The sequence below is a fragment of the Paramagnetospirillum kuznetsovii genome (assembly GCF_003284725.1).
Classification (GTDB): domain Bacteria; phylum Pseudomonadota; class Alphaproteobacteria; order Rhodospirillales; family Magnetospirillaceae; genus Phaeospirillum; species Phaeospirillum kuznetsovii.
This window is the reverse complement of the sequence record NZ_PGTO01000015.1, coordinates 1-56,664: the sequence shown is the minus strand read 5'-3', so window position 1 is coordinate 56,664 and position 56,664 is coordinate 1. Positions and strand designations below refer to the sequence as shown.

General features: G+C 63.2%; 53 protein-coding genes and 2 pseudogenes (1 of these 55 only partly in view). 15 read left to right on the top strand and 40 right to left on the bottom strand.

What is annotated here, in order from left to right; all coding sequences use genetic code 11:
* The 5 genes from CU669_RS15990 to metC all read right to left on the bottom strand — a co-directional run.
* Positions 1-669: the beginning of a methyl-accepting chemotaxis protein gene (locus CU669_RS15990; RefSeq protein ID WP_112146506.1), read on the bottom strand. 1,020 nt of this gene lie to the left of the window's left edge; the window shows 669 of its 1,689 coding nt (coding positions 1-669); the start codon lies at positions 667-669; its stop codon lies off the left edge, out of view.
* 219 nt (positions 670-888) lie between these two features.
* Positions 889-1,638, bottom strand: coding sequence for a DUF6901 family protein (locus tag CU669_RS15985; protein WP_112146504.1), 750 nt, complete (start codon positions 1,636-1,638; stop codon positions 889-891).
* Positions 1,639-1,761: 123 nt separating this feature from the next.
* Positions 1,762-2,709 carry a nickel/cobalt transporter gene (locus CU669_RS15980; protein ID WP_112146502.1) on the bottom strand — a complete coding sequence of 316 codons (948 nt, stop codon included), beginning with the start codon at positions 2,707-2,709 and terminating at the stop codon, positions 1,762-1,764.
* A complete protein-coding gene (locus CU669_RS15975) occupies positions 2,700-3,281 on the bottom strand; it encodes a DUF1007 family protein (protein WP_239988748.1) in 582 nt (193 codons plus the stop codon). The genes CU669_RS15980 and CU669_RS15975 overlap by 10 nt, the downstream gene beginning before the upstream one ends.
* A gap of 1 nt (position 3,282) precedes the next feature.
* Positions 3,283-4,452: a cystathionine beta-lyase gene (gene metC, locus CU669_RS15970; protein ID WP_112146499.1), complete on the bottom strand. Its 1,170-nt coding sequence runs from the start codon at positions 4,450-4,452 to the stop codon at positions 3,283-3,285.
* A gap of 316 nt (positions 4,453-4,768) precedes the next feature.
* Here metC and CU669_RS15965 point away from each other — a divergent pair, with 316 nt between their 5' ends.
* Positions 4,769-5,209 (top strand): hypothetical protein, encoded by a 441-nt coding sequence (locus CU669_RS15965; protein ID WP_112146497.1) that lies wholly within the window; start codon positions 4,769-4,771, stop codon positions 5,207-5,209.
* A gap of 194 nt (positions 5,210-5,403) precedes the next feature.
* On the opposite strand, the gene sseA is transcribed toward CU669_RS15965, so the two are convergent.
* The 6 genes from sseA to CU669_RS15935 form a co-directional block, all read right to left on the bottom strand.
* On the bottom strand, positions 5,404-6,261 hold the full coding sequence (sseA, locus tag CU669_RS15960) for a 3-mercaptopyruvate sulfurtransferase (RefSeq protein ID WP_112146495.1): 858 nt from the start codon (positions 6,259-6,261) through the stop codon (positions 5,404-5,406).
* Positions 6,262-6,303: 42 nt separating this feature from the next.
* Positions 6,304-7,305, bottom strand: a complete 1,002-nt coding sequence (locus CU669_RS15955) for a cysteine synthase A (protein WP_112146561.1) — start codon at positions 7,303-7,305, stop codon at positions 6,304-6,306.
* Positions 7,306-7,368: 63 nt separating this feature from the next.
* Complete coding sequence (locus tag CU669_RS15950) at positions 7,369-7,782, bottom strand: HI0074 family nucleotidyltransferase substrate-binding subunit (protein ID WP_161539682.1); 414 nt, start codon at positions 7,780-7,782, stop codon at positions 7,369-7,371.
* Positions 7,770-8,075 (bottom strand): nucleotidyltransferase family protein, encoded by a 306-nt coding sequence (locus CU669_RS15945; RefSeq protein ID WP_112146493.1) that lies wholly within the window; start codon positions 8,073-8,075, stop codon positions 7,770-7,772. Before CU669_RS15945 ends, CU669_RS15950 begins: the two co-directional genes overlap by 13 nt.
* Before the next feature lie 9 nt (positions 8,076-8,084).
* A complete protein-coding gene (locus CU669_RS15940) occupies positions 8,085-10,301 on the bottom strand; it encodes a xanthine dehydrogenase family protein molybdopterin-binding subunit (RefSeq protein WP_112146491.1) in 2,217 nt (738 codons plus the stop codon).
* Positions 10,298-10,798, bottom strand: a complete 501-nt coding sequence (locus tag CU669_RS15935; RefSeq protein WP_407671599.1) for a (2Fe-2S)-binding protein — start codon at positions 10,796-10,798, stop codon at positions 10,298-10,300. The genes CU669_RS15940 and CU669_RS15935 overlap by 4 nt, the downstream gene beginning before the upstream one ends.
* Positions 10,799-10,927: 129 nt before the next feature.
* On the opposite strand from CU669_RS15935, the gene CU669_RS15930 reads away from it, so the two are divergent.
* From CU669_RS15930 to CU669_RS15905, 6 genes are all read left to right on the top strand, one after another.
* Entirely contained in the window at positions 10,928-12,799 is a 1,872-nt protein-coding gene (locus tag CU669_RS15930; protein ID WP_112146487.1) for a sensor domain-containing diguanylate cyclase, read from the top strand.
* Between the two features lie 51 nt (positions 12,800-12,850).
* Positions 12,851-13,552 carry a class I SAM-dependent methyltransferase gene (locus CU669_RS15925; RefSeq protein ID WP_161539681.1) on the top strand — a complete coding sequence of 234 codons (702 nt, stop codon included), beginning with the start codon at positions 12,851-12,853 and terminating at the stop codon, positions 13,550-13,552.
* The gene (locus CU669_RS15920; protein WP_112146483.1) at positions 13,549-14,610 is read left to right on the top strand and encodes a hypothetical protein; all 1,062 of its coding nucleotides are present in this window, start codon (positions 13,549-13,551) and stop codon (positions 14,608-14,610) included. Before CU669_RS15925 ends, CU669_RS15920 begins: the two co-directional genes overlap by 4 nt.
* Before the next feature lie 79 nt (positions 14,611-14,689).
* Positions 14,690-15,334 (top strand): ParA family partition ATPase, encoded by a 645-nt coding sequence (gene parA, locus CU669_RS15915; protein ID WP_112146481.1) that lies wholly within the window; start codon positions 14,690-14,692, stop codon positions 15,332-15,334.
* Positions 15,335-15,339: 5 nt separating this feature from the next.
* A complete protein-coding gene (locus tag CU669_RS15910; RefSeq protein ID WP_112146478.1) occupies positions 15,340-15,813 on the top strand; it encodes a hypothetical protein in 474 nt (157 codons plus the stop codon).
* Positions 15,814-15,833: 20 nt separating this feature from the next.
* Positions 15,834-16,436, top strand: coding sequence for an NUDIX domain-containing protein (locus CU669_RS15905; RefSeq protein ID WP_112146476.1), 603 nt, complete (start codon positions 15,834-15,836; stop codon positions 16,434-16,436).
* On the opposite strand, the gene CU669_RS15900 is transcribed toward CU669_RS15905, so the two are convergent.
* Positions 16,433-17,656, bottom strand: coding sequence for a nucleoside recognition domain-containing protein (locus tag CU669_RS15900; RefSeq protein ID WP_192884627.1), 1,224 nt, complete (start codon positions 17,654-17,656; stop codon positions 16,433-16,435). The genes CU669_RS15905 and CU669_RS15900 overlap by 4 nt on opposite strands.
* 93 nt (positions 17,657-17,749) lie before the next feature.
* On the opposite strand from CU669_RS15900, the gene CU669_RS15895 reads away from it, so the two are divergent.
* Positions 17,750-18,346: a hypothetical protein gene (locus tag CU669_RS15895; RefSeq protein ID WP_239988747.1), complete on the top strand. Its 597-nt coding sequence runs from the start codon at positions 17,750-17,752 to the stop codon at positions 18,344-18,346.
* On the opposite strand, the gene CU669_RS15890 is transcribed toward CU669_RS15895, so the two are convergent.
* The 4 genes from CU669_RS15890 to CU669_RS15875 all read right to left on the bottom strand — a co-directional run bounded on the left by CU669_RS15890 (position 18,339) and on the right by CU669_RS15875 (position 20,741).
* Positions 18,339-19,058, bottom strand: a complete 720-nt coding sequence (locus CU669_RS15890) for an LrgB family protein (protein ID WP_112146474.1) — start codon at positions 19,056-19,058, stop codon at positions 18,339-18,341. The genes CU669_RS15895 and CU669_RS15890 overlap by 8 nt on opposite strands.
* Positions 19,055-19,408, bottom strand: coding sequence for a CidA/LrgA family protein (locus tag CU669_RS15885; RefSeq protein WP_112146472.1), 354 nt, complete (start codon positions 19,406-19,408; stop codon positions 19,055-19,057). Before CU669_RS15885 ends, CU669_RS15890 begins: the two co-directional genes overlap by 4 nt.
* Positions 19,409-19,445: 37 nt before the next feature.
* A complete protein-coding gene (locus tag CU669_RS15880) occupies positions 19,446-20,228 on the bottom strand; it encodes a DNA-binding response regulator (protein WP_112146470.1) in 783 nt (260 codons plus the stop codon).
* A gap of 78 nt (positions 20,229-20,306) precedes the next feature.
* Entirely contained in the window at positions 20,307-20,741 is a 435-nt protein-coding gene (locus tag CU669_RS15875) for an Rrf2 family transcriptional regulator (RefSeq protein ID WP_112146553.1), read from the bottom strand.
* A 191-nt stretch (positions 20,742-20,932) separates the two neighbouring features.
* Here CU669_RS15875 and CU669_RS15870 point away from each other — a divergent pair, with 191 nt between their 5' ends.
* The gene (locus tag CU669_RS15870) at positions 20,933-23,872 is read left to right on the top strand and encodes a hybrid sensor histidine kinase/response regulator (protein WP_112146468.1); all 2,940 of its coding nucleotides are present in this window, start codon (positions 20,933-20,935) and stop codon (positions 23,870-23,872) included.
* Positions 23,873-23,951: 79 nt separating this feature from the next.
* Positions 23,952-25,037 (top strand): hypothetical protein, encoded by a 1,086-nt coding sequence (locus CU669_RS15865; protein ID WP_239988746.1) that lies wholly within the window; start codon positions 23,952-23,954, stop codon positions 25,035-25,037.
* 121 nt (positions 25,038-25,158) lie between these two features.
* Here CU669_RS15865 and CU669_RS15860 read toward each other — a convergent pair whose 3' ends face one another.
* Positions 25,159-25,938 (bottom strand): enoyl-CoA hydratase/isomerase family protein, encoded by a 780-nt coding sequence (locus tag CU669_RS15860; RefSeq protein ID WP_112146466.1) that lies wholly within the window; start codon positions 25,936-25,938, stop codon positions 25,159-25,161.
* Positions 25,939-26,053: 115 nt separating this feature from the next.
* Between CU669_RS15860 and CU669_RS15855 the strand changes: the two genes are divergently transcribed.
* Positions 26,054-26,746 carry an orotate phosphoribosyltransferase gene (locus CU669_RS15855; RefSeq protein ID WP_112146464.1) on the top strand — a complete coding sequence of 231 codons (693 nt, stop codon included), beginning with the start codon at positions 26,054-26,056 and terminating at the stop codon, positions 26,744-26,746.
* Here CU669_RS15855 and CU669_RS15850 read toward each other — a convergent pair whose 3' ends face one another.
* Positions 26,747-27,019 (bottom strand): SemiSWEET transporter, encoded by a 273-nt coding sequence (locus CU669_RS15850; RefSeq protein ID WP_112146462.1) that lies wholly within the window; start codon positions 27,017-27,019, stop codon positions 26,747-26,749.
* A gap of 155 nt (positions 27,020-27,174) precedes the next feature.
* Here CU669_RS15850 and CU669_RS15845 point away from each other — a divergent pair, with 155 nt between their 5' ends.
* Genes CU669_RS15845 through der form a run of 3 tightly spaced genes read left to right on the top strand, consistent with a single transcriptional unit; the run spans position 27,175 to position 30,634 of the window.
* Entirely contained in the window at positions 27,175-27,858 is a 684-nt protein-coding gene (locus CU669_RS15845) for a tetratricopeptide repeat protein (protein ID WP_112146460.1), read from the top strand.
* Positions 27,859-27,879: 21 nt separating this feature from the next.
* Positions 27,880-29,196, top strand: coding sequence for an outer membrane protein assembly factor BamB family protein (locus CU669_RS15840; protein WP_239988745.1), 1,317 nt, complete (start codon positions 27,880-27,882; stop codon positions 29,194-29,196).
* A 37-nt stretch (positions 29,197-29,233) separates the two neighbouring features.
* Entirely contained in the window at positions 29,234-30,634 is a 1,401-nt protein-coding gene (gene der, locus CU669_RS15835) for a ribosome biogenesis GTPase Der (protein WP_112146456.1), read from the top strand.
* A gap of 6 nt (positions 30,635-30,640) precedes the next feature.
* On the opposite strand, the gene pobA is transcribed toward der, so the two are convergent.
* From pobA to CU669_RS15760, 15 genes are all read right to left on the bottom strand, one after another.
* Positions 30,641-31,816 carry a 4-hydroxybenzoate 3-monooxygenase gene (pobA, locus tag CU669_RS15830; protein ID WP_112146550.1) on the bottom strand — a complete coding sequence of 392 codons (1,176 nt, stop codon included), beginning with the start codon at positions 31,814-31,816 and terminating at the stop codon, positions 30,641-30,643.
* A 20-nt stretch (positions 31,817-31,836) separates the two neighbouring features.
* Positions 31,837-32,676, bottom strand: coding sequence for a class III extradiol dioxygenase family protein (locus tag CU669_RS15825; protein WP_112146455.1), 840 nt, complete (start codon positions 32,674-32,676; stop codon positions 31,837-31,839).
* The gene (locus tag CU669_RS15820; RefSeq protein ID WP_112146453.1) at positions 32,676-33,032 is read right to left on the bottom strand and encodes a protocatechuate 4,5-dioxygenase subunit alpha; all 357 of its coding nucleotides are present in this window, start codon (positions 33,030-33,032) and stop codon (positions 32,676-32,678) included. Before CU669_RS15820 ends, CU669_RS15825 begins: the two co-directional genes overlap by 1 nt.
* Positions 33,033-33,054: 22 nt before the next feature.
* The gene (locus tag CU669_RS15815; RefSeq protein WP_112146451.1) at positions 33,055-34,044 is read right to left on the bottom strand and encodes an aldo/keto reductase; all 990 of its coding nucleotides are present in this window, start codon (positions 34,042-34,044) and stop codon (positions 33,055-33,057) included.
* Between the two features lie 7 nt (positions 34,045-34,051).
* Positions 34,052-35,005 (bottom strand): Gfo/Idh/MocA family oxidoreductase, encoded by a 954-nt coding sequence (locus tag CU669_RS15810; protein WP_112146449.1) that lies wholly within the window; start codon positions 35,003-35,005, stop codon positions 34,052-34,054.
* Positions 35,002-35,844: a class III extradiol dioxygenase subunit beta gene (locus CU669_RS15805; protein WP_112146447.1), complete on the bottom strand. Its 843-nt coding sequence runs from the start codon at positions 35,842-35,844 to the stop codon at positions 35,002-35,004. Before CU669_RS15805 ends, CU669_RS15810 begins: the two co-directional genes overlap by 4 nt.
* A gap of 3 nt (positions 35,845-35,847) precedes the next feature.
* Entirely contained in the window at positions 35,848-36,279 is a 432-nt protein-coding gene (ligA, locus tag CU669_RS15800) for a protocatechuate 4,5-dioxygenase subunit alpha (protein WP_112146445.1), read from the bottom strand.
* Position 36,280: 1 nt separating this feature from the next.
* Entirely contained in the window at positions 36,281-37,195 is a 915-nt protein-coding gene (locus tag CU669_RS15795) for an amidohydrolase family protein (RefSeq protein WP_112146443.1), read from the bottom strand.
* Positions 37,192-38,112 (bottom strand): NAD(P)-dependent oxidoreductase, encoded by a 921-nt coding sequence (locus CU669_RS15790; RefSeq protein ID WP_112146441.1) that lies wholly within the window; start codon positions 38,110-38,112, stop codon positions 37,192-37,194. Before CU669_RS15790 ends, CU669_RS15795 begins: the two co-directional genes overlap by 4 nt.
* On the bottom strand, positions 38,102-38,797 hold the full coding sequence (ligK, locus tag CU669_RS15785; RefSeq protein WP_112146439.1) for a 4-carboxy-4-hydroxy-2-oxoadipate aldolase/oxaloacetate decarboxylase: 696 nt from the start codon (positions 38,795-38,797) through the stop codon (positions 38,102-38,104). Before ligK ends, CU669_RS15790 begins: the two co-directional genes overlap by 11 nt.
* 104 nt (positions 38,798-38,901) lie before the next feature.
* Positions 38,902-39,930, bottom strand: a complete 1,029-nt coding sequence (locus CU669_RS15780; protein WP_112146437.1) for an amidohydrolase family protein — start codon at positions 39,928-39,930, stop codon at positions 38,902-38,904.
* Complete coding sequence (locus CU669_RS15775) at positions 39,927-41,018, bottom strand: 4-oxalomesaconate tautomerase (protein ID WP_112146435.1); 1,092 nt, start codon at positions 41,016-41,018, stop codon at positions 39,927-39,929. Before CU669_RS15775 ends, CU669_RS15780 begins: the two co-directional genes overlap by 4 nt.
* 78 nt (positions 41,019-41,096) lie before the next feature.
* A complete protein-coding gene (locus tag CU669_RS15770; RefSeq protein ID WP_112146433.1) occupies positions 41,097-42,017 on the bottom strand; it encodes a LysR substrate-binding domain-containing protein in 921 nt (306 codons plus the stop codon).
* 346 nt (positions 42,018-42,363) lie between these two features.
* Positions 42,364-43,641, bottom strand: a complete 1,278-nt coding sequence (locus CU669_RS15765; protein ID WP_112146431.1) for a site-specific integrase — start codon at positions 43,639-43,641, stop codon at positions 42,364-42,366.
* Between the two features lie 89 nt (positions 43,642-43,730).
* On the bottom strand, positions 43,731-44,270 hold the full coding sequence (locus CU669_RS15760; protein ID WP_112146429.1) for a helix-turn-helix domain-containing protein: 540 nt from the start codon (positions 44,268-44,270) through the stop codon (positions 43,731-43,733).
* A gap of 328 nt (positions 44,271-44,598) precedes the next feature.
* Here CU669_RS15760 and CU669_RS15755 point away from each other — a divergent pair, with 328 nt between their 5' ends.
* Positions 44,599-46,284 carry a methyl-accepting chemotaxis protein gene (locus CU669_RS15755; protein WP_239988744.1) on the top strand — a complete coding sequence of 562 codons (1,686 nt, stop codon included), beginning with the start codon at positions 44,599-44,601 and terminating at the stop codon, positions 46,282-46,284.
* A 79-nt stretch (positions 46,285-46,363) separates the two neighbouring features.
* Here the strand turns inward: CU669_RS15755 and CU669_RS15750 are convergent.
* The 7 genes and pseudogenes from CU669_RS15750 to CU669_RS15725 form a co-directional block, all read right to left on the bottom strand.
* Positions 46,364-47,218, bottom strand: a pseudogene (locus tag CU669_RS15750) (IS256 family transposase); the annotation flags it as partial.
* Positions 47,206-47,301: pseudogene (locus tag CU669_RS22145) on the bottom strand (IS481 family transposase); the annotation flags it as partial. The pseudogenes CU669_RS22145 and CU669_RS15750, both read right to left, overlap by 13 nt.
* Before the next feature lie 388 nt (positions 47,302-47,689).
* Positions 47,690-48,580 (bottom strand): response regulator, encoded by an 891-nt coding sequence (locus CU669_RS15745; RefSeq protein WP_161539680.1) that lies wholly within the window; start codon positions 48,578-48,580, stop codon positions 47,690-47,692.
* A 66-nt stretch (positions 48,581-48,646) separates the two neighbouring features.
* Positions 48,647-53,263 carry a PAS domain-containing hybrid sensor histidine kinase/response regulator gene (locus tag CU669_RS15740; RefSeq protein WP_161539679.1) on the bottom strand — a complete coding sequence of 1,539 codons (4,617 nt, stop codon included), beginning with the start codon at positions 53,261-53,263 and terminating at the stop codon, positions 48,647-48,649.
* A 37-nt stretch (positions 53,264-53,300) separates the two neighbouring features.
* Complete coding sequence (locus CU669_RS15735) at positions 53,301-53,945, bottom strand: histidine phosphatase family protein (protein ID WP_112146423.1); 645 nt, start codon at positions 53,943-53,945, stop codon at positions 53,301-53,303.
* A gap of 23 nt (positions 53,946-53,968) precedes the next feature.
* Positions 53,969-55,120, bottom strand: coding sequence for a response regulator (locus CU669_RS15730; RefSeq protein ID WP_112146421.1), 1,152 nt, complete (start codon positions 55,118-55,120; stop codon positions 53,969-53,971).
* Between the two features lie 63 nt (positions 55,121-55,183).
* Entirely contained in the window at positions 55,184-56,284 is a 1,101-nt protein-coding gene (locus tag CU669_RS15725; protein ID WP_112146419.1) for a sensor histidine kinase, read from the bottom strand.
* Positions 56,285-56,664 lie beyond the last annotated feature (380 nt).

Genomic DNA, 56,664 nt, shown 5'->3' with positions numbered 1-56,664 from the left:
CGTCATGCTGGTGATCGGTGCGGCGATGGCGGAGCGCAGAGCCAGCCATAGCATACTGGTCAGCACGATCGCGCTGACGAGCAGGGCGATGGTCACCCATTTGGCGGACTCGTAGCTGCCATGCTGGACGGCGGCGGCGGCGGTTGCGCCATCCCGGTTCAGGGCGATGGCTTTCTCAAGAATGTCGTGCGCCTTGGAAAAGACGGGGCGGCTTTCCGATTTTATCATTTCGTAAGCGGCTTCATTCTGGTTCTGGCGTGAAAGCATGAGCATTCTGTCGCTCACTTCGATGTATTTGCCGAATACGCTTGAAAAATCATCATAGAGGGCGCGTTCATTGCTGCTCGAAATGAGCGGCTCATATTTCTTGCGCGTATCGACGATCTCTTTGCGGATCTTTGAGATCTCGACGTCCATCCCGGCGATCTCGGCCTCGGCGGTGGCCAGCACATGAGACAGTTCGTAGCGGCGATGTTCCAGAATCTGCTTTTCCAGCAGCGCCAGGGTCTCGACGCTGGGCATCCAGTTTTCGCTGATATCGTCGGCCGCCCGATTCATGTTCGACATCTGCATGTATGACAGGGCGCCGTTGGCGACGAACAGGAGCAGAAGGATGCCAAACGCGGACGATAGCTTGAGCGGAATAGGCAGGTTGCTGAGCATGCGCATGGCGGAGTCCTCGGGGGCTGAAGCGATCTGGCGCACCTTATTGCGATATAAATATGACTAAAGTTGCGTGTGTAGATCAACAGAAAATAAAAATGATTTGCGTTCGCAATTATACTGGCTGCAATTGACAATGAGTTTGATCGGGCGGGCAGGCTCTGGGCGGTGAATGCCGCGCCGGTCCGGGCACCGGACGGGCGTGTTCGGCGGCGTCACCCGGTCTCAATTAACCAGGGTGCCGCCTTCGATGGCGAAGGCCTCCATGATGTCCTCGAAGCCCCCGTCGATATTGTCAGGGGCGATCTGGGCGAAGAGATCGAGGATGATGACGGCGTTGAGCGCCGCATCGCGCTTGACGCCCGCCCGCAGCCGCTCTGCGAGGCTGGCGTTCATCACGGACAGATGCTGGTACTTGGTTTTCAAGCCGTCCAGGCTGACGGCTCCGCCCTGGCCGGACAGGGTCTGCTGGACATGGGACATCAGCAGCCAACTGGCGAAGGAGCGGTACAGCGTCTCCTGCTCCTCGGCGAAGGGCATGTGAAAGCGCGCCATGGGGCGCAGGAACTGGGTCAGCGGGCAACCCGACGTGGCGCAGACAAGGCCGATCAGCGATGCCATGCCGCTTTGGAAGGTGGTCTTGGCGACGATGGTGCGCTGGGCGGTTTCCACCTCGACCACCGTCTTTTCGTGGGACACCCGGCTTTCGAACAGCGGCAGGAACATGGCGATCCCCAAGGCCGCCGGGCAGTACTCGCAATCATCGGAAAGTGTGCAGTTGGAGCAGCGGTTGTAGGGGAGCTTCGCCCAGGACGGCCGAGGCGCCGCATCGGGCACCACCAGCTTGAAGGACGTCTTCTCGAACAGAAGATCCACCGGCATGGGCTTTTCGGCATTGGCGAAAAACCGGTAGGTGATTCGCTTGTGATCATTCGCCAGGAGAGCCTGACCAGAACAATCGAGGGGAGCCATCATCGTCTCCTGCCATACCTGCTGTATCACCCAATAATCGGATGATACCCCAGATATTGCAGTGCACGCAATAAGGCGACACCATTAGCACCTTTGCACCGGCATCGATACCTTTGGTATGGTATATCAGCCACCAAGCGAGGGGCCGTTGACGACGGCTCCCACCAGCAATACGACACCCAAAAGGGTAATGGCCAAGGCGCCGGTCAGGGCCAGACCGGTGCGGATGCGGCCACCGATCGCCTTGTCGCCGAAGCGTGTCTCGATCAGCCGATTGAGGCCCAGGGCGCCCATGCCGATGGCGGCGATGGTGATGGCGACGCCCAAGCCCATGGCGAAGGTGGCCAGAACGCCCACCAGCATCATCTCGTTGGCGAAGCAGAACAACAGCACCAGGATGGCGCCCGAGCATGGCCTAAATCCCACCGCCGCCGAAACGGCGAACAGCGTGTTGCGTTCGGCGCGGGGATCGGTGATCCGCACCGGGGCGTGGTGATGGTGGCCGCAGCAGGCTCCGTCGTGATCATGATGATGGCTATGATCATGGCCGCAGCCCTTGCCGGTGGCGGTTCGCCAGCACATGACGGCGCCGAGCCCGGCGATCATGGCGTAGGAAGCCACTTCCAGCCAGCCAGCGCTGGCCAGCACGTCCTTGGGGGTCAAGGCCAGAATTCCGGCCAGGGCCAGCACCACCGCGATGGCCGAGGCCGACTGGACCATGGCCGCGATCAGGCTGGCGATCAGGCCATGCATGATGCGGGCGCGGCGGGTGGCGAACCAGCCCGCGATGACCACCTTGCCGTGCCCCGGTCCGATGGCGTGGAAAATGCCGTAAAGGAAGGCGGCCAGCACGATGGCGGTGGCCGGTTCCCACGACCCGGTTTCCTTCATGGCGGCGAGATGCTGGCGCATTTCGCCGTTCAACTGGCGCTGCAAGGCAAAGGCCCAACTGGCCAGTGAGCGCAGCGGCTCGGGCAGGTCGCCGCCGGGCGCCGCGCCGCCGCCTGGGACCAGTGCGGCTTGGGCCAAGCGGGGCAGCAGTGTCAGGACGGCGGCGGGAAAGGCTATTCGCATGTGACGGTCGCCCGCTTGGGCGTGACCACGCCGCCGAAGATGGTGTTGCCGTGGTCGGGGGCGATGGTCACCTTGCAGCCCTGGGAGCCCTCGCCGTTCAGGGTGGCGGCTTTGTCGTTGGGGAAGTCCATGTCGATATAGAAGGTCTCTTCATAGGTGGTGACGCTGACCGCATGCTTACGCGGGTCCACCGGTTCGGGAAAACTCAGCCGGAAGGCATAAAGCAGGGAATCCTTCATGCCGATGACGTTGAAGTCGGTGGCATCCTTCCACTGGATCGGCTTGCCGTCCACCTGGCCATAGGTGAAATAGCTCTGATCCTTGGTGTCGCGAAAGGCGTTGGCCTCGATGTCCCTGATCTCGGCGGCGTCCAGCTTGCCGTTCTTGTTCTTGTCGAAATCCTTGAACAAGGTGCTGCTGTAGACCGGGTCGAACTTCCAGCCCATGAACAGGCTGACGATCTTGCCGTCCTTGAATTCCACAAGGGCGTGGACATCCACCAGGACATGGGGATGGGCGCGGGCGGGCAGGGTGGCGAGAAGGAACAGGAGAACAAGGGCGGCAAGACGCATCTCAGCCGCCCCCGGCCAATCGCCCGAAGCCCTTTTCAAGATCCTCCTGAAGGTCGTCGGCGTCTTCCAATCCGGCATGGAAGCGCAAGGATGGACCAGCGGGTGTCCAGGCGGTGGCGGTGCGGATGATGGAATGGCCCGAGGTGGGGATCACCAGACTCTCGAAGCCGCCCCAGGAAAAGCCCAGCTTGAAATGCTCGTAGCCGTCCAACATGGCATCCACCGCCGCCTTGGCGGCAGGCTTCAGGACCACCCCGAACAAGCCGCAGCCGCCGGAGAAGTCGCGCTTCCACAAGGCATGGCCGGGGTCCGACGGCAGCGGCGGATACAAAATCCGGTCCACCTCGGGCCGCTTCTCCAGCCAAGTGGTCAGGCGCAGGGCACTGGCCGCGTGCTGGCGCAGCCGCACCGCCAGGGTGCGCAGGCCGCGCAGGCCCAGATACATCTCCTCGGCGCCGGGGCTATGGCCGAAGGTGGCGACCGAGGATTTCACCTTCAGCCACAGGTCCGGGGTGGCGCAGGTGATGCTTCCCAGCATGGCGTCGGCGTGGCCGACGATATATTTGGTGGCGGCCTGGATGGAGATGTCGATGCCCTTGGCGAAGGGCTGGAAGGTCAGCACCCCCCAGGTATTGTCGATCATGACAATTGCCCCCCCGGCATGGGCCACTTCGGCGATGGCGGGAATATCCTGGACCTCGAAGGTCAGCGAGCCGGGGCTTTCGGTGAACACCACCTTGGTGTTGGGGCGCATCAACGCCTTGATCCCGGCACCGATCAGCGGATCGTAATAGGTGGTCTCGACGCCAAGCCCCTTCAGAACCTCGTCGCAGAACTTGCGGGTGGGGAAATAGGCGGTATCGACCATCAGCAGATGATCGCCGGTCTTGAGGAAGGCCATCAGCGCACCGGTAATGGCGGCCAGACCGGACGAGGTCGCGACGGCGCGGTGGCCGCCTTCCAACTCGGCGACGGCTTCTTCCAGGGCGAAGGTGGTCGGTGTGCCGAAGCGGCCGTAGCGCACGCCCTCGAACGGCGTCTTGCCGCTCTTCTCCATGGCCGCCACCGAGGGATGGAGGATGGTGGAGGCGTGGAAGACCGGCGGATTGACCGCGCCGTCGAATTTCTCGGGGTGGCGGCCGGCGTGCAGGATGCGGGTGTCTTTTTTCATGGCGCTCGAACGGAAAAATAATGGCGGCCGAGCATGGTGACTCGCCGCCGGGTCAAGGCCAAGTGTTGTTTTGGACTAGGAGAGCGCCGAAATCAGCGCCGCCAGCAGCACCATGGCGGTCGCCGCCACCGCGAGGATCAGGGCGCCGCCGTCCTGCGTCGCAACACGCGCTTTTGCCTTACGGTTCCGCATGGACTGACCTCCTCGCACTGTCTGACTCCAATATGGACGTGAATGGGGGAGACATCAATACGCGCGTGCGACTCTTTCGCGACGGTGATAGATGCTGGTGTTGATTTGATCGCGGGAGATCCTCATGCGCCGCCTTGTCCTCTTCATTGCCGCCCTAGCCTTGTCGTTGCCGTCGCTGGCTTGGGCGGACAGCCGCAAATTGGTCGAGATGCCGCCCATGATGCGCGACCACATGCTGGCCAATATGCGCGATCATCTGCGCAGCCTCGATCTGATCCTGGAGGCTCTGTCCAAGGGCGATTCCAAGGGAGCGGCGGAACTGGCCGAATCCAAGCTGGGGATGTCGTCGCTGGACGCCCATGGTGCCGAGCACATGGCGCCCATGATGCCGCTGACCATGCGCGAAATCGGAACCGCGCTGCATCATGCCGCCAGCCGCTTCGCCGTCACCGTCCGCGACGCCGAATTGGAACCGCCGGACAAGGCGGCGCGCCAGACCTTCGCTGCCCTGCGCGAGATGACGGCCGCCTGCGAGGCCTGCCACTCCCTGTATCGCCTGAGATAGCCGGGAACATGCCCAGGGGCGCTGCGCTCTCCAAGCTCTCCATGGGGCTGCAACTCATGCGGGCGAGACGCCCGCGCTCCAAGTAGAGCACCATTTCTGGGAGCGCGGGCGTCTCGCCCGCATTATCCCCGGAACGAGAACACCCCCGCCGTTTCCGGCGGGGGTGTCGTTCGTTTAGCCATGAAAAAGCCCGATCAGCCCTTTTCGATGGGGGTGTCGTCGCGATTGCCCCATTCGGACCACGAGCCGTCATAGATGGCGACGTCCGGATGTCCCAACAGGTTCAAGGCCAGGGCGACGGTACAGGCGGTGACGCCAGAGCCGCAGCTGACCGTGATGGGCCGCTTTGGGTCGATTCCGGCGGCGTCGAAGCGGGCCTGCAACTGCTCGGCCGGCAGCATGCAACGGGTCTTGTCGTCGATCAGATCGGCGAAGGGCACGTTGATGGAACCGGGAATATGGCCCAGATGCTTGGCGGGACGCGGCTCGGGGGCGTCGCCCTTGAAGCGGGCGGACGCGCGGGCGTCCAGCACCTGCTCGCGGCCCGATTCGATATTGGCCTTCACATGGTCCAGGTCGCGCACCAGCAGGTGATTGTAGTGGGCGATGAAGTGGCGGGTGCGCGGCACCGGCGGCAGGTCTTCCACCTGACGGCCCTCGCGCAGCCATTTCGGGAAGCCGCCGTCCAGCACCGAGACATCGCGGTGGCCGAAGGTGCGGAACATCCACCACACGCGGGCGGCGGCGCTGGCGAAGCCGGTGCCGTCATAGATGACGATCTTGTTGCCGTTGCCCAGGCCCAGCTTGCGCACCTTGCTCGAGAACTTCTCGGGCGAGGGCAGCATGTGGGGCAGGTCGGTGTCGGAATCGGCAATCTCGTCGATGTCGAAGAACGTCGCGCCGGGAATATGCTCGGCGTCGTATTCCTCGCGCGCGTTGCGGTTCTGCGCGCCCATGTACCAACTGGCGTCCACGACGCGGACATCGGGCGCGCTGAGATGACTGGCCAGCCACTCGGTGCTGACGAGAGCGTCCGGATTCGGGTAGGTCATACGGTGGTTTCCCCTCGCTCGCTTGGTCTTATCTGGTCTTGCTCACCCCAGCCAATCGGGCACCGGCAGATCGCGCTCGCGCAGGAAGGCAGGGTTGAACAGCTTGCTTTGATAGCGCGTACCATAATCGCAGAGCACTGTCACCACCGTGTGTCCGGGACCGAGCATGCGGGCGACCTTGATGGCGGCCATGACATTGATGCCGCTGGACCCGCCCAGCACCAGCCCTTCTTCCTTCACCAGATTGAAAATCAACGGTAAAGCCTCCTCGTCGGTGATCCGAAGCTGATCGTCGATGGGGGCGTCGAGCAGATTTTTGGTAATTCTGCCCTGACCGATTCCTTCGGTGATGGAGGTGCCCTCCGCCTTCAACTCGCCATGGGCATAGTGGTTATACAAAGCCGAGCCCATGGGATCGGCCAGCACGATCTTCACATCGCGGTTCTTCTCCTTCAGCGCCATTCCGGTCCCGGCCAGGGTGCCGCCGGTGCCCACCGCGCAAGTGAAGGCATCCACCTTGCCGTCGGTCTGGCGCCAGATCTCCTGGCCTGTGGTATGGAAATGGCCCATGCGGTTGGCGGTATTGTCGAACTGATTGGCCCACAGCACCCCGTTGGGTTCGGACTTGGCCAGTTCGGCGGCCAGGGTTTCGGAATAGCGGACGTAATTGCCGGGATTGGCGTAGGGAAGCGCCGGAACCAGGCGGAGGTCGGCGCCGATCAGGCGCAGCATGTCCTTCTTTTCCTGGCTCTGGGTCTCGGGCATGACGATGACGGTGCGATAGCCCAGGGCATTGCCGACCAGGCAGAGGCCGATGCCGGTGTTGCCCGCGGTGCCCTCGACGATGACGCCGCCCGGCTTCAACAGCCCCTTGGCCTCGGCATCGCGCACCATGGCCAGGGCGGCGCGGTCCTTGACCGATCCGCCGGGATTGAGAAATTCCGCCTTGCCGAGAATCGCGCAGCCCGTCTCCTCGGAGGCGCGCTTGAGGCGGATCAGGGGGGTGTTGCCGATGGCGTCCAGGAACCCGTCGCGAATATCCATCATGATTGGTGTAATTTCCGGCTAATTAGCATCTGTCTAATGTAGCTTCGCCGAGGGTTGGGATCAAGGCTTCTGCTCGCGGCCAACGCGATTGCGCAACGCGGTCAGCCAGAAACCGAGCAGCGCCGCATGGGCCGGAATACGAGTGGCAAGCTCGACGGCTAGCTTCTCGTCATAGGCATGTACCGTGAGATTGCGATCGGTGATCATCGCCATGATCTGCTCGGCTTGCTCATCATTGAGCAGACCTGCTTTCCAGCAAGACTGGATCACCGCCCTGGGGGTCGCGACATCAATGGATTCGTAGAGATTCAGGACGCGCTGGGCCGCTTTCCATGTGGTCTCGAAGCTGTAGACGAAACGAAGGATGGTTGCGTCCCGTGTCACGACCGCGTCGCCATATGGGCGAGAGACGAGTTCAATCAAAGTTGCGCAGGCTCTGCCCGCGACCTCGAGCTTTTGGTCTAGGCGGTCCACTCCACGGCCTCCGCCATCACACGAGCGCGGAAGGTATCCGAGACATCGGCCAGATCGACCACATCCACATCGCAAGGAATACAACTCGACTCGATGGCTTCATCGATGGCGGCGCGTGCCATTCCGGAAAGTCGGGCCTTGGCTTCGACGGCAATGTCGATATCGCTAAATCGAGAGGCATCGCCTCGGGCGCAAGAGCCGAACAGCCACACTCGCGCGCCGAAGGGCAGCGCCGCGTGGGTTACACGCAGGCGGGCTTCCTCGATCCAGCGTCGGCGAGCCTCGGTCATCATGATGCAAGCCTATCCTAATTTGTCCTTGGCGTCAGCCTCCGCCAAGGCCGCCTTCACCCGTTCCGGGGTGATGGGAACCGTCCTGACCCGTGCCCCGCAGGCATCGAAGATGGCGTTGGCCAGGGCCGCCGGGATGGGGGTCGCCGCCGCCTCGCCGCCGCCCATGGGCGGCTGGTTGGGCTGGTTGATGAGGTCGACCGTGATGTCGGGGATGTCGGCGAAGCCTAGGATGGGATAGCTGGCCCAGTCGGTGCTGGTCACCGCCTTGGTGTCGAAGGTGACCTCCTCCAGCAGGGTGCGCGACAGGGTCTGGATGATGGCGCCCTCGATCTGGAGCCTCAGCGCATCGGGATTGATCACCAGCCCGCAATCATGGGCGCAGGCGACCCGGCGCACGGCGACCTTGCCGCTGTCGCGATCCACCGAGACTTCCATGGCCACGGCCACATAGGTCTCGGAGTGCTTGTAGTGGACATAGGCGACGCCACGGCCCACGCCATCGGATTCGGGGTTGGGCGACGGGCGCGGCTTCCAGCCGATCAGCGATGCGGCCCGGCTCAGCACGATGATGCCGCGCAGATCCTTCAGCATCTGCAGCCGCGTGATAAGGCCGTCCACCTTGGCCTGGTTGCACAGCTCGTCGAAAAAGCCCTCGACCGCGAAGGAATTGGCGATCTTGCCCGGGGCGCGGATATTGCTGGGCCGCAGCGGGGCGTCGGCCAGCCAGTTGACCTTGACCTGGACGGCGGCGACGCCATAGGGCGGATCGCCGTTCTGGGTGATCAATCCGGTGACGAGCCCCATGGGCTGGTCGATCCCGGCGGCCTGGGCGGCCAGCAACGGCACATTGGGCAGACCGGCGGTGGCCTTGGGCAGCCACATCTCGGTACGCCAGCCTGCGACGACGCCGCCTTCCATGGGAGTCGCCTCCAGGGCCAGCAATTGCGGCGGTCCCTTGGGATCCCAGCCCAGTTCATCCTCGCGGCTCCACTGCACGCGGACCGGCTTGCCCACCGCCTTGGACAGCAGGGCGGCATCGGCGCAAGCGTCGTCATGGCCGTTCATGCCATAGCAGCCCGAGCCATCCAGATAGATCAGCCGCACCATGTCCACGGGCAGGCCCAGCATGGCGGCATAGGCGGGCCGGAAACGGTGGGTGGCCTGGGAGGCGGTCCACAGCGTGGCGGAATCGGATTTCACGTCGGCGACGGCGCAACTGGGCCCCATGGAGGCATGGGATTGCACGGGCCAGTAATACTCGGCCTTTAGAACCGCGACGTCTGGATCGGCAAGCGCCGTGGCGGCATCGCCCTTGGAAACGACGATGTCCTCGCCGACGAAGGGACCGGCCTTCATGGCGTCCCGCACCGCCTCGTGGCCGATCAGGTTCTCCGTTTGCGACCAGGTGGCCTTCAAGGCGTCGGCGGCGCGAAGGGCGTCCCACTCGCTGGCGGCGACCACGCCGAGGAAGTCCTTGATGCGGACGATGCGCACACCCTTGAACGCCTTCAGCGCGGACTCGTCCACGCCGAGCAGCGACGCCCCCACGGCGGGCGGGCGGATCACCTTGCCGTGCAGCATTCCGGGTAGCCTGAAATCGTGGACATAGGTGTGGCGGCCGGTGACCTTGGCGGGCACGTCGGGCCGGGGCAGGGGCTTGCCCACCACCTTGTAGGAAGCGGGGCTGCGCAGCGGCGCCTTGGGGTCGAGCTTGAGGCCGAAGCCGTGCTCGCCCACCAGGTCGCCGATGCCCAGCGAAGGGCCTTCGCCGGACAGCGAACGGACGTCGCCGTCGACGATATCCAGGCCGTCCTCGGGGACATCAAACCGCGCGGCCGCAAGCCGGATCAGCGCTTGGCGGGCGGTGGCCGCCGCCTGGCGGATCTGAACGCCGCCCTTGGCGATTCCGGTGCTGCCCGCGGTGGGGCCTTGGTCGGGGGTCAGCGCGGTATCGCCTTCGATAAGGGTGATGCGCTCGACTCCGAGTCCCAATTCCTCGGCGGCCATCTGCGGGATGGCGATGCGCAAGCCTTGGCCGAGATCGACCTTGCCGCAGTAGACGGTCACCGAGCCGTCGGGTGAAATGGCCAGGAAGCCGTCCAATTCGGTGGCGTCCACCGTCTTGGCCATGGCCGCTTGGGCCGGACTGGGGCGGGGCAGGGCGAAGCCGACCACCAGGGCGCCGCCAGCCCTCAGCAGATCGCGGCGAGACAGGACGGCGGTCATGGCTGCGCCCTCCCCGAGGCGCGCATCACCGCGCGCAGGATGCGCCGATGGGTGCCGCAGCGACACAGATTGCCGGCAAGGGCCTGCTTGGCCTCGTCCAGGCTGGGTTCGGGAGTGCGGGCCAACAGCGCCACGGTGGCCATCACCATGCCGTTGGCGCAATAGCCGCATTGGGCGGCCTGTTCGGCGATGAAGGCCGCCTGGACCGGATGGGGGGTCTTGATGTCGCCCAGGCCTTCCAGGGTGGTGATGGATTTGCCCGCCGCTTGCGCCAAGGTCACTTGGCAGGAGCGGACGGCCTCGTTGTTCATCAGGACGCTGCAAGCGCCGCACTGACCCTTGCCGCAGCCGAACTTGGCGCCGGTCAGACCGAGATCATTGCGCAAGACATAGAGAAGCGGGCGATTGGGGTCTCCCGCCACTGTTCGCTTCTGTCCATTGACGGCCAGGGCAATCCCGGCGGCGGCTTTCTTGTTCACGGCGGCTTTGGTTGGCACCCTATCCTCCCGGACGGTGAAGACCTGACTATGGCGTGGCTCCGACGCGGCGGCAATGCCTGTCGCGAAAATGGAAATGCAACCCTTTATGCATGAGGCGATCCATGCTTATTGTACGGATCGGAGCGCATGGTCGACGAGGTGAATGTGGCGAGAGGGTCGTTAACCGCCAAGGGTGGGTGGCTTTCCATCGCCGTCATTTGGACGGCCCTGCTATTGCTCACCATTCACGTCTATATCGATCTCAGTCGATCCTATGCCGATGCCAGGGAGCGCGGCATTCGCCTCGCCACCTCCTATGTGCGTTTGGTGGCCGAGCACGCGCTGGGCACTTTCGAGCGGGCCGACATGGTTCTCGAACAGGCGGTCAAGCTTCCCACCACCGCCGATATGGCCGCGTCCAAGTCGCTGGACCCGATGCGCCGCAGGGATTTGGAAAGCCGGTTGGTCGCCTTGCAGTCCAAGGCGACCGCCATCGTCTCCATGACCATGACCGATCAGGACGGCACCGTTTTTGTCAATTCGGTGGGCACGCCGCCGGGCGGCAGTCTGGGAGACCGCGGCTATTTCCTCGAATTGAAGGCGGGGCCGGGAGACGGGCCGGTGGTGTCCGAGGTGGTGAAGGGCAGGGTCTCCAATAAATGGGGGATTCAGGTTGCCCGCCGCATCGTCGGCCCCAAGGGCGAATTCGCAGGCATGGTGGTCGCCAATATCGGCATGACCAGCTACATGGAAGGCTTTTACGGCGGTTTGGCCTTGGGGCCGGGCAGTGTCGTCTCGCTGCGTGACGGCAAGCACCGACTTCTCGTTCGCCATCCCGTCTCGGAAAGCCTGTTCGGCAAGGTGATAAAATCCGATGGGGCGGCGCAGATCCTGGACAGCGGCGACGACGAGGGCTGGTTCGATAGCGTTTCGCCCATCGACGGCGCCAAGCGTGTCGCCGCCATCAGGAAGCTGCCGAAATACGACATCTACGCGGTGGTGGGCATCGCCGAGTCCGAAGTGATGGGCGCGTGGTCCAAGTCCCGTGATCAGGCCATCATCATCCTCGCCCTTGCCCTGCTGGTGGCGGTGGTCGCCACCGTGATGTCGTATTGGAAGGGGCAACTGGACAAGACCTTGGGGGCGCAGTTGTCCTTCCAGGACGCCTTGCTGGAAACGCTGCCCATTCCAATTTTCGCCCGCGACCGCGACGGCAGATTCGTTACCTGCAACATGGCCTATGAAAGCTTCTTCGGACGACCGCGCGCAAGCCTGTCAGGGCGGACCATTTTCGAGGTGTTCCCCGCCGATGTGGCGCAATCCTATGCCGCCTCCGACAACGAGATTATGTTGGGCGCGGGCAACAAGACCTACGAGACCGACTTGGCCCGCGCCGACGGATCGGTGCGCAAGGTGATCATCGACAAGGCGCGCTACGACGATGCCGAGGGTAAGCCCGCCGGAATCGTCGGCACGGTGATCGACATCACCGAGCGCCAGACCATGGAGACCGAGTTGCGGCGCCTTGCCACCACCGATCCCTTGACCGGTGTGGGCAATCGCCGCCACTTCCTCGATCTGGCCGCCACCGAACTCAGCCGCGTTCAGCGCCATGATCGCAAACTCAGCGTCATCATGTTCGACCTGGACCACTTCAAGCGCATCAACGACGGATACGGCCACGGGGTCGGCGACGATGCCATCAAGGCGGTGGCCGATAGCTGCGTCGCCACCTTGCGCGATATCGACGTTGTCGGTCGCATGGGAGGCGAGGAATTCGCCATCATGCTGCCCGAAACCGAGTTGGAACCGGCCCTTGAAGTCGCCAAGCGGCTGCACGATAAAATCGGCGAAATCACAATTCGGACCGACCGAGGGACGCTGACTCTCACGGCCAGTTTCGGCGTTGCACAAGTGAAGGAAGAGGACATGGATATCGATGCCGCCCTGCGCCGCGCCGATGCCGCCATGTATCAGGCCAAGGAAGCCGGACGCGACCGGGTCTTCGTTGGCGATTGACCGTCTTGGCGACCCTCCGCTAAACCGTAGCGACGGCCAGCGGGAGAAAATGTGTTGAACGAGCAAGCGCCGGGCTTCTACGGCACCTATGCCAGTCACAAGGGCTATGCCACCCCATCGGTCGGGTCCAAGCAGATAAGCCGTTTCGACCGGGAAATCTGGGGGCCCGCGGCTTGCGCCCCGGGCATGTCCTATCTGGAGATCGGCTGCGGCACCGGTGCGTTCCTGGCCTATCTGCGGGCCAAGGGGGTGACGCGGCTGTTGGGCATCGACCACGACCCCGCCCTGGCCGAGGTGGTGCCTGCCGAAGTCCGGGGCGACTTCGCCTGCCGCGACGCCCATGACGTGCTGGCCGATTCGGGCCTGGGGCCGTTCGACCGAGTGGTCTTGTTGGATGTCTTGGAGCATTTTTCGCCGGAAGAGGCGCAACGCCTGCTGCAATCCATTCGTGGCCGCCTTGCCCCCGGCGGCAAGGTGGTGGTCAAGGTGCCCAATGCCGGGGCGCCCTGGGGCCTGCAATACCAATTCGGCGATTTGACTCATCGCACCGCCTTTTCGCCCATTTCGCTGCGCCAATTGGCCGATGCGGCCGGTTATGGTCCGGCCGTGATCTACGCCCAGCGGCAAGGCTCGCGGCGGCGGATGATCACCGATGCGCTGGTTCATCGCTTCCTGTCCTGGGCGCTGCTGACGCCGCCGGAATTCTGGAGCGCCAACCTCTATGCCGTGCTGTCGCTGAAGTCGCCGCCATGAGCTGGGCGGCCGTCAAGGAGCGGCTGATGCTGACCGCATTGCCGATCCTTGTGGTCTTGCTGTTGTTCATGACGCGAACCGTGACGGTGCCCGAAGCGGATCTGGCGACCTTGGTGGATGGTCTGCGAGTGATCCAGGGGGAGGCGGGACGCCCCATTTCCGCCTTCGTCGCCCTTGTGATCCGGCTGATGCATGCGGGCGATCCCACCGGCTTGGTGGTGGAATCGGTCATGGGCGATCCCCGGTCCCATTGGCGCGTGGCGACCGGAAGTCTTTATCCGCTTGTCGGTCTGGCTCTCGCATGGAGCGGGGCTGCGGTGTTCGCCCTGACGGGCCGCTTGGCTCCGGCCCTGCTGGCGCAGTGTGCTCCGCTGCTGTTTCCGTGGGTGATCGGCGGGGCGAGCAGGCTCCAGCCTGATCCGATCTTGATGATTGCCGTTTGTCTGCTGGTGGTGGCGGCGGTCCGGGTCATGCGGGCCGAGGCGTTGGAGGACCGCCATGCCGGGTGGCTGGGGCTGATCATCGGAATGGGAGTGGCCGGCAAGGGGAGTTTCGCGGCATTGGCGCTGGTTCCGGTCTTTCTGCTCGATCGCCGCCGCGCCCTGGTGATCCTGCCGCTGGCCGCCATCCTCGCCACCGTGATCCTTTCGGCGGCCGACCCGTCGCTGCTGGCGCTGGGAGGCCGGATAAGGCCCGACGCCGTGGCGGCCCTTCTCGCCGACAATCCCCTGTTCGCCGTGATCCTGGCGGCATCGCTCATGGCCCTCATGGGCTATTTCCGACTGAGGCGGCGCGGGCTGATCGCGGCCCAGCCCCTGGCGCGTCTGCTGACCGGCATGGTGGCGGCGCAATTGGCCCTGGCGGTCTTGGTGGGCGGACGGCGCGACGAGGTGGATCTGTTGCCCGCCCAGATCCTATGCGGACCAAGCCTTGCCGCCTTGTGGAGCCTCAGTGCCCTGGTCTTTCCCCCCCCCGATCACCGCCGCTTCTGGCGGGCGGCCTTGGTGGCCGTGGGAATGCTCGGACTGCGGACCTTGTGGATTTTGCATGGTGAATGACCGGTTTGCGCCACTGGGCCTTGCAAAATGACGCCAAAGGGCTAGCCTTCCTTCCATCGGTTTCAATCAGGGGGACGCCATGTCGGCCAAGGCCGTGACCATCGCCCAGCAGAAGGGCGGCGCGGGAAAGACCACCATCGCGGCGCAATTGGCCGTGACCTATGCTCGTGCGGGCATGCGGGTCGGATTGCTGGATATCGATCCGCAGGGCTCGCTGGCGGCATGGTACGACATCCGCAAGGCGCTGGTGGACGATACCGGCGGCGGCATCACCTTCGTGCAGGCCTCGGGCTGGCGGCTGTCCACCGAGCTGGAACGCTTGAAGCGCGACGTGGATCTGGTGCTGATCGACAGCCCGCCCCATGCCGAGACCGAGGTGCGCATCGCGGTGCGCGCCGCCGACCTGATCTTGGTGCCCATGCAGCCTTCGCCCATGGATCTGTGGGCCACCGGCCCCACCCTGGAGATGGCGCGCAAGGAGAAGTCTCCGGCCCTGATGGTCTTCAACCGGACTCCGTCGCGCGGCAAGCTGGTGGATGCGGTTCGCCGCAAGATCGCCGATGCCGAGGTTCCGGTGGCGGCCTCCGTCCTGGGCAACCGCGTTGCCTTCGCCGCCTCCATGATGGAGGGCAAGGGCGTATTGGAAAGCAATCCGCGCCATACCGCCACCAAGGAAATCAAGGCCTTGGCCGACGAGATCGCGGCCAAGCTGGGTTTGGGGTAAGCGAGATGGACTACACTTACGGACTGGCCATGGGGATCCATACCTTGGCGGCGGTGGTCTGGGTCGGTGGAATGTTCTTCGCCCATGTGATCCTGCGTCCGGTCCTGGGAGAGTTGGAGCCTGCCCAGCGTCTGGGTGTATGGCGCCAAGTGCTGCCGCGCTTCTTCACCTTCGTCTGGATCAGCATCATCGGTCTGTTGGCGACCGGCTATGGCGTGCTGCTGTTCGGCTTTCGCGGCGGGTTCTCAGGCGGTCCCAGCCATGTGGACGTCATGCAGTTGTCCGGCCTGGTCATGATGGGACTGTATGTGCAACTGTTCTTCGGCCCCTGGCAGGGCTTCAAGCGGGCCTTCGCCGCCGGGGATTTCCCCAAGACCGCCGAATATCAGGCGCGGATCCGCCACATCGTCACCATCAACCTGATCCTGGGGATGCTGACCATTTTCATCGGGACCGTGGGCTCCCTGCTGGGAACCTGAGTTGATCGAAGAGGGCGAGCTTGGACGCAAAGACCGACGTTGAAATCCTCGGCCGGGATACCGTGTTCAAGGGCTATTTCCGCATCGACCGCTATCGCCTGCGGCATCGCACCTTCGCGGGCGGCTGGACCCAGGTCATGGAGCGCGAGATTTTCGAGCGCGGCCATTCCGTGGTGGTGCTGCTCTACGATCCCGACCGCGACCAGGTGGTGCTGATCGAACAGTTCCGTTGCGGCGCCCTGGCGGCGGGGTGGCATCCCTGGCTGATCGAATGCGTGGCGGGAATCATCGACGAGGGCGAGCATCCCGACGATGTGGCGCGGCGCGAAACCGCCGAGGAGGCGGGCGCCGAGCCTACCGACATGATGCGCATCGGCGATTATCTGGTGACCGCCGGAGGCTCGTCCGAGACGGTCAGGCTGTACTGCGCCCGCGTCGATGCCTCGGGGGTATCGGGCTTTCACGGCCTCGAGCACGAGGGCGAGGATATCCGCGCCTTCGTGGTCTCCACCGACGAAGCCTATGCCATGGTCAAGGACGGCCGCATCAACAACGCCATGGCCGCCGTCGCCATTCAATGGCTGATGCTGGAAAAATCCGACCTGCGCAAGCGCTGGGCCTAGAACATCACGCCGCACACCACCACCGCCGCCACCAGGGCGGCGAAGTCGGCGATCAGGCCCACCGCCAGGGCGTGGCGGATGCGGCGGACCTGCACCGCGCCGAAATAGACCGCCAGCACGTAGAAAGTGGTCTCGGTGGAGCCGTAGATGGTGCCGAGCAGGGTTCCCAGATAGCCGTCCGGACCGATGGACGCATCCTTGAGATGGGCCGCCAGCAAGCCATAGGAGCCCGATCCCGACAAGGTGCGCATGACCGCCATGGTCAGCGCCTCGGCGGGCAGGCCCAACGGCGCCGTCAGTTGCCCCAGCGGCCGCAGCACCAGATCCATGGCGCCGGAGGCGCGGAACATGCCGATGGCGACCAGGATGGCCACCAGATAGGGAATGATGCGCACGGCGACGGCGAAGCCTTCCTTGGCGCCTTCGACGAAGCATTCATAGATGCGCACCCGCCGCGCCGCGCCGTAGAGCAGCAGGCCGGCCACCAGCCCCGGCATGATCCAGGGACCGATGACGCGGCCATTGGCCAATAGCAGCGGAATGGCGCCCAGCAGGCCCGCCAGGGCCAGCAGGCTGGGCCACAGTGACGCGGACGACGCCTGCACGGGGGGCGGCGCGGCCGGGTCCGGCCACCACAGCCCTTGCAGGCTCTTGGCGGCGATGATGGCCACCGTGGCGGCGACCAGGGTGGCGACCAGGGTGGGCGCCACCACATTGGTGGGATCGGCGGCGCCCAGCGAGGCGCGTAGCGCGATCACCTTGGTGGGAAGCAAGGTGACTCCGGCGGTGTTGATGGCGAGAAACAGCACCTGGGCATTGCTGGCGGTGCCCTTGCGGGGGTTCAGCGCCTCGAGATGCTCCATGGCGCGGATGCCGAAGGGCGTGGCGGCATTGCCCAGGCCCAGCAGATTGGCGGCGACATTCATCACCATGGCCCCCATGGCGGGATGGCCGGTCGGGATTTCAGGGAACAGGCGGCGCAACGGCGGTTCCAGCAGGCGGGCGGTGGCGGCGAGCAGGCCGCCCTCCTCGGCCACCTTCATCAGGCCGAGGAACAGCGCCATGATCCCCACCAGCCCCAGCACCAGCGGAACGGCGGCGGCGGCGGCGTCGATGACGGCGGCGGACAGGGATTCCATGGCGCCGTGGGTTCCGGACAGCTCCGCCATGGCCGAGACCAGGAACGAGCCGACGACAAGGACGAGAAAGACGATGTTCACGCAATGGATCCGGTCGGTTTCACACTGTCACCTTGCCGCCTCGCCCGCGTCGTTGTAAAGCTCGACGCATCGGGTTTCGGTTTGGCGGGGATCATGCGTCAGGCGTTGTTCATGGGGTGCATTGCCGCCGCTCTGGCCTTGTCGGGGCTTTCGGCGACGGCGACGGAGTCGGTTGCCACCCGCATGGAGGCCGCCAAGGCCGCCCATGCCAGGGGCGACATCGCCCGCGCCGCTAGCGAACTGGAAGCGGTCATCGCCGATCTGCACGGCCGTCTCGGCAAGGCGCTGGCGGAGTTCCTGCCCGCGCCACTGGCCTCGTGGCAGGCAGAGGCCCCTGAGACCCAGGGGCTGGCCAGCGCGGGCGGCGGCTTTGCCGTCAGCCGCGCCTATGCCCGCGATGACGCAAGTCTCAACGCCACCTTGATTCTGGACAGCCCGGCGGTCTCGTCCGCCGCCTTGCAATTCGCCGCCAACGCACCGGCCCAGCCCAATATGCGCCGGGTCAAGATCGGGGGCGAGGACGCGCTGTTGCGCTGGGACGCGACCAATCGGGCGGGCGAGATCATGCTTATCCTGGGCAACCGGGTGCTGCTGCAGATCGAGGGCGACAGCCTGGGCAGCAGCGATCTTCTGGTGGATGCCGCCAAGGGCTGGAATATCTCCGGGATCAGGAAATATCTGGCTATCTGATCCAGCTATGGATCAGGGGAACCAGCACGGCGGTGACCAGACCGGTCAGGCCGATGGCCAAGCCGCCGAAAGCGCCCGCCGTCTCGCTCATCTGCAGCGCCCGCACCGTGCCGATGCCGTGGGAGGCGATGCCCATGGCGAGGCCGCGCGCCGCCTGATCGCGCACCCGCGCCATGTCCAGGATCCAGCCACCGGTGACGGCGCCGAACACCCCGGTCAGCATCACCATGACCGCCGTCAGCGACGGAATGCCGCCGATGCGTTCGGTGACGCCCATGGCGATGGGAATGGTCACCGACTTGGCGGCCAGGGAGAGCAGGATCTTCTCCGATCCGCCCATGGCCCAGGCGATCAGCACGGCGCTGCCACCCGCCATCAGCGCGCCCACCAGAACCACCGCCAGTACCGCCGCCCATGAACGGCGCAGCAAGGGCAACTGGTTGTAGAGCGGCACCGCCAGGGCCACCGTCGCCGGTCCCAGCAGGAAGTGAACGAACTGCGCCCCGTCGAAATAGGTGCGGTACTCGGTGCCGGTGGCCATCAGGAAGCCGGCGATCATGGAGACCGAAATCAGGATGGGATTGAGCAGCGGCGAACGGCCGCCGCGCTCGAATATCCACATGGCCGCCTGATAGGCCAGCAAGGTGGAGGTCAGCCCCAGCAGGGGCGAGGTGGAGAGATAGACCCAGATGCTGGTCAGATCGCCGCTCATGCCGCGTCTTCCCGCTTGTGACGGCTCAAGGCCTGCATCAGGCGCCCGGCGACGACGATGGTGGCGACGGTGCTGCCCAGGACGGCCGCCGTGATGGGAAGGATTTCAGCCCAGATGGCGGCCAGATGGACCATGACGCCGACGCTGGCCGGAATGAACAGCAGGGCGAAATTACCCAGAATGGCACGAACGGATTGCTCCATGGTGGTTGGGACACGCCCGCGGATCACCAGTCCCAGGAACAGGATCACCATCCCCACCACGGGGCCGGGAAGCGGCAGTCCCAGCAGGCGAACGACGACCTCGCCCGCCAACTGGCACAGCAACAGAATGGTCAGGGAACCCAGCATGGCTATCTCCGGTCGCGTGCCGCCGGGTGACAGAATGTCAGGTGATTTCGAACCGCGCCAGGGTCTCGGCGAGATCGTCGCCGAACTGCGGTCCCTTGCGGATCACCGCCGCGCGGGCGGGCAGACCCCTTAGCTTGGGATTGCCCCACTCGTAGCTGGTGAACAGAGCGAACGGAATCTGCTGGGTGGGCATCATGGCGGCCAGGGCATTGCCCAGGTCGATGCCCGACAGCAGCCCCAATTCCATGGACGCCAGCACCATGTCGGGACGGGTGCGAACCACCGTCTCGATGGCGGCGAATCCGTCGCGGATGGTGGATGTGCGATAGCCGCAGGCGGCCAATTCGCGCTCGACGATGCGCGACATGGCCTTTTCCGGCAGCACCAGCAGGATCTCGACGTTCTTCTTCTCGATCTTGCCGAAGTCGATGTCGGCGGAGCGCTTGGCGGGCAGGGCGCGCACCACGGCGGGCGCGTCGGTTTCCGAGACATGTTCGCCGTCGGCCAGCTTCTCGATCTTGTCGACGAACACCTGGATTTCATCCAGCTCGGCGCTGCCGACCGCCTTCAGATCTCCCATGTATTCGTCCAGCCGGTGGGTCACCAGCTTGATCATGGGCAGGTTGAGGCCCTGGGCGTGGCTGCGCAGATTGCTCGCCTCGCGCTTGAGTGTCGCCAAGCCTTCGTCGGCGGGTACACTGTGGGAGCGGAGGTTCCCGAGCAAAACCTGCAATTGGCTGGCGGTGTCGCGCAACTCGTCCAGAAACTCGTTGATGACCCTCAGTTCGTTTTCGTTGTCAGCGATATCGGAAGTGGACATGACTTTCCCCCAGTGAAGACCCCCGTCCCAGGGATACACTGAATTGCGACGCCAAGAAACCCGCCGTTTAGTTTGTGCTTATTCAGCGGCGGCGGCGGCGGCGCTGCGCTGGGTCGCCAGCATGTCGGCCAAGGTATAGCGGTTCAATTCCGCGAAGAAGGCCCGCAATCCGGCCGACAGCGCGTCATGGGCGATGCACTGACCGCTGAGGCGGCATTCGGCCGAGGATTCGCAACGCATGCAGCGCACCAGCGAAAAATCTTCCTCGGTGTCGCGGATGAAGTCGCCGAGGCGGATGTCGTCGGGCTGCCGCAGCAGCCGGACGCCGCCATATTTGCCGCGCACGGTCTCAAGATATCCGATGCGCCCCAACTGATGGACGACCTTGGTCAAATGATTCTTGGAAATGCCATAGCAATCGGCAATCTCGGTAATGGTGACGAGATCGCCGTTGCGCAGCCCGACATGGACCAAAACCCGCATGGCGTAGTCGGTATGCAACGTGAGGCGCATGGCCGCGCACATCCATTCTAAAATTGAAATCGGAGAACATGCTGGAGGAATGTTTGATTTTGGTCAAGTGAAACCCTTTCTGTTGGGATCGGCCCGGTGGTCCCGCAACATGGCTTCCCCCTTGGGCTGCGGGCGGCTACCATGGGTGTGACGCGTCGCCCGGCGCCTTGGGGAAGGGGAAGCCGTCTCTGATGTCCACGCAACGGCTCATTCGCTGGATCAGATCCCTGCCCATCGCATGGCGTATCCCGCTTGTGGTGGCCATGAACGTGTTCGTCGCCCTGGCGGTGGGGGGGCTGGGATGGCATGCCGCCTCGGTCATCAACGGCGATCTCGTCCAATTGCGCACGGTCCAGCGCCAGACCAGCGGGCTGGCCGATATCGACGTCCATGCCGGACGGCTGCAAGGGCTGATTCGGCAGTATCTCGCCAATCCCTCCGATGATCTTCTCAAGGAGGCCATGCGCCGGTCCGAGGAGTTGTTCGTCGCCATGGGCGACGCGACGGCCCATGAAAATCCTTTGTCCAACGACGCGGTGGCCATGCACGAGGCGGCGCGCAAATTCGTCGGCGGGTTTCAGACCTTGAAGGCGGTCAACGCCGACATTTCGCGACTTTATGAAAGCCAAGTCTTGCAGACCACCAGCGAGATGTCCGGGCTTTACGCCATTCTCAATTCCACCGCGCGGACGCGCAGCGGCGATCTGCTGGCACCGGCCCTGGTGAAGTCGCATGAAAACTTCGTCGAAACGCTGATCGCCATCAACGTGTTTTACTTCAACGGAAATCCCATTCGCGCCGTCGGCGCCCATGCCAGCCTGGAACGCATGACCGACACCATGCCGGTCTTGCAGGGCCTGGCCGGAAACGATCTTCAGCGCGACGCCTTGCAGGTGCTGGCGCAGCGGGCCCGTACCCTGGCCGGGGCCATCGATGCCATGTCGCGTGGCTTCGAGGAGCGCTCGCGCATTCTGACCGACGAGGTCGACGCCAGTCAGGCGGCCATGTCCGGCGCTATCGACCGGCTGATCGCCCAGGGCCGCGCCCGCGAGGAGACGCTTCAGCGACGCTCCCACGAGCAACTGGTGCGCTTGGGAGGCGTGGGCGCCGTGGCGGCCCTTCTGCTGCTGGCCGCCAGCGCCTGGATCAGCTGGATGATCGGCCAATCCATCCGTGGCCCGTTGCTCAGCCTGCGAGGCGCCATGGAAGCGGGAGCGGAAGGGGATTGGACCCAGGAAGTGGAGGATCGCGACCTCGATGATGAATTGGCGGCCATGGCCCGCACCGTCGAGGTGTTCAAGCAAAACTCGGTGGAACGCCGTCGGTTGGAGGAAGAGAAGGCGGAATCCGAGCGGTGGGAAGGCGAGGCCAAGCGCCGCACGCTTCAGGATCTGCTTGCCCAGATGGAGGCCCACGAATTCCCTCAATCCTTTTCGCGGCCGGTGGCCGCCGCGCCCGAGACCGAGGCCGCCGAGATCGCCGCCGTGTTCAATCGCGTGCTGGCCAAATTCCATGACGCCACGGGGGATCGCGATTCCGCCATCCATGCCCTGACCAGCGCAAAGGAGGCCGCCGAATCCGCCAATCTGGCCAAATCGTCGTTCCTGGCCGCCATGAGCCATGAAATCCGCACGCCCATGAATGGCGTGGTGGGATTGCTGGAACTTCTCGGCCTCACCCCCCTGGATCAGGATCAGCGCGCGCTGATCGCGACCACCCGCGAATCCGGTCTCGCCCTGTTGCGGATCATCGACGACGTTCTGGACTTCTCCAAGATCGAGGCGGGCCGCATGGAGCTTGAACGGGTGCCGGTGTCGCTGGCCCAGCTCATGGACGGCGTCGTCCATCTGGTGGGACCGGCGGCGGCGGCCAAGGGACTGACCATGACCGCCTTCGCCGATCCCGGGCTGCCCGCCCTGGTGATGGCCGATCCGACGCGGCTGCGCCAGATCCTCTTCAACCTGACCGGCAATGCCATCAAGTTCACCGCCCAGGGGCGCGTCAGCATCCATGCTGAACGGGCCGGTCGGACCGAGGATGGCCGGATATTGGTGCATCTGCGGATCATCGATACGGGTATCGGGATCGCCGCGGATATTCGCGATCGGCTGTTTCAGCCTTTCTCCCAGGCGGAATCCTCGACCACCCGGCGTTTCGGCGGCACCGGCCTGGGCCTGTCCATTACCCAGCGCTTGGTGGATCTGATGGAGGGGACCGCCGGTTTCGAAAGCCAACCGGGCCTGGGCTCCACCTTCTGGTGCAGCCTGCCTTTGGCCGCCTTGGAGGATGCGGATGGAGAATATCCGGCCAAGGCGGACTTCCTGGGTCTGCGGGTGCTGGTGGTCGATCCCGAGACCGAGGAGCGGGCCTTGATCGCCCAGCAGGCCGAAAGGGCTGGGGCGGCGGTGGTGCGGGTTCCCGGCGTCAGGGAGGCCTTGGCGGCTTCCAGCAAGGCGGCATCGACCCAGGCGCCGTTCGACGTGGCGCTGCTGTCGACCGCCGGGCTCGATGCCGCTCAATTGCCGTCATTGGGCGCGACGCCGCTGATCTTCGTCGATTCGGGCGATGCCAACCGGTTCGCGCTTGAACGTCTGCCCCATTGCGTCGGTTTCCTGGGGCGTCCCCTGACCCGGACGCAAATTCTGGAAGCCGCCGCCTGGACCACCCGAGCCTCGCCGGTCAGCCGCGCCGTCTGCGCGCCCTCGCTGCCGCCGGTCAGCGCCGCAGAGCCCGCCTGGGACGGCGCGCCCATCCTGGTGGCCGAGGATCATCCGGTGAACCAGGAGGTCATTTGCCGCCAATTGCGGACACTGGGCTACGCGGTGGAGCTTCACCCCGATGGCGCGACCGCCCTGGCCGCATGGCGGGAGCGGCCCTTCGCCGCCGTGGTCTCCGACTGCCACATGCCGGTGATGGACGGATTCCATCTGACCGCCGCCATCCGTGAGGCCGAGGCGCTGGCCGGTGACGGTGGTCACATTCCCATCATCGCCCTGACCGCCAATGCGCTGTCGGGCGAGGCCGAGCGCTGCATCGCGGCGGGCATGGATTTCTACCTCGCCAAGCCGGTGGATCTGGCCCGTCTGAAGGAGGCGCTGGATCAATTGGTGCGGACGCCCTCTGTAACTTAAGTGAACAACTTGTCAACAAAAGTCGATTGTTTGCATACGCGTTCTGGCTTAGTCTGTAGTAAATTTGGGATAAACAGGCATGCCTCGCGACGACGTCGCCTCGAAGAGAGTGACCGTTGGCCGAACCGATAAGGTGCTTGGCCATGGCGATGCCATCCGCTTCATCAACGAGACGCTGAAGGGACCGGTTGCCGAAATCTTCCGCGCGCTGGTCCCGGCCTTCGGCGATATCGCCGGGCCGGACTTCTACGACACCGTGATGGCCAGTTCGGAACTGCTGCACGGCTGCATCCTGATCTTCCGCCGCCACCGCGACCAGTTCCGCTCGCTGCTGGTGGACGCGCGCGGCCGTCCGGTCAACGACGACTTCGTGCAGCTTCGCTGCGGCCGTTCCGTTCACGACATCATCGCCATGATCGTGCGCACCCATGCCAAGCGTCACTTCAAGGAGACCTTGGGCGGCGATCCCAATGATCCGAAGTCGCGGGCCGGGCGCATGTATCAGGCCATGAACGAATACCTGATCCACGACTGGCAGGTGCCTTTGGTGCCCCATTACGCCCCCATGCCGGTGGAAAAGGTGTTGGAAATGGGGCCGCGCATCCTTGACGTGCGCGAGGCTGAGCTGTTGGACGCCATTACCGCCGCCGCCTCGGGCTGGTCGTCGCCCCCTCCGTCCCATGGGCTTCCCGCGACGCGGCCGCCGCTGCCGCCCCGCTTCGAGGTCGGTGCCCCCGCCCAATCGGCCACGGTGGTCGCCCGTCGCGGCGGCGCCTTCATGCCGGTGGCCTCGGTGCAGTCCTTCTCGGGGACGCCGCAGGAAGAGTTCTGGTGGGAAGCCATGACCGACAAGAAGGCGGTCGAGGTGCTGGGAAGCCGCAGCGGCCACGAGATGCGCGAGATGGTCGCCGCCCTGGCCGGAGTCAACGAGACGGTTCGTTCCGAACTGTTCGCCGGGCTGTCGCTGTCCACGGTCCAGGCGGCGGTGTGCCTGTCCACCGCCTATCGGGTGATGGGCCGCAACGTCTTCAATCAGGTGTTCGGCATGCCCGGCAAGGCCCAAATGGTGGAAGCCGTCGCCGGTCGCATGCGCAAGCGCAACGTCAATTCCCGCACCGAGTTGAAGGCCCTGGTCGGCCTCACCGAAGGCGCGGTGCGGGGGTGAGGTGCGGGCGAGACGCCCGCGCTCCGGCACGCTTGCCTCGTTCGGAGCGCGGGCATCCTGCCCGCTTGCCTCTTTTGGAGCGCGGGCATCCTGCCCGCAGGCCCCCCTATTTCGCCCCCCCCTATTCCGCGGTGAAGACCGGCTTGCGCTTGGCGCGAAAGGCGGCCAGTCCCTCGGCATAGTCCTTGGTGGACAAGAAGCGATAGCACTCGTCCAATTCCGCATCCGAGACCGGCTTGGGATCGTCCAGGCGCGCGATGAAGGCCTTGTGCCAGCGATTGGCCAGCGGCGCCCCGGCGGCGATGCGCTTGGCGGTGGCGGCAATCTCGGCCTCCATGGCGGCATCCTCGACCACCCGGTTGACCAGACCCTTGGCGAAGGCCTCGTCGGCGTCGAACACCCGGCCTTCCAACAGGATTTCCAGCGCCACGGCGGGGCCGACCACCCGATGGATGGACGCCAGTTCGGGATAGGCCATCACCACCGAGATCTTGTTGATGGGAACCCCGAACTTGCCCGACCTGGCCGAGATGCGCAGGTCGCAGCAGGTGGCCAGTTCCAGGGCGCCGCCGACGCAAGGCCCCCAGATGGCGGCGACCACCGGCTGCGGACAGGCGCGCACCGCGTTCAATGCGCCGCGCATGATGACGTCATAGGCCTTGGCCTGATCGGCATTGGCCCGCAGCGTGTCGAATTCCTCGATATCGGCGCCGGGCGCGAAGGCCTTGTCACCGGCGCCGCGCAGGATGACCACATGGATCGACGTGTCGGCGGCGATGGCGGTAAAAGCCTCGGTCAGTCCGCGCCACATGGGGAGATTCAGGGCATTCATGCGGTCGGGACGGTTCAGGGTCACGGTGGCGATGGCGCCGTCGCGGCTGGTCTGGATCACGTCGGACATTGCGATTCCTTGTGTTGTCATCTTGCAGGAAACCGCGATTGTGCCTATAGAGCCCAGATGAAAAAACTGTTTTGTGGCCGATGGCCACGAGCGGCTAGGCGAGAGGGCTCAGAACATGGCACAAACCGTTTCCCGTACCCCCGAGCAGAAGCAGGCGGCGCTGACCACGGCGCGCATTCTGCTGGAGATCAAGGCGGTCAATTTCCGCCCGGAAGAGCCCTATATCCTGACCTCGGGCTGGGCCAGCCCGGTCTATGTGGATTGCCGCAAGGTGATCTCGTTTCCCCGCGCCCGGGCCAAGATCAGCGAGCTGATGTCGGCGGCCATCCTGCGCGAGGTGGGCTACGAATCCTCCGACGCCATCGCGGGCGGCGAGACGGCGGGCATTCCCTATGCCGCCTGGGTGTCCGACCGGCTGGCGCTGCCCATGCTCTACATCCGCAAGAAGCCGAAGGGTTTCGGCCGCAACGCCCAGATCGAAGGCGACTTCAAGGACGGCGACCGGGTGGTGCTGGTGGAGGATCTCGCCTCGGACGGCGCCTCCAAGGTCAATTTCGTCAACGCCCTGCGCCAGGCGGGCGCCAAGGTGGATCATTCCTTCGTGGTGTTCTTCTACGGCGTCTTCCCCGGCGCCCTGAAGAGCCTGGAAGAGATCGGCGTCAGCATGGGCTATCTGTGCAATTGGTGGGACGTGCTGGAAGTGGTCGAGGAAGAAGGCCAGTTCGACCGCCGTGCCGTGGAAGAAGTCCGCTCCTTCCTGCATGATCCGGTGCAATGGTCCGGTCTGCACGGCGGCCGCAAGGAGTAGTCACTCCTTGCGCAGGTTGCGGATCTTCAGCACCAGGATGGTGCCGGCCAGGACAAGGGTAGGGATGTTGGCGGCCACGATGGGCCATGCGCCGAGCAGGAGTCCGTAGATCGTCCACAAAGCCACGCCGGTGCAGAACGCCAGCCACATGGCCAGCGAAATATCGCGGGTTTGGCCGGATCGCAGGGTCTTGAGCACCTGGGGTACGAAGGACGCGGTGGTCAGAATTCCGGCGGCCGCGCCAAGCAGGTCGATGGGGGTGGGCCAGGACATAGCGGGCTCCAAGGTGGCCGGATCGTCCGCCGGGGTAGCCGGTCGCTTGGACGGCGTCAATACGCTTCGTCGAATCCCCTGTTTGCCAAGGGGCGTCGCACGGACTATCTTACGGCGCGGGTGCCGCGTAGGCCGAGCCCGAGGGAGAGTGATTCTTGACCGACAAGACCGATGATGCCGCCACCGACCTCCTGATCAAGGAAGTCGACGAAGACCTCAGGCAGGAACAACTTGAGCAGACGTGGAAGAAGTACGGCAGCCTGATCACCGGCGGTGCCGTGGCCATCGTGCTGGCCGTGGCCGGTTGGCAGGGCTGGACCTCCTACGACCTCAAGCAGCGTCAGGCGTCGTCATTGCGCTATGCGGAAGCGGCCGGTCTGGCGGAACAGGGCCGCAAGGACGAGGCCACCGAGACGCTGGAAAAGCTCAAATCCGATGGAACCAAGGGCTATCGCGCCCTGGCGGATATGCGTCTGGCCGATCTGAAGCAGCAGGCGGGCGACTTCCTGGGCGCCGCCGCGCTCTATCAGCGCTTGGCGGCCGATTCCGGCGTGGACAAGGTCTATCGCGACATGGCCACCATCCGGGCCGCTTATCTGGTGGTCGATACCGCCGATCCGGCGGCGCTGGACAAGTCGCTGGAGCCGCTGGCCGCCGAATCAAGTTCCTGGCGCCATTCCGCCCGTGAAATTCAGGCGCTGACGGCATTGAAGCGCGGCGACGATGCCCGCGCCGCCGACCTATTCGCGAAAATCGCCGAGGATGCCGCCGCGCCGCAGGGACTTCGGACCCGCGCCGCCGAAATGTTGGCGGCCACCAGCCAACGCGCCAGGAGCTGAACACCCATGGGGATGTGCGTCATGCCGCGCCGGATCGTCGGAGTCTTGATCGCAGTGATGGCGCTGTCCGCCTGCGACAGTTGGCTGGGCGAGAACAAGCCGCCGCCGCTGCCCGGCAAGCGTATCAGCATCCTCGCCCGCGAGAAGATCGCCGAGCCCGAGATTTCCGGCCCGGTGGGCAAGATCGTGCTGCCGCCGCCCGAGGACAATGACGACTGGCCCCAGGCCGGTGGCTATTCCAACCACGCCATGCACCACACCGTGGTGGCTGACTCGCTGCGCCAGGCTTGGAGCAGCAGCATCGGCGACGGTTCGGGCAAGCGCCGCAAGTTGCTGGCACAGCCCATCATGGCCGAAGGCAAGCTGTTCGCCGTCGATTCCTCGTCCGAGGTCAGTGCCTTCGATGCCGGGACCGGCAAGCGGTTGTGGAAGGTGGACATCACCCCCAAGGATACCTCCGACTCCTATACCAGTGGCGGCCTCGCCTATGAGGACGGACAGGTTTTCGTCGCCACTGGCTTCGCCCAGGTGGTGGCGCTGGACGCGCGGACCGGCAAGATCGACTGGCGTCAGTCGGTGTCGGGCCCCATGCGCGGCGCTCCTACCGTTCGCGGCGGCCGCGTCTTCGCCGTGACGGTGGACAACCAGACCCATGCCCTGGCCGCCGAGGATGGCAGCCTGCTGTGGACCCATTCCGGCATCTCCGAAGTCACCGGACTGCTGGCGGGCAACTCTCCGGCGGTGGACGGCAATGTGGTGGTGGTGCCCTATACCTCGGGCGAGCTGTTCGCCCTGAAGGTGGAAAACGGCGGCGTCATTTGGCAGGACTCGCTGATCACCATTCGCCGCACCGAGAATGTGGGCGCCCTGATGGATATTCGCGGCCGTCCCGTGATCGATCGCGGCCGTGTCTATGCCATCGGCAACGGCGACCTGATGGTCTGCCTTGACCTGCGGACCGGGCGGCGGCTGTGGGAAAAGGAAATCGGCGGGGTTCAAAGCCCGTGGATCGGCGGTGATTACCTCTTTCTCATCACCAACAACAACGAAGTGGTGGCGCTGGAGGCCAAGACCGGCCGCATCAATTGGGTGACCCAGATGCAGAGCTGGCAAAAGCCCAAGGACAAGGAAGGCCGTATCCTGTGGTCCGGTCCGGTGCTGGCCTCGGATCGTCTGATCGTGGGCTCATCCGACGGCAAGCTGGTGTCGCTGTCGCCCTATTCCGGCGATATGCTGGGCTGGGAGGAAGCCCCCGACGGGGTCAGCATCTCTCCCATCGTGGCCAACGGCACCCTGTATTTCCTGACCGACGACGCCGACCTCGTCGCTTATCGTTAAAAGGAGCACCCCGGTTTCGGGGGCTAAGCAAAACCTCATGCCGTTCACCGTCGCCATCATCGGCCGCCCCAATGTGGGCAAGTCCACCCTGTTCAATCGACTGGTGGGCCGCAAGCTCGCCATCGTGCACGACCTTCCCGGTGTCACCCGCGACCGCCGCGAGGGGCGCGCCAGCCTTATGGGAATGGACTTCCACGTGGTCGATACCGCCGGTTTCGAGGACGAGGGCGGCGACAGCATCGAGGCCCGCATGCGCCGCCAGACCGATCTGGCGGTGGGCGAGGCCGACGTGGCCCTGCTGCTGATCGATTCCAGGGCGGGCGTCACGCCGCTGGACCGTCATTTCGCCGACCATCTTCGCCGCCTGCCGACCCCGGTGATCCTGGTGGCCAATAAATGCGAAGGCAAGGCGGGCGCGCCCGGCCTCTACGAGTCCTACGGCCTCGGCATGGGCGAACCGGTGCCGGTCTCGGCCGAGCACGGCGAGGGCATGTACGAGCTGTTCGAGGCTCTGCGTCCTTATGCCGAGAAGGCCGGTGCCCTGGACGACGAGGACGAGGACGACGACTTCTTCGCCGAACCGGTACCCGAGGCCGATGACGCCGAACCCGATCCAGGCCGCCCGCTGACCATGGTCATCGTGGGGCGTCCCAATGTGGGAAAGTCGACTCTGGGTAACCAGTTGCTGGGGCAGGATCGTCTGCTGACCGGGCCGGAAGCCGGGCTGACCCGCGACGCCATCGCGGTGGAATGGCTGCATCGCGACCGCCCGGTCAAGCTGGTCGATACCGCCGGGCTGCGCAAGAAGGCCCAGATCAGCGACGCCATCGAAAAGCTGTCGGTCAGCAACACCATCGAATCCATCCGTCGCTCCGAAGTTGTGGTGCTGGTGATGGATGCCGCCGCCATTCTCGACAAGCAGGATCTGACCATCGCCCGTCTGGTGGTGGAGGAGGGCCGCGCCCTGGTCATCGCCATCAACAAATGGGATGTGGTGGACGACCCCCAGACGGCGCTGAAGCGCCTGCGCGACCGGCTGGAGACTTCGCTGCCCCAGGCCAAGGGAATCACCACCGTCACCCTGTCCGCCCTGACGGGGCGCGGTGTCGACCGGCTGATGGACGCGGTGATCGAGACCTGGGATACCTGGAACAAGCGCATTCCCACCGCCGGGTTGAACCGCTGGCTGGAAGAGGTCATCGACCGGCATCCGCCGCCAGCCCTGCCGGGCGGTCGGCGCTACAAGATCCGCTACATGACCCAGGCCAAGGCGCGGCCGCCGACCTTCGTGCTGTTCGCGACCAAGCCCGACCAGTTGCCGGAATCCTATGTCCGCTACCTGATCAATGGCTTGCGCGAAGCCTTCAAGCTGCCCGGCGTGCCGATCCGCCTGTTCGTGCGCGGCGGCAAGAATCCCTATGCGGAAAAAGATAAGTAGCCGCGATCAGTCCTCGAACGGCAATCCCACGTAATTCTCCGCCAGCGTCGTCCGCCCGGCATGGGAGGCGATGACATAATCCAGTTCGGCTTCGAGTGCCCGTTGCTCGAAGGGATTGGTGTCGGGGAAGCGGTGCAGCAGATTGGTCATCCACCACGAGAACCGCTCCGCCTTCCAAATGCGCCGCAGGCAGCGGGCCGAATAGTGGTCGATTCCCGCCGTGCTGCCGCCGAAGAACTCGATGAAGGCCCGGGCAAGATAGCGCACGTCCGATGCCGCCAGGTTCAATCCCTTGGCCCCGGTGGGCGGCACGATATGGGCGGCGTCGCCCGCCAGGAACAGGCGGCCGAACCGCATGGGTTCCGCCACGAAACTGCGTAGCGGCGCGATGCTTTTTTCCAAAGACTTGCCGGTGACCAGATCCGCCGCCGCTTGCGGGTCGAGACGACGGCGTAATTCGTCCCAGAAGCGGTCGTCCGACCACTCCTCGACCTTCTCGGTCAGGGCGCATTGCAGGTAATAGCGCGACCGCGTGCGCGAGCGCATGCTGCACAGCGCGAAGCCGCGTTCGTGGGTGGCGTAGATCAGTTCCTCGGCCACCGGCGGCGTATCGGACAACAGCCCCAGCCAACCGAACGGGTAGACCCGCTCGAAATTGGTGATGGCGGTCTTGGGCACGCTGGCGCGGCAGACACCGTGGAAGCCGTCGCAACCGGCGATGACGTCGCATTGGACCTCGTGGCGGAGTCCGTCTTTGAGATAGCTGACACGGGGATGGTCGGTGTCGAAATCCGCGACGGCGACCTCCTTGGCCTCGTAGACCGTGGCAAGGCCCGCCGCCTTGCGGGCGTCCATCAGGTCGCGGGTCAATTCGGTCTGGCCATAGACCATCACCTGCTTGCCGCCGGTCAGGCCGTGCAGGTCGATGCGGTGGCGGGTGCCGCCGATCAGCAGTTCGATGCCGTTGTGGGCCAAGCCCTCGGCGTGCATGCGCGCGCCGACTCCCGCCTCGTCGAGCAGGTCGACCGCCACCTGCTCGAGCACCCCGGCCCGGATGCGGCCCAGCACATAGTCCGGCGTGTGGGCTTCGAGGATGATGGCCTCGATTCCGGCTTTGTGCAGGAGCTGGCCCAGAATAAGTCCCGATGGACCTGCTCCGATGATGGCGACTTGGACTCTCATGATGCGTCCTCGCTTGTTGGTCACACCACTTCCATGGCCAGCAGGCCGGAGGCGGTGTTGGAGATGGGGATATGGTAGTTGGCGTGAACCTTGGTTACTTCGCCCCCAAGCGCGCCCCGGGTGGTCAGCCAATTCAGCAGTTCGACCCCCTGGGTGCCGGTCAGTTCCACCAGATCGGGAACGGAATAGCGGGTCACCCACAGCGGGTCGGTCACCAGCTTGTCCATGAACATCAGGTCGAATTCCTTGTTGATGAAACCGGCCCGTTGTCCGTCCAACTGATGGGACAGGCCGCCGGTGCCGATCACCACCACGCGGGCGTCGGAATCCCAGGACTCGATGGCCTTGCCGATGGCGCGTCCGAAATTGAAGCAGCGCGCCGCCGTCGGCAGCGGGAACTGCACCGTGTTGACGCAGACCGGCACCGTGCGCACCGGGCACTGCTTCTGATTGGGCCACAGCAGTTCCAGCGGCAGGGTGAAGGCGTGATCCACCAGCATTTCCTGGCAGGTGGTGATGTCGAATTCGTCCTCGATCAGCGATTCGATCATGTGCCACGACAGATCCTGATCGCCCGTGTAGGGCGGCAAGGTGGGAATGCCCCAGCCTTCGTCGGCGTTCTGGTATTGGGGCGCGGCGCCCACCGCGAAGGTCGGCATCTTATCGAGGAAGAAGTTCAATCCGTGGTCGTTGTAGACCACCACCGCCACGTCGGGCTTGACCTTGGCCAGCCAGTCGCGGACCGGCGGGAACCCGTCGAAGAACGGCTTCCAATAGGCATCCTGCTGAAGGTTGTTGGCGATGGCGCGCCCGATATAGGGCACATGGGTGACGTTGATGCCGCCGACGATCCTGGCCATCAGTTTTTCCCCGCTGCGATGAGTTTGGCCTGGAAGGCCTCCTTGGTCATTCCGGTCTGCTGGGCGCCGATATCCTGCATGTCCAGCTTGTAGATGCCGCCCAGCTTGGCCAGGAAATAGGCGTTGCCCCCGGCCGCGATCATGTCGAGCACATTGAGGTCGAAGACGGCCTTCTTCTGCTGTTCGTTCAGGCCGAACTTGGCGCAATAGCCGTCGCGGTCGGCCAGGAAGGCCTGACGGTTTTCCTCGGAGTTGAACGAGTAGCACATCTTGTTCAGCGCATAGCCCTTGCGGGCCTGATCGCCGTCGAAGATGGTGGTGCCGGGGATCACCCGCTTTTGCTTTCCGGTGGTCATGACGCTCCTCCAGTTGTTCGAATTAGAATTCTTCGGTGTCGATTTCTTGTTGGGTCGCCGCGTTGTATCGCGGCCCTGTGACCGTCTTCTGATTGATGAGGGCGTCCAGTGTCCGGATCGTCGCCTCTTCAAGCCTTACCGCCAGGCTGCCAAGATTGTCGTCGAGATGGTCGGGCGAACGGGTGCCCGGTATGGGAATGATGTCGCTGCCCTTGGCCAGCAACCAAGCCAAGGCCAATTGGGCCGGGCTGCACCCCATCTCGGCGGCCATGCGGCGGTATTCATCCAGCAAGGCGAGGTTGCGCCGGTAATTGGCGGGCTCGAAGCGCGGCATCTGGCGGCGGATGTCCTTGGCCTCCAGCTCCGTCTCGGGGTCGTGCAGACCGTCGGCCAGGAAGGCGCGGGCCAGCGGGCTGAAGGCGACGAAGGCGACACCCAGGTCGCGGCAGGCATCCAGCACCGCGATCTCGGGATTGCGGGTCCACAGGGAATATTCCGTCTGCAGGGCGGCGATGGGATGGACCGCATGGGCGCGCCGCAGGGTGGCGGCCGAGACTTCCGACAGGCCGATGGCCCTGATCTTGCCCGCCGTGACCAGATCGGCCAGGGCGCCGACGCTGTCCTCGATGGCCACCTGCTTGTCCCAGCGGTGCAGGTAGTAGAGGTCGATGACCTCGGTTTGCAGGCGCTTCAAGCTCTCGTCGCAGGTGCGCTTGATGGTCTCGGGACGGCCGTCGATGACCCGCTTGCCGTCGATTCCGGTCATGCCGCATTTGCTGGCCAGCACGATCTTGGAACGGTGCGGCTTCAATACGCGGCCCACCAGGGTCTCGTTGGCTCCGAAGCCGTACAGGGCGGCGGTGTCGAAGAGGGTGACGCCATGGTCCAGGGCGCGCAGCAGCAGCGCCTCGGCCGCCTCGGGGGAGGGGGGCGTGCCGTAGGCATGGCTGAGATTCATGCATCCCAAGCCCAGGGCGGAAACGTCGAACGGTCCGATGCGGCGCTGTTGCATGACGGGCCTATGTCAACTGCTGTTCGAGGACATGCAGGGTGCGGTAGCACGGCAGCACCTTGGCGACGCTGGCATTGGGCTCGCGGCCCTCGCGGATGGCGGCGATGAACTCGCGATCCTGCAGCTCGATGCCGTTCATGGAGACGTCCACCTTGGTGACGTCGATGGCCGCATCCTTGCCGTCGAACAGGTCGTCGTAGCGGGCGATATAGGTGCCGGTGTCGCCGATATAGCGGAAGAAGGTGCCCAGCGGCCCGTCGTTGTTGAAGGACAGCGACAGGGTGCAGATGGCGCCGGTGCTGCTCTTCAACTGGATGGACAGATCCATGGCGATGCCCAGTTCGGGGTGGATCGGGCCTTGCAGCGCGTTGGCGGCGACGATCTCGCCGCCGGTCTGATAGGCGAACAGATCCACCGTATGGGCGGCGTGGTGCCACAGCAGATGGTCGGTCCAGCAGCGCGGCTGGCCCAGGGCGTTGATGTTGGTGCGGCGGAAGAAATAGGTCTGCACATCCATCTGCTGGATGTTGAAGCCTCCACCCTTGATCTTGTTGTGGACCCACTGATGGCTGGGGTTGAAGCGGCGGGTATGGCCGCACATGGCGACGAGGCCGGTCTTCTTCTGAAGCGCGACCACCGCCTCGGCGTCGGCCAGATTGTCGGCCAGGGGGATTTCCACCATGACATGCTTGCCCGCCGCAAGGCAGGCCTGGGCCTGACCGGCGTGGAGCTGGGTGGGGGTGCACAGGATAACGGCGTCAACCTCCTTCAGCGCCAGGGCATCGGCCAAATCATGGCCCACATGGCCGATGCCGTATTTGGCCGCGACCTCCTCGGGCTTGTCCTCGGCCCGGCTGACCAGGGACACCACCCGCACCCCATCGATCAGCTTGAGGGCGTCCAGATGCTTGATGCCGAAAGCTCCGGCGCCGACCAGCGCCACGGTGATGGGCTTGCTCATGAGTTCTCCAGGATCAGATGGCCGACGGCGGTGTTGCTGGCGGGCACATGGTAGAAACGATGGACGACGCGCGGCGCTCGCTCGCTCATGGCGCCGCGGGCGATCAGCCACATGACCAGCTCGATGCCCTCGGAACCGGCCTCGCGCACATAATCGATGTGGGGCTTGCGGGACAGGGTCTCGGGATCGGCGATCAGCTGGTCGAGGAAGGCGGTATCGAAGTCGCGGTTGATGAGACCGGCGCGGGGGCCTTGCAACTGATGGCTCATGCCGCCGGTGCCCCAGACCTGCACGTTCAGCGGCGCATCGAAGGATTCGACCGCCTTGCGGATGGCTTGGCCCAGGGCGAGGCAGCGCCGCCCCGACGGCACCGGGTACTGCACCACATTGACCGCGAAGGGAATGACGGGGCAGGGCCAGGCATCCGGTTGGCCGAACATCAGCGACAGCGGCACCGTCAGCCCGTGATCCACATCCAATTTGTTGGCGATGGCGAGGTCGAAATCGTCCTGGATCACCGACTGGGCCATATGGGCGGCCAGTTCCGGGTGGCCCTGGACCATAGGCACCGGGCGCGGTCCCCAGCCTTCGTCGGCCGGTTTGAACTGGGCGGCGCAGCCGATGGCGAAGGTGGGGATCAGGTCCAGGCTGAAGGCGGTGGCGTGGTCGTTATAGACCAGGACGATCACGTCGGGCGTGTTGGCCCGCATCCAGGCCTTTGACGGCTCATAGCCCTGGAACACCGGCCGCCAGTAGGGCTCGGCGCTCTTGCCGAGGTCGAGGGCGGCGCCGATGGCGGGCACATGGGAGGTATAGACGCTGGCGGTGATGCGGGCCATGGCTCAGCTTCGCCCCTTGCCTTGAGGTTGACGATGGGCCTGGGCATCGCCGTCCTCGCCGATGAAGCGGTTGCCCTCGATGGAGCGGCCGCCGCCGATCATCATGTCGCGGTATTCCTCCTCGCTCATGCCGGTCATGGATCCCGCCATCTGCTGGAACGACTTGCCGTCGGTGGCGCCGATCTTGGCGAGGAAATAGATGTTGCCGCCAAGCGCGATGCAGCGGTTGAGGTCGCGGGCCAGCACCGCCTGCTTCTGCTCCTCGCTCATGGGCCACTGGTCGAGATAGCCGCGCTCATCGGCTTTGAAGCGGGCGCGGTTGTCGGCGGTCATCAGCGACATGCAGAACTGGTTGAGGTGATAGCCCCGCCGCGATTGCTCAGCATCGAAGATGGTGGTGCCGGGGATATCCCGATAGGGCTTGTTCAGGGCCACCTCAGACCTCCTCCGGCCAATAAAGCCGCATGGGATTGTCCACCAGCAGCTTGCGCCGAAGCTCGGGCGTCGCGGCGATATGGGGGATGAAGTCCACCAGCAGCCCGTCGTCGGGCATGTGATCCTTCAGATTGGGATGCGGCCAGTCGGTGCCCCACAGCACCCGGTCGGGGAAGGTCTCGACGATGGCCTTGGCGAAGGGCACCACGTCGGCATAGGCGGCGCGCTCGCCGCCCAACGCCTTGGGGCCGGACAGCGACAGCCGCTCGGGGCAGCTGACCTTGCTCCACACATTGGGGTAATCGCGCATGAACTTGACGAAAAGCTGGAATTCCGGCCCGTCCACCGGCTTGGACACGTCGGGGCGGCCCATATGGTCGACCACGATGGTGGTGGGCAGGGCGGTGAAGAAGTCCCACAGCTCGGGCAGGTCCACCGCCTCGAAATAGATCACCACATGCCAGCCCAGCGGCGCGATGCGCGACGCGATTTCCATCAACTCGTCCTTGGGGGTGAAGTCCACCAGCCGTTTGACGAAGTTGAAGCGGACACCGCGCACCCCGGCCTCGTGCATCGCCCGCAATTCACCGTCGGTCACCGAGCGCCGCACGGTGGCGATTCCGCGCGCCTTGCCGCCGGAATGGATCAGCGCATCCACCATGGCGCGGTTGTCGGCGCCGTGGCAGGTGGCCTGGACCACCACATTGCGGGCGAAGCCCAGATGGTCGCGCAGCGCGTAAAGCTGATGCTTGGAGGCGTCGCAGGGGGTGTATTTGCGTTCCGGCGCATAGGGGAATTCGGCGCCGGGGCCGAAGACGTGGCAATGGGCGTCCACCGCGCCAGGGGGCAGCTTGAAGGCCGGAATCGAGGGACCGGCATACCAGTCCAGCCAGCCGGGAGTCTTTTCAAAGCTCATGACGGCTCCTTCGCGTTTACGGCGGCCAGGACGCGGTCGGCTTCGGCGCGCCAGTCCTCGCTGCGGGCAAAACCGGGAGCGTCCTTGGCGCCAAACACTCCGGCATCGGCCAGATCGGCGACCCAGGCCTGACGGTCCGCCGTCCCTTGGGCCGACCACGGGGGCAGTCCGGCCTCGCGCACGGTTTCGGCCACTTCGCGCACTTCCTCGGCGCGGCGGCGGCCGTGCTGGATGACGCGCTGGAAGAAATAGGCCCCCAGCTTTTCCCAATCCATGCCGGGGAAGGTCTCGTAAAGGGAGGCGATCACCGCATCCTCGACGCCATGGGCGCGGGCCGCGGTGAAGCTCTCGATCACCATGGCCTCCAAGCCTTTGATCATCACGGAACGGCACATCTTGGTGGCCGAGGCGACGCCCAGGGTCGGGCTGGCGACCGAGGGCTTGAAGCCCAGGGCGGCGAGGGTGGGGGCCAGTTCGGTGGCATGGGGACCGCCCAGCAGCAGCGGCACCCGGATGCGATGGGGCGGCACCGAGGTCATCACCGCGCCTTCCACATAGCGGCCGCCCGCGCCATGGACGATGGCGCCCGCCTTGATCTTGGCGCCGGGCGAGGCGGAATTGAAATCCAGGAACCAGGCGCCGTCGCGCAATCCGGGGGCGCAGGCCTGGGCCACCGGCACCGCCTGGCTGGCGGTGACCGCCGAGATCACCAGATCGGCGCCCGCCGCCAGTTCGGCATGGCTGGCGGCCAGCTCGACGCCGTGCCGGGTGGCATGGTCGCGCAAGGCGGTATCGTTCTTGATATCGAAGGCCAGCACGGCCGCGACGCCCTGGGCGCGCAGATCCTCGGCGAGGATGCGTCCCACCTCGCCATAACCGACGAGGCCGACGGCGCGGATGGGCGCGTCAGTCCACATATTTCAGCCCCGCCTTGGCCAGGGCCGGGCGCATGTCGTACATGTCGAGTCCCAGTTCACCGGCGGCGAGGCGCCTGCGCTTGGAGGTCTCGTTGTTCTCGCGGGCCTCGGCGGCGTCGGCGGCGGCTTGCGCCACGGCGGCGGGAACCACCACCACCCCGTCGTCATCGGCCACCACCACATCGCCGGGATTGACCACGGCCCCGGCGCAGACCACCGGGATATTCACCGAGCCCAATGTCGCCTTGATGGTGCCCTTGGCGCTGATGGCCTTGGAGAACACCGGGAAATTCATCTCGGTCAGATCCTTCACGTCGCGCACCCCGGCGTCGATGATCAGGCCCAGGGCGCCCCGCGCCCGGAACGAGGTGGCTAGCAGGTCGCCGAAGAAGCCGTCGGTGCACTCGGCGGTGACGGCGGCGATGACCACGTCGCCGGGCTGCAACTGCTCGGCCGCCACATGCATCATCCAGTTGTCGCCGGGATGCAAAAGCACGGTGACGGCGGTGCCGCAGACATGGGCGCCGGTATAGATGGGCCGCATATAGGGCTTCATCAGGCCGACCCGGCCCATGGCTTCGTGGATGGTGGCGACACCGAAGCGCGACAACTTCTCGACGGCGGCCTTGTCGGCCCGGGTGATATTCCGTTTGACGATGCCGAGGTCGTTCATGATTGTGCTCATTCTCTTGTCCCTCAATCGCCGGGCGGGTTTCTCCGAAACCCTTGGCTCCCGCGCCACGTGGCGCGCCGGCCCTTGGCCGCAACTCCTCGCTTTAGGCTCGTCGGTCAGAGCCCCTTGGCCTTCAGCGCCGCATCCAGGCGGGGATAGACCCTGCGCGCATTGCCCTCATAGACCTTGAAGCGGTCTTCCGCCGACAGGTTCAGGGTCGCTTCGATATAGCGCTTGGTGTCGTCGTAATAATGCCCGGTCTCGGGGTCGATGCCGCGCACGGCGCCGATCATCTCCGAGGCGAACAGGATGTTGTCCACCGGGATCACCTTGGTCAGCAGGTCGATGCCAGGCTGGTGGTAGACGCAGGTGTCGAAGAAGATGTTGTTCAAGAGATGCTCGCGCAACAGCGGCTTCTTCAGCTCCTGCGCCAGTCCCCGGAAGCGGCCCCAGTGATAGGGCACCGCGCCGCCGCCATGGGGGATGACGAATTTCAGGGTGGGGAAGTCCTTGAACAGGTCCGAGGTCAGGCATTGCATGAAGGCGGTGGTATCGGCGTTCAGGTAATGGGCGCCGGTGGTATGGAAACAGGCGTTGCACGAGGTCGAGACGTGGATCATGGCGGGCAGGCCGTATTCCACCATCTTCTCGTAGATGGGATACCAGTGACGGTCCGACAGCGGCGGCGAGGTCCAGTGGCCGCCGGACGGATCGGGATTGAGGTTGATGCCGACGAAGCCGTACTCCCTGACGCATTTGTCGATCTCGGCGACGCAAGTCTCAGGGGAGACGCCGGGCGATTGCGGCAGCATGGCGGCGCCGATGAAATTGTCGGGGAACAACCCCGCCACCCGGGCGCACAGCTCGTTGCAGATGGCGGCCCAGGTGGAACTGGTCTGGAAATCGCCGACATGGTGGGCCATGAAGCTGGCGCGCGGGCTGAAGATGGTGAGGTCGGAACCGCGCTCCTTCATCTTGGCCAACTGGTTGGTCTCGATGGTTTCGCGCAGCTCGTCGTCGCTGATCTTCAGCTCCGAGGCCTTGGGGGCCTGGGACGGATCCTTGAGGGCGGCGATCTGGCGGTTGCGCCAGTCTTCCAGCGCCTTGGGTGCGGTGGTGTAGTGGCCGTGGATGTCGATGATCATGCGCGATGTCCTTCCCAGACGGAGGCGGGAACCATGACCTCGCCGCGCATCAACAGGCGGGCGGTGCGCAGCAGGGCGGCGCGGGTCACGGCCTGCGGATTGGCGGGGTCGAGGCCGAGTTCGACGCTGAACTCGCCCGAGGGGTGCTCGACGGCGACGGTCTTGACCAAGCCTTCCGGCATCACGGCGATGCCGTCGGCCACCGAGCCGTCCAGGGCGCAGGCGGTCGCCACCGTGACGGCGGCCAGCACGCCGATGGAATCGTGGCAGACATGGGGGATGAAGCAACGGGTGCCGATGGCGCCGCCTGCCAGCGGCGGCGCGATCAGGCACATCTTGGGGTAGTTCTTGTCCGTCACGTCGCCCAGGCCCATCCGATGGCCCGCCTTGAGGCGCAGCGCCTCGATCCTGGTCTTCAGCGCGGTGTCGGCGTTCATCTGTTCCACGCTCTCGGAGCCGGTGCGGCCCATGTCGGCGGCGCGGAACAGGACCATGGGCATGCCGTTGTCGATACAGGTGACCGCCAGCCCGTCCATGTCGTCGCGGACATTGCCGGTGGGCAGCAGGCCGGAACAGACGGACCCGGCGGTATCGAGAAAATTGATGGTGATGGGCGAAGACGTGCCGGGCACGCCGTCGATCCTGGCGTCTCCCTCATAGGCGACGCGGCCGCCGGGGGTGCGCACCGTGATGTCGCACTGCATGTCGGTGTTCAGCGTCAGCACGCGGAGCGTCGTGGTCTCGCCTTGCGCCGCGACGATGCCGCGTTCCAGGGCGAAGGGCACCACGGCGGCCAGCATGTTGCCGCAGTTGGGGGTGGTGTCGACCGTATCCTTGTCGGGCTGCAATTGGGCGAACAGGAAATCGAGATCGACCCCCGGCGCAGCACTCTTGCGCACGATGCCCACCTTGCTGGTCAGCGGATGGGCGCCGCCCATTCCGTCGATCTGGCGCCGGTCGGGCGAGCCCATGACCGCCAGCAGCACGCGGTCGCGCAGCGCGGTGTCGGCGGGCAGGTCGGACTCCAGGAAGAACGGCCCTCGCGAAGTGCCGCCGCGCATGAACAGGCAGGGGATCGGGGTTTGCACTGTCGGCCTCCCAGCATTCGACGCTGCCATAGTGGCAAATTCATCGGGTCCGAGTTAGCCCCCCGCCGCCACTATCAGCTATCGCAATTTGCTATGGCCGCCACGCGCGCCTTCACCGGCCGCGGCCACCAGATCGCGCAGCAGGCGCATGGCCCGGCGGCCCAGGGGGGTGATGGGCTTTTGCGCCGATTGGGCCAGGAACAAGGTGCTGGTCAGGCTGGGTTTGACCAGCGGGCGCAGGCGGAAGTCGTTCGGCCGCCCCGAGGCGGCCAAAGCGGTCTCGGTCAGGACGGCATGGCCATAGCCGGCCGTGACGAGATCGAGAATGGACGGCACGGCGGAGACTTCCAACACCACGTTCAGCTTGAGGTCGGCGAAGGCCGCCTGCGTCTCCAGCAGCTTGCGCATGGAATGGGTGCGCTCGGGCAGGATCAGCGGGAAGCCGACCAGATCCGCCAGCGACAGCGGCAGGGCTTCGCCCGGCGCGGCGGGGCTGATCAGGCCCAGCGCCTCGTCCAGCACGGGGGTTGCTTCGATGGCGGGATTGGGCTCGGGATTGTGGACAAGGCCCATATCGACCCGCCCGGTGGCGATCCATTCGGTGAGATGGGTGGATAGCCCTTCGACGATGGCCAGGCGCGCCTTGGGCAAGGTGCGGCGGAAACCCTCCACCAGCGGCAGGGTCAGGCGGCGTCCGATACTGGGCGGCAGGCCGATGACGATGCGTCCGGCCGGTTCATCGCGGGTGGACTCGATGTCCTCGGTGGCGCGGGCCACCAATTGCAGGATACCGATGCTGTGATCGAACAGGCGCTGTCCCACCTCGGTCAGCACCACGCCGCGCCCGGTGCGGGTCAGCAGAGTGGCGTTCAAGTCGGTTTCCAGCAGGCGCACTTGGCGCGACAGCGCGGGCTGGGCGATGTTGATGATCATCGCCGCCTTGCTGAAACTGCCCAGTTCGGCGACCCGGACGAAGTATTCGAGCTGTTTGAGATTCATCTTTCCACCGCGGAAGGCGCCGCCGACTTTGATGATGTCACGACTGGTCCCGCCCGTCGAATGAAGTCATTCGTCGAACGGGCGGCAAGGCCAAAGGCCGCAGCACCAACCGGCGTGTCATCGCGTCTTGAGATTTCTGAAAATCAAGAGGTAGATGGTGGGCGATGCAAGGATTGAACTTGCGACCCCTCCCGTGTGAAGGCGGCGATAGATTGTAACTTCAATCCCTTACGTTTTTTTGCGATGACCGGAGAGTGCAGTTTAGAGCCGTGTGTTTACCTGGTTTCGGGACAATTGTCCTGATTCAATCAGTCGGATATTCCTGGATTTCCGGACAAGGGTGATGTCAGGCGGCCGCTTCCTTGGACAGGAGGAGGGCGGTAGTGGGCTGCCAGTCGATCCGCTGAATATGCTCATCCAAGGCCACTGCATCGGCGACGTCGGCCGCCGCAGTCAGGTCGGCATGGGCATAAGTACGTCTCAGCGTTGCGGCGGACGTATTGAGGATCAAAGCGATATCTTCGAATGCCTTGCCGCTCTGGGCCATCCACGAGACGAAGGTGTGCTTCATAATGTGGCCAACCACGTCTTCGGAGGGATCAACGCTCTTCAGGCCAGCCTTTTCGATGGCGGCGCGCACGGATTTCTTCACGTTTCCAGCCTGCCGCCCACGGAATTCGATGACATAGTTTGAACAGGCAACCTGCTTGGCATTCCACAATTCACGTCGCAGTTCCGGTGTCATCTGAATCAGCGGGCGCTTCTTATTGTTGTCAGCTGCGACTTGGCCGAAGTCGATGAGGTTCCGATCGAAATCGATCTGATCCCAGCGCAGTTGTTCGATTGCTTCCTTCCTGGCGCCAGTCGCCAAAGCAATACGAAAAAACAACCGGATATGGGGCAGGTGGCAACTGGCGATCAGCGTGGCCGCTTCGGTTTTGGTCAACCACCGGATCCGGGCCCGGGCACCAGACACAGGCATGGTGAAGGCCGGGGCTTCAACACCTCCAAGCCAACGGTTGCGGTCATCTTTTTCGGCCCAGCGCAAGGCAGCGCGCAGGATCACCAATTCTTTTTCAATAGTTGCGTCAGCAATTCTGCGGATAACTTGGCCGGTGGATCTCCGGGAGATGCCGGCGTCCCTACGGCGAATGGCGTATTCCTCGACCACTGATTGGCTGATGTGGCTAGGCCGCAATGGGCCAAAATATTCCTTCAAATGCTTCATGACGAAGCGATCATTGCCGATGGTGGTAATTTCGGCTTCAGCCCGTTTGGAGGCCAAGTTGGCCTGCGTATGCGCTTCGGCTTCGTCTATCCCTTGCTTCAGAAGGGCGATTCGGGTCTCGCCATAAACCGCGCGATTTTTCTTCTTCTTCAATTCCTTAAGGCGGCTGACCTCATATCCCTCAAGGATGTGCTTGATCAGCACATCTGCGCTTGCCGACGGAATGCCAGCTTTTACGCGATGGGCGGCTGTTGCCTTGCCAGCTTCGTACTGAGCCAGCGCACGCCGAGCCTCGCCTTCGTCCCGGGTGCCGCAGGCGATCTTCTGGCCTTCATCGACGATGTACCAGCTGGCTCCCCGTAGTACGAGCCGCGGTGGCTTCGATGCTCGTCCCATGGCGGACCTCCATCAAGAAGTGAAGGCGCCATTGTAGCATGAATCAGATTTCAGGACAGATTTCAGGACAAAAAATGTCCTGGAATCTGCTAGAGGCCCTTTCCAACCTTGCGGCCATCAGCCCCCAGGGTGAAGAAATCGGGCTTGAGCTGCGGGCGAGGGGAGGAACCACGACCTTCCTCGATGATGGCGCAAGGAGGATTCGAAGGCTGCCGAACTGACGGCCGGACACCCTGGGTAAACAAGCGATCCAGGAAGATGAGCCAGTCGTTGCGGTGGATCCGGTATTCGGTTCCGCCGGGCAAGATTCCAGCCCGCACAAGGCCAGACTTGATCCATTCGTAAACGGTTTTGCGCTGGACCTGGAGCTCGTCAGCTGCCTGGCGCACGGTCATATAGGTGGATGCCGCCGACGTTGTGCGAGGAATCTGGACCACGGCCCCAATGGCCGTAACGGTACCAAAGCTTGCGGCAGGGTTCTCGGTGAACTGGACCGCGATCAGATGGTTTGAAAGGGTTGGCCCGAGTGAAAGTTGAGAAAAAATTTTCCGGGTTGTCATGATGAAATTCACGCGCTGTTTCAATCCAATCAGTATGGCGATTTGAATTGTTTTGGGCCAGTTGATCAAGTTGATGACATGTTGTTTTCTGCACGGCCCTTGTTCGGATGGGTTGAACTGCCTTTATCTTCCCGCAGGTCCCGTACACACGGCTCCGACCGCTTTGCGCCCCATGCGGTTATCCAATAGCTCACACGCACCGCTCGAAAGCGGTCATTGGGGTGACTGCTGGAAATGTCGCTGATGTGCCATGTTCAGCCCTTCAAACCCATCCGCACGGTGGGTAGCCGTGAGCCTCACCTCTTCCCGCCCCCATTTACATCAGCTACATTAGTGATAGGAATTATTCTAGATAAAATTGCCCTACATTTTCAATGTGGCTTCCCTGGGGGATGTGATGGCTTTCCACTGGAACATTGCTCGGCGACTGACCGCCCTGACCGCCATTATGCTGACGATCTTGATCGCCACCAGTGGGTTCGGCGTTCACGGGTTGAGCCGAATGCACGACAGCTTCAAAGGGGTCGCCCAGGATACCACCACGGCGCTTAGCGACCTTTCCGGGGTCGTCGACGCCCTTCACCGCATCCGCATACGGACGGTCACTGCCACGGTGGAACGCGACTCTGCCAAGGTGGCGGCGCTGAGGGACGAGTTCAAAAAGCAGATGAGTGATCTGGACAAGGCGTGGGCGAGCTATACATCTTCCAAGATGACTGCTCAAGAGGCGGCCCTGGCTCGGGACGCTGAGGCTGGGTTCAAGTCATATCGCGGCTACCTGACTGCCAATTGGGACCGCATCTCTGCCGGTGACCTGGAAGGTGCGCGTAGCGATTTGCTGGGACCGGGAACTGAGCAGTTTCGCAAGGCCGCCACCCCCCTCCGCAAACTGATGGACTACCAGCGAGAAGAAGCCAACGCTTCCTTCTTGGAGGGGGAGGCTAACTATGTAGCTGATCGGACCGTCAGCTTTAGCCTCGTGGGCCTTGGCATCATTCTCGGCGTGGTGTTGTCGGTCCTGATTTCTCGCTCGGTTTCCGTGCCCATTCACCAGATCACCACGGTCATGCAGAGCCTTGCCCAAGGCGATGTTTCAATCACCGTGTTTGGTACTGAGCGAAAAGATGAGGCTGGACAGATTGCCCGTTCGGTCGAGGTTTTTAAACGCAATGCCATAGACAAATCTCGCGTCGAGAAAGAGGCAGCCGACGCCAAGCTGCGGGCTGATCAGCAGCTTCGTTCGGAAATGCAGCGCCTTGCCGGGGAGTTCGAGTCCAGTGTCGCCATGGTGGTGGACAATGTCGCTGGCGCATCTTCCGATATGGAACTGACAGCTCAAACCATGTCCTCTCTATCCGGGCAGGTTTCAGCCCAGGCCAATGCTGTCGCAGCCGCGTCAGAACAAGCAAGTTCCAATGTTCAGACCGTTGCCGCTGCCGCCGAGGAGCTATCGGCCTCGGTTTCGGAGATTGGTAGGCAAGTGAGCGATGCGGCACGCGTTTCACGCAATGCGGTTGATGAGGCGACTCACGCGGATGCAATCGTCCATGGTCTGTCTGAAGCGGTCGGACGAATTGGTGAAGTTGTCAAACTCATCAACGACATTGCCAGCCAAACCAACCTACTCGCCTTAAACGCGACTATTGAGGCTGCTCGTGCGGGTGAGGCTGGCAAGGGTTTCGCCGTGGTAGCCAACGAGGTCAAGAGCCTTGCCAATCAGACTGCACGGGCGACCGATGAGATTGCACAGCAGATCAATACCGTTCAGACCGAGACGGGTCGTGCCGTCGAGGCAATTCAAAGCGTCAATTCAACCATCGGCCGGATTGATGAAATTTCATCGGCGATTGCATCTGCCGTGGAGCAGCAATCAGCAGCAACGCAGGAGATCGCCCGCAACGTGGAAGAGGCTGCCCGGGGCACCCAAGAGGTTTCCTGCAACATTGGCGGAGTCACATCGGCTGCCAGCGAAACCGGACAGTCCTCAGCCATGGTTCTTTGTGCTGCGCAGAAACTCTCTTCGGAGTCCGCGTCGCTCCGTCGATTGGTCGGGGATTTCGTCACCAAGGTCCGCAATGGCTAATCAGCCTTGGGATCGTGTCCCATGGATTGGTGTAACAGCACGGTCGCCGTTTGATCTCCGGCGGGCTTGGCCGGTTTGATCAGGCTGCCGCGACGGGCGGCAGGCTCACCAGGGGATCATCGCCCAAGGTGGCGACGGATTCCAGGGTCATGTAGCGGGCTCGCTGGACGGCCCATTCGTCGTTCTGCTCCAAGAGGATGGCGCCGATCAGGCGGGTGATGGCGTTCTCGTTGGGGAAGATGCCGACCACCTCGGTCCTGCGCTTGATCTCGCCGTTGAGGCGCTCGATGGGGTTGGTGGAGTGCAGCTTGGTGCGATGGGCGGGTGGGAAGTCCATGTAGGCCAGGACATCCATCTCGGCATCGTCCAGCAACTCGGCCAGTTTGTGGGCCCTGGGTCGCAGCTGATCAGCCACCTGTCGCCATTGGGCGTGGGCGGCGGTGGCGGTGTCCTGGGCGAAAGCGGTTCCGATGAAGGCGGAGACCACCCGTCGCCCCTGCTTGCCGGCATGGGCCAGGACGTTGCGCATGAAGTGGACGCGGCAACGCTGCCAAGTGGCGCACAGCACCTTGGACACGGCGGCCTTGATGCCTTCATGGGCGTCGGAGACCACCAGCTTGACCCCGCGCAGGCCGCGCCGCGCCAGCTTGCGCAGGAAGTCTGTCCAGAAGGTCTCGGCCTCCGAGGGACCGATAGCCATGCCCAGCACCTCGCGCCGCCCGGCGGCATTGGCGCCGACGGCGATGATCACCGCCACGCTGACGATGCGGCCGTCCTGGCGCACCTTGACATAGGTGGCGTCGAGCCAGAGATAGGGCCAGTCGCCCTCGATGGGGCGCTCCAGGAAGGTGGCGATCTTGCCGTCGATCTCGGCGCACAGGCGCGAGACCTGGCTCTTGGAAATGCCGCTCATGCCCATGGCCTTGACCAGATCGATCTCAGGCTCTCTTGACTATTTTGTATTGCTCGACGGATTGCCTCTGTCGTGGTGGCGCAGCCGTGTAGAATCTGGCCCATAGTGCTTCCTTCCATTCCTGCGAAGAAAATGCACCATCAAAGCCTGGGATCAAACATCTAGACATCACTCTCGACGGCCACGCCCATCTGCGCAGCAGAGCTTCAATGGGCCGACACCTATTAGAGTCGGCTTTGCGCCCATGGTGGTCATTCAGCAGCCCGAATGCTGCGCTCGAAAGCGGCCATTGAGGTGGTTGCCGGGAATGTCGCTGATGTGCCATGACCGGACATAGTCAGCACCCGTTGCACGACGACCAAGCCTCTCGGCCTCGACGAGGATGGGAACTGCCTTCACCATTGTTGTCCGTTCGCCAGGTTCCTCATCACAAACATCCTGGCTGAATATTCCCCTGGCCTGATCGTGTCTCTTAATGGTGATAGAAAGCTCTTAACAATCGCGCCGGGCGGGAGCCCTCGCCATGACGACGTTGCCTCGTCCCTGATATTCCAAGCGGGAGAAGCTGGCGGCGTTCGCCATGGCGATGCCGCGACCATGCAGGTCGAAGGCGCGCGCGGGCTCCATTTGCATGAAGCGTCCGGGATCGAACCCAACACCCTCGTCCGAAATCACGAAAACAACGTCATCGCAATCGTGGGACGCGCGGACGCGCGCCACGCGGCTTGACCACGGCGCGACGCCGAGACGGCGGCTTATCTCCTGTTCCCAACGCCATGTCTTCCGCAATTCCGATTTCTCGGTATAGCTGATGCCGAGATTGCCGTGTTCGACCGCGTTGATCATCAATTCCAGTAGCCCCATGCCGACATCGTCGGGCCTGTCGCAGAGCTCGGCGAGAACGGCGGCCAATGAGCGAACATCATCCAGCGTTCGAAACATGAAATCGCCGCTTGTCATAAGCGACAAGGCCACGGCGACGTTGGCCTTGCAGTCCCTCAGGCTCTTGCGTTCGGCGATGTCTGCGACAATTCCGGCCACCAGCGGGCAAAGCAGGTCCGGATAAACGGGCTTGCACAGATAGTAGTGGGCTCCGGCCTCCAAGCCTTCCCGTATTTCGTCCTGCGACGAGGCGGAGGTCTGGATGATCACCGGAATTCCGGATAAGGCGGCGACGCCCTTCATGCGGCGAAGCAGGCCAAGCCCATCCAGACGCGGCATGACCCGGTCCAGCAGAACCAGGTCATGCTTGTAGGAGTTCAATTTGTCCCAAGCGTCCTCGCCGTCGACAGCAAGGTCAACGCTGTAACCGGCGCCGATCAAGGTCTCGGAGAGTAGTTCTAGACAGATTGGGTCGTCATCCACGACGAGAATGCAGGTCATGCCCCCTCCTTGCCGGGGAATCGACGTCCCCGTCTCCAAAATCGGACGCCTACCCAGGCTGAACATTCATTGCTCGGATCCGCCCCGAACGGCACTTCTGAGCAGAGCCAAGGCCTCCTCAAAGGCGAAGTCTTCGATGTTCTGAGCGATCGCTGCGAATTGACAGCCAATCGCCGCGCGGAAAACGGCTTCATTTTCGCGATAGAGATTTCCCGCCGACATGTCGTCCATGGACAGAAGTTCGTCAAGTCGCCGCAAGAGAGTACTGGCCTCGGCCTTGTCCACGTCGCCGCCAACTGGCCGCTCGCGACTTTCGGTGGCTTGCGGGGCCGCCACCACGGGCCGCAGCCGGTCGCGCATGGCCTGGAATTCAACTTCGAGCAGCCGCGCCTTGTCAGCGATGTCAGCGGGCGCGTCGCCCGAGGCATTCTTGAGAGCAGCTTCAATCTCAGCGGCGATCCTCCGGAGACCTTCAATTCCCAGGGTCGCCGACATTCCCTTCAGGGTATGGGCAATCCTATGCGCCGCATGAATATCCCCCGAGGAGAGGGCCTGAATCAGATGATTGCCATCCTGATTTTCAATGAACTTCGCCAAGAGCCGGAGATAAAGGTCCAAACGCCCATTGGCCGCTTTGAGGCCTGCGGCGACGTCAAGGCCGTCGATCGAAGACAGCCGGTCGCGGGCAAGGCCGTAATCCACGTCGTCAGCCTTGGTGTCGCGGGAAGACGACGGGCGAAATCCGTCTTTGCGGTCGGCCGTCGCCGGAAGCCATTTCAGCAATGCGAGGTAAAGAGCCTCAGGGTCCACCGGCTTCGCAATGTGATCGTTCATGCCCGCGTCGAGACAGGCATTGCGGTCTTCATCAAAAGCATTTGCCGTCATAGCCAAGATGGGCGTTTTCACGTGGTTCGGAAGCTTTCGAATCGCGCGTGTCGAAGCCAATCCATCCATGTTCGGCATCTGCATATCCATCAAGATGACGTCATATTGGCCTTGGGCTGCCTTATCCAGTGCGACCTGGCCATCTTCCGCAACATCGACATCAAGGCCGACGGCACAAAGAAGTTCGACAGCGACCTCCTGGTTCACCAGATTGTCCTCTGCAAGCAGAACACGGCCGCCGCGGCGATGCAGAAGGACGGATTCGGCTTCTCCCGCGGCGAGCCCGCCCATGATCGTATGCTTGCCGGAAAGCGTGTCCTGCAAGCCATCGAAAAGCCGGGACGGCGTCAATGGCTTCAGCAACATATTGTGATACCCGGTCTCGGCCAGCACATCGGCGGAGACGCTATCGCCATAGGCAGTGACCAGCATCCTTGCAGGCTGACGCGAGATGGGCAGCAAGAACAATCGCCGCCCCAATTCAAGCCCATCCATCCCAGGCATCTGCCAATCGATCAGAAGAATGTCGAATGGCTTTTTGGAGGCGTCGGCTTCTTCCACAGCGGCGAGAGCGGAAACGCCATCAGCAACAGCCGAAACCTGCAGACCAAGCATTTCCAGCATGCCGACATGGGCCTCTAGGGCATCACTGAGATCATCAACCACAAGAGCCCGCAGGCCGCTCGCCTCTACTCGCTTGGATGGAAAATTCCCACCACCCAGGGGAAATGATAAGGGAACTTCGATCCAGAAGGAGCTTCCTTGGCCAAATTCGCTGTCTACGCCGATTCGCCCCCCCATCATCTCGGTCAAACGCTTGGAGATCGCAAGACCGAGACCAGTACCTCCATACTTCCGGGAAGTCGATGAGTCGGCTTGCTCAAATGCCTGAAACAAACGCGCTTGCTGCTCGGTCGTAAGGCCGATACCGGTATCGGAAACCTCAAATCTGGCCACGAGGCCATTGTCATCGCGGCTTACTACAGAGCCTCGAAGCGCAATGCTTCCCGATTCCGTGAACTTAACGGCGTTGCTGGCAAAATTGAGTAGAACCTGTCCAATCCGCAGGCCGTCGCCATGAAGATTTGCCGGAAGGGCATGCATGGAGACCACGAGTTCCAGCCCTTTGGCTTCTGCCTTATCATGGACAAGAGTGCATACGGTCTCGATCATATGCTCGATCTCGAAATCGGTATTTTCGAGTTGGAGCTTCCCGGCTTCGATTTTAGAGAGGTCAAGAATATCGTTGATGATATTGAGCAGATGGCGAGCCGCCGTGGATACCTTATCCAGCCTTGTTCTTTGCGTTTTGTCAGCAATATCGCGTTGCAGCAGATGGGTGAGCCCAATGATCGCGTTCATGGGCGTGCGTATTTCGTGACTCATGTTTGCAAGGAAGTCTGATTTCGCCCGAGCCGCATCCTCGGCCAGCATGCGCGCTCTCTGCATTTCCTCCATAAGTGCATGTTCTTGAGTAATGTCGTCGATGACCCAGACGGATCCCTGGGTCGGGTCTCGGGCATCAACGGCATGGGCTGTCAAGCGCGCCCAAAATAGGCTGCCGTCCTTGCGCAGCAATTGCTGCTCGCGGCGATGGGTCTGGCCCTGCCAAATTTCCTCGTAGGCCTCGCCGCCGCCGCCGATCCAACTGTCCTCGTCGGTGTACCAGATCCGCTTGGGCTTCCCGACCATCTCGCCATCGGGCCAGCCGAAGATCTCGTGCAGCTTTCGATTGCAGCGCTCCAGGATCCGATTTTTAATCAGGACGATGCCGGAGGTTGCCGAGTCCAGGATTGCCTGCTGTTCGGCAAAGGCCAACCGCAACGCTTCGGCGGATTTGCGCTCATCGGTTATGTCCTCGAAAATGGCGACAATGCCTTCGTTGGGCGCGGCGGCATTGAGGGCCTGCACCGCAAGTCGGGTCCAGAACGGCGAGCCGTCCTTCTTGCGAAACTGCTGATCGCATTCGTAGGTTTCGCCTTGCCCAACCTGCTCGTAGATCTCATGCCCAAGCCGCTCCCAGTCGTCATCATCCAAATACCAAACACGGGTCTGTTGCCCCTCCAACTCCCCGAGGCCGTAGCCGAACATTTTGTCGAGACTTCGATTGCAACGAATAACGACCCGGTCCCGGATGAGAGCAATGCCGACCCCGGATGCGTCAAAGATCGCCTTCTGTTCCTGATTGGCAATGGAGAGAGCGTTGGTTCGCTCTGCGACCATCAGCTCAAGGTGATCCTTGTGAAGCTCCAACTCCCGCATCATCTGCTTTTTGTCGGTGACGTCTTCCTTGATTGCAAGGTAATGGGTGATTTCGCCATCCGCCTGACGGACCGGGGCGATATGGGCGAATTCGACATATTCGCTGCCGTCCTTGCGGCGATTAACAAGTTCGCCGTGCCAAGACTCACCTTGGCTCAACTTCGCCCACATATCCTTGAATGTTTCTGGAGGAGTTAGGCCAGACTGAAGAACACGAGGGTTACTACCTATCACCTCATCGCGGCTGAAACCCGTGTTGCGGACAAAAGCGCCATTAACGTATTCGATCTTTGGCTCAAGATCCGTAATAACAATGCTTTCTGGGCTTTGTTCAACCGCCATAAAAAGCTTTCTTAAAGTGCCCTCTTGTTTCTTCTTCTCAGTTACGTCCTCCTTGATTCCGACATAGTGACTGACGCGCCCATCGGACTGACGAAGGGGAACGATGGTTGCTATCTCGGTCCGTTCCCGCCCGTCTCGGGTAAGATTGATAAATTCCCCTGACCAAGTTTCCCCCCTCGTCAATGCGTCCCACATGGCTCTGTAGGTCGAATTTGGCGTCCTCTTTGATTTGAGGATGCGGGGATTGCGGCCAATCACCTCTTCCCGGCTGTAACCCGAGTTTCGGATGAAGGCGTCATTCACGTATTCGATCTTGCCATTGAGGTCTGCGATCACGACTGGATTCGGGCTTTGCTCGACAACCAGGGAAAGCTTGCGGAGTTCGGCCTGCGACTTTTCCTGCGACACCAGAGCATCCCGAAACGTAAGGATGGCTTGGGCCATGTCCCGCAATATGCTGTGGCGGTTCGCGCTGATCCCTTGAACTTCGGGCAAGGAGGCAGAGGCGACATCGCCTTGCGCCAGATCGTGAAGTGCAGAACTCAGGCTGGATACACGCCGCGCCATCCAGCTTCCTACCAGAACCCAAAGAATCAGCAGCGCCCCAATCAGGATTCCCCCATTCACCATGATGCGCGCCGCCTGCCCCTCAAAGCTGGCTGACTGCGCCTCTCCCTGACGAGCCGCCGCCTCGGCGACGCCCCGCGCGATGGCATGGGTGTGCTCGGACAGCGCGAGATAGCTGTTGGCGGCCTGATAGGCGAACTTCATGGCCCCCGGAGGATCGACGGCAGCGAGGTCTGTCGCCTGGATGATGAACTTTCGGTAGGCGTCAAAATCGATCCTGGCGTCTTCGGCTTCATTCAGCAATCCGACGTCAAGCCGCAGATTTGGAAGTAATTTCTCCAGTTCGGCCAAGCGATTGACCACCTCGCTATGGACGCGATAGGTCGTAGCCTCGTCAAGCTTTCCGTCACTCGCCATTTCCAGCGTCGATCCGACCAGGCGCTGGATGCTGGCAACCTCTTCATTGATATGCGTGGCCGAAGCAACCCGCTCCAATTCCCGGCCTTGCAGGATGCTGACCATCCTGTGGCTTTCTCTAAGGCTATGAAAGGAGAGAAGATTCAGGGCTCCAGCCAAGACCGTAACCACAATAACCGGCGCAAGAATCACCACCAGATAGGGCGACATCCGGGCTGGACGGAAAGTCATGCTGTCACCCAAATGGCTATTGTTGCAGGTTAGGCCACAGAGACGGCGGAATGCTGCCGATGTAATCGAATTCGCCATTGCCCTTGGGACGGAACACCACCAGGGTTCCTTCCTTGGGGAAATAACCGATCAGGTCCATCAGGTTCGGCGCATGGGCGATCAGGAGCCGATTCACTCCATTGGCGACCGGCGCCGAAAGAAGGCGGCGGGTATTGGCGATGATTGGCTGCTTTTCGGCATCCGTCAAATTCGCCGTGTAAAGCAACTCATTGTCGAGTGTGAACGCTTGGTTTGGGAAAGCCGCCGCCACCGTGTCCTTGACCCGGCATAGCGGGCTGATGCGGATTTCTCCGATGGGAATGCGGGCCTTTCGAACTTCTTCGCCGACCTGGGTCGCCATTTTGAGCCCATCCTCGGTCAGCGGTCGTTGCGTGGAGCAGTCGTTGAGATCAACAGATGGATATCGATCCGGCTTGGTGTTGTCTGTGCGGCCATGGCGCATGTAAAGCGCCCAGCCTCCCCGGCGCAACTGCTCCAGGGTCTCCTTGGTGGCGGTGATCTCCTTGAACTTTGCCGCCTCGGCCGGAGCCGCGCCGGTAGCATCGGCATGGACGCGGACAGGGCCGAGGACGGCTGTCGCCACAAACAGGATGATGGCCATGCGGACAGTGATCGTCATCGCCTTTACTCCCCCTGCTCGGGATCCGCGTGGCGGCGAGCGATTTCAACAAAGTCATCGCGGCGCAACATGAAAGCGTCGACCACGTCGGGATCGAAATGCCGGCCACGTCCCTCGGCTATGATCGCGGTGGCGTCCTCCAGGCTCATAGCCAACTTATAGACCCGCCGACAAATCAGGGCGTCGAAGACGTCGGCCAGAGCCATCAATCGCGCCGAGACCGGAATGGCATCGCCGCTCAGGCCGTTAGGATAGCCGCTGCCATCCCATTTCTCATGATGGCTGATGGAAATCTCATGCGCGACTTTGAGGAATGAGAAGGCTTCACCGGCTTGGGCCGCCGTCTTGTTATCGGCCTGCGCCAGCGCCTGATCCATGGCCCGGCCAATGGCTTCGGCGCCGATCGCGGGATGCGTCTTCATCACCTCGAATTCGTCGGGCGTCAGCCGCCCGGGCTTGAGCAGAATCGCGTCGGGAATGCCAACCTTGCCGATGTCGTGCAGCGGCGCAGCCTTAACCACCATGCCGAGGCGTGTTCCGGCCAGAGCCTGGCGAAAGCGGGGGTGATCGGAAAGCCGCCGGGCCAGAAGATCGACATAGGCCTGCGTCCGAATGATGTGATGGCCGGTCTCGTTATCTCGGGCCTCTGCAAGACATGCTAGGGCGCGGACACTGAGGTCCTGGATGAGCAGATTTTCGCCCATGCGTCGCGCGACCTCTTGCTCTAACCAGTCATTCTGACTGGCCAGTCGGTCGCGCGAGCGCTTGAGCTCAAGATGGGTGCGAACCCGTGCCAGCACGATCGCGGGAACAATCGGTTTGGTGATGTAATCGACGGCCCCCAGGGCAAAGCCGCGCTCCTCATCCTCGGTCGCATTCATGGCGGTGATGAAGATCACGGGAATGTCATGAGTCTTGGCATCCGAACGGAGCTGCTCAAGGACCGCGTACCCGTCCATGCCTGGCATCATGACATCCAATAAAATGATGTCTGGGCGAGGAGTTGAGCCGACTATCCTTAAAGCTCGCTCGCCCGAATTGGCGACGCGGACTTGGTACAACGGCTGGAGAAGCTCCCCCAAGATGGTCAGATTCTGTGGGGTGTCGTCAACGATCAGGACGCTTGTCTGCGGATGCGGGCCCGAGTCCTGGTCCATAGGTGGATCCTTGTCATAGCCATGCACATGGCAAGTCGCCTAACCATAAACTTTCGACTTAGTCTATTCGGTTCTGCGAGGCAGTGAAAAGCATATTTTCACCCCTCTCTCATCACTATCTTCAATCCAGACCCGGCCCCTTGCGGCTTCGACAATTTTCTTTACTAGGGCAAGGCCGATGCCCGTTCCGGGCCTGTTAAAATCAGCATGAAGCCGTTCAAACAACCAGAATACTCGATCGCGGAATTCACATGGTATTCCTATGCCGTTGTCGGCAACCGAAAAGACAGCATCGGATCCATCGAGATTTGCCATGATGGTAATGTGGAGGTCGCGCTCCGGATCTCGGTAATCGATGGAATTGGTGATAAGCGCCCTGAAAATCGCAGTCAGTTGGTCAGAGTTCAGCCAAACGGACGGCATTTCAGCTCGAGTGATCTTGCCCCCGGCATCTTCTAGTCGGTGACCAACCTGTCTGATGGCGATATTCAGGGCATTCTCCGCATCACAGAGCGCGGAGGGATCTGGAGCCTGGCAGGCCGCGAGATACAGCACGACGTCATGAAGCATGGTCCGCAGCCGTACAGCCCCGTCCATTATCTGTGCCAGGGACATTTCAGCGGCCTCATTCAGAGGCTTCGGCAGTGACCGCTGTAGCAATTGCGCAAATGTGAACTGACGCCGAACCGGCTCTTGCAAGTGGTGCGCGAGTATTTCCAGAAGACGACTCAATTCCGCTTCAAGAACGACATTTTGGTCATACAGCCAATCGCGCGTTGCCTTCATATCCAAATGATTACGGACCCGCGCTTCGACGATGGCCGGACGGATCGGCTTCGTGATGTAGTCCACTGCGCCCAAGTCCAGCCCTTTACGCTCATCCTCCGTGCTATCCAGCGCGGTCACGAAAATCACTGGGATCTTTCGCGTCTCGGGATTTTCCCTGAGCCGCCGAAGGCACTCATAGCCATCCATAACCGGCATCATCACATCGAGCAGAATGAGGTCGGGTTGTGGATAGGCTAAGGCGATTTTTAACGCACGCTCGCCAGACGTCGCCACCTTAACCAAATATGATGGCTGCAATAACTCGCCAAGAACTTGGAGGTTCTCGGCAACGTCGTCGACGATGAGAACGACTGGACGCTCGCTTCTCATAACCATTTTAAGCTCAAAGAACCTGAATTAGAATGCATGGTAATGCTAAAGTGATTTTGCGGCAACAACGGCCTCGCGCGTTTGCGCTGTGGTTGTCTGGACGTGCGGATTGGGTCAAATCCCGCCGAAGCCATACGTGTTGGCAGCGCCCGCTTACACTATTTCCTTGTGGGACAACTGCCCTTCCGCTTCCGGCCCAACCAGGTCATTAGTGGGAGGCGCTCGCGTCTTCGGGCTTGGGAGGGCTATGGCGCAGGGGAGTATTCAGTGACCTGCCGTGGGAATCCTCCTCCAGTCTGAAGTAGAGTCCCGACTAAAGTTACGCCGTCTGGCGCGGGTTGAGCAATGGGGCCGGGCTCGGAGCCCCGGAGGGGCTTCGATTTCGG

What these genes read in the sequence shown, in the direction of transcription:
- CU669_RS15985 (WP_112146504.1), bottom strand. Translation starts at nt 1,638, where the DNA reads ATGATGGCTCCCCTCGATTGTTCTGGTCAGGCTCTCCTGGCGAATGAT.
- CU669_RS15980 (WP_112146502.1), bottom strand. Translation starts at nt 2,709, where the DNA reads ATGCGAATAGCCTTTCCCGCCGCCGTCCTGACACTGCTGCCCCGCTTG.
- CU669_RS15975 (WP_239988748.1), bottom strand. Translation starts at nt 3,281, where the DNA reads ATGCGTCTTGCCGCCCTTGTTCTCCTGTTCCTTCTCGCCACCCTGCCC.
- metC (WP_112146499.1), bottom strand. Translation starts at nt 4,452, where the DNA reads ATGAAAAAAGACACCCGCATCCTGCACGCCGGCCGCCACCCCGAGAAA.
- CU669_RS15965 (WP_112146497.1), top strand. Translation starts at nt 4,769, where the DNA reads ATGCGCCGCCTTGTCCTCTTCATTGCCGCCCTAGCCTTGTCGTTGCCG.
- sseA (WP_112146495.1), bottom strand. Translation starts at nt 6,261, where the DNA reads ATGACCTACCCGAATCCGGACGCTCTCGTCAGCACCGAGTGGCTGGCC.
- CU669_RS15955 (WP_112146561.1), bottom strand. Translation starts at nt 7,305, where the DNA reads ATGGATATTCGCGACGGGTTCCTGGACGCCATCGGCAACACCCCCCTG.
- CU669_RS15945 (WP_112146493.1), bottom strand. Translation starts at nt 8,075, where the DNA reads ATGATGACCGAGGCTCGCCGACGCTGGATCGAGGAAGCCCGCCTGCGT.
- CU669_RS15940 (WP_112146491.1), bottom strand. Translation starts at nt 10,301, where the DNA reads ATGACCGCCGTCCTGTCTCGCCGCGATCTGCTGAGGGCTGGCGGCGCC.
- CU669_RS15930 (WP_112146487.1), top strand. Translation starts at nt 10,928, where the DNA reads ATGGTCGACGAGGTGAATGTGGCGAGAGGGTCGTTAACCGCCAAGGGT.
- CU669_RS15920 (WP_112146483.1), top strand. Translation starts at nt 13,549, where the DNA reads ATGAGCTGGGCGGCCGTCAAGGAGCGGCTGATGCTGACCGCATTGCCG.
- parA (WP_112146481.1), top strand. Translation starts at nt 14,690, where the DNA reads ATGTCGGCCAAGGCCGTGACCATCGCCCAGCAGAAGGGCGGCGCGGGA.
- CU669_RS15910 (WP_112146478.1), top strand. Translation starts at nt 15,340, where the DNA reads ATGGACTACACTTACGGACTGGCCATGGGGATCCATACCTTGGCGGCG.
- CU669_RS15895 (WP_239988747.1), top strand. Translation starts at nt 17,750, where the DNA reads ATGCGTCAGGCGTTGTTCATGGGGTGCATTGCCGCCGCTCTGGCCTTG.
- CU669_RS15890 (WP_112146474.1), bottom strand. Translation starts at nt 19,058, where the DNA reads ATGAGCGGCGATCTGACCAGCATCTGGGTCTATCTCTCCACCTCGCCC.
- CU669_RS15885 (WP_112146472.1), bottom strand. Translation starts at nt 19,408, where the DNA reads ATGCTGGGTTCCCTGACCATTCTGTTGCTGTGCCAGTTGGCGGGCGAG.
- CU669_RS15880 (WP_112146470.1), bottom strand. Translation starts at nt 20,228, where the DNA reads ATGTCCACTTCCGATATCGCTGACAACGAAAACGAACTGAGGGTCATC.
- CU669_RS15875 (WP_112146553.1), bottom strand. Translation starts at nt 20,741, where the DNA reads ATGCGCCTCACGTTGCATACCGACTACGCCATGCGGGTTTTGGTCCAT.
- CU669_RS15870 (WP_112146468.1), top strand. Translation starts at nt 20,933, where the DNA reads ATGTCCACGCAACGGCTCATTCGCTGGATCAGATCCCTGCCCATCGCA.
- CU669_RS15865 (WP_239988746.1), top strand. Translation starts at nt 23,952, where the DNA reads ATGCCTCGCGACGACGTCGCCTCGAAGAGAGTGACCGTTGGCCGAACC.
- CU669_RS15860 (WP_112146466.1), bottom strand. Translation starts at nt 25,938, where the DNA reads ATGTCCGACGTGATCCAGACCAGCCGCGACGGCGCCATCGCCACCGTG.
- CU669_RS15855 (WP_112146464.1), top strand. Translation starts at nt 26,054, where the DNA reads ATGGCACAAACCGTTTCCCGTACCCCCGAGCAGAAGCAGGCGGCGCTG.
- CU669_RS15850 (WP_112146462.1), bottom strand. Translation starts at nt 27,019, where the DNA reads ATGTCCTGGCCCACCCCCATCGACCTGCTTGGCGCGGCCGCCGGAATT.
- CU669_RS15840 (WP_239988745.1), top strand. Translation starts at nt 27,880, where the DNA reads ATGCCGCGCCGGATCGTCGGAGTCTTGATCGCAGTGATGGCGCTGTCC.
- der (WP_112146456.1), top strand. Translation starts at nt 29,234, where the DNA reads ATGCCGTTCACCGTCGCCATCATCGGCCGCCCCAATGTGGGCAAGTCC.
- pobA (WP_112146550.1), bottom strand. Translation starts at nt 31,816, where the DNA reads ATGAGAGTCCAAGTCGCCATCATCGGAGCAGGTCCATCGGGACTTATT.
- CU669_RS15825 (WP_112146455.1), bottom strand. Translation starts at nt 32,676, where the DNA reads ATGGCCAGGATCGTCGGCGGCATCAACGTCACCCATGTGCCCTATATC.
- CU669_RS15820 (WP_112146453.1), bottom strand. Translation starts at nt 33,032, where the DNA reads ATGACCACCGGAAAGCAAAAGCGGGTGATCCCCGGCACCACCATCTTC.
- CU669_RS15815 (WP_112146451.1), bottom strand. Translation starts at nt 34,044, where the DNA reads ATGCAACAGCGCCGCATCGGACCGTTCGACGTTTCCGCCCTGGGCTTG.
- CU669_RS15810 (WP_112146449.1), bottom strand. Translation starts at nt 35,005, where the DNA reads ATGAGCAAGCCCATCACCGTGGCGCTGGTCGGCGCCGGAGCTTTCGGC.
- CU669_RS15805 (WP_112146447.1), bottom strand. Translation starts at nt 35,844, where the DNA reads ATGGCCCGCATCACCGCCAGCGTCTATACCTCCCATGTGCCCGCCATC.
- CU669_RS15795 (WP_112146443.1), bottom strand. Translation starts at nt 37,195, where the DNA reads ATGAGCTTTGAAAAGACTCCCGGCTGGCTGGACTGGTATGCCGGTCCC.
- CU669_RS15790 (WP_112146441.1), bottom strand. Translation starts at nt 38,112, where the DNA reads ATGTGGACTGACGCGCCCATCCGCGCCGTCGGCCTCGTCGGTTATGGC.
- ligK (WP_112146439.1), bottom strand. Translation starts at nt 38,797, where the DNA reads ATGAGCACAATCATGAACGACCTCGGCATCGTCAAACGGAATATCACC.
- CU669_RS15780 (WP_112146437.1), bottom strand. Translation starts at nt 39,930, where the DNA reads ATGATCATCGACATCCACGGCCACTACACCACCGCACCCAAGGCGCTG.
- CU669_RS15770 (WP_112146433.1), bottom strand. Translation starts at nt 42,017, where the DNA reads ATGAATCTCAAACAGCTCGAATACTTCGTCCGGGTCGCCGAACTGGGC.
- CU669_RS15765 (WP_112146431.1), bottom strand. Translation starts at nt 43,641, where the DNA reads ATGGGACGAGCATCGAAGCCACCGCGGCTCGTACTACGGGGAGCCAGC.
- CU669_RS15755 (WP_239988744.1), top strand. Translation starts at nt 44,599, where the DNA reads ATGGCTTTCCACTGGAACATTGCTCGGCGACTGACCGCCCTGACCGCC.
- CU669_RS15745 (WP_161539680.1), bottom strand. Translation starts at nt 48,580, where the DNA reads ATGACCTGCATTCTCGTCGTGGATGACGACCCAATCTGTCTAGAACTA.
- CU669_RS15740 (WP_161539679.1), bottom strand. Translation starts at nt 53,263, where the DNA reads ATGTCGCCCTATCTGGTGGTGATTCTTGCGCCGGTTATTGTGGTTACG.
- CU669_RS15735 (WP_112146423.1), bottom strand. Translation starts at nt 53,945, where the DNA reads ATGGCCATCATCCTGTTTGTGGCGACAGCCGTCCTCGGCCCTGTCCGC.
- CU669_RS15730 (WP_112146421.1), bottom strand. Translation starts at nt 55,120, where the DNA reads ATGGACCAGGACTCGGGCCCGCATCCGCAGACAAGCGTCCTGATCGTT.
- CU669_RS15725 (WP_112146419.1), bottom strand. Translation starts at nt 56,284, where the DNA reads ATGGTTATGAGAAGCGAGCGTCCAGTCGTTCTCATCGTCGACGACGTT.